Raw genomic sequence first — 56,591 nt, 5'->3', positions numbered from 1 at the left:
TCCCAGGTTGCCACCGCCATGAACGAGATGCAGTCCACCGTCAACGAAGTAGCCCGAAATACCACTGATGCCATGAGTGCCGCCAAGGATGCTTCCCGTACCTCGGCCGATGGCAACCAGGTGGTACGCAGCGCCATCAGCAGCATCGAAGAGGTCTCCGAGAAGATTGAGCAAGCCGGTGCCGTGGTTCAGCAGCTGGAGGCGGACAGCGCCAACATTACAGTGGTGCTGGATGTGATCCGCGACATCGCCGGCCAGACCAATCTGCTGGCCCTCAATGCCGCCATTGAGGCCGCACGGGCAGGGGAACAGGGTCGTGGCTTTGCCGTGGTGGCGGATGAGGTTCGCTCCCTGGCCCAGCGCACCCAGGATTCCACCGCCGAGATCAGCAAGATGATCGAGCTGCTGCAAAGCCGCGCCGCCGAGGCGGGCAACGCCATGCAGCTGAGCCGTCACCAGATGCAGGAGAGCGTGGGATTGGCGCGGGATGCGGGGACCAGCATCGACACCATCAACAGTGCCGTGGTGCGCATCACCGACATGAACACCCTGATCGCCACCGCCACCGAGGAGCAGAACGCGGTGACCGAAGAGCTCAACCGCAATATCGTCAACATTCACAATGCAGCGGACGAGAATGCCCAGGGCGCGAGCCAGATTGCCCAGGCCTGTGGCGAGCTGAGCAAGCTGGCCAATACCCTGCACCATATGACCCAGCGCTTTACCCTCTAAAGCCTTGCTGGCGTGATAACGAAAGGCCCCGCCAATTGGCGGGGCCTTGTCGTTTCTGGCAGTTTTTTTGACCGTAGGGTCGATTAGCGAAGCGTAATCGGCCGACGCCAGACCCCTTACCCGACCATTTAGCTCAACCCGATGATCTCTCCGTTATCATCGATATCGATATGACGATAGGCTGGCAGGCTGCCCAGGCCCGGCATGGTCATGATGGGGCCCGCCAAGGCATAGACGAAACCGGCGCCGGCGCACAGTTTCACCTCGTCGACGGGGATCTCGAAATCTCGGGGCACGCCCTTTTTCGCCGGATCATGGCTGATGGAGAGGGGGGTCTTGGCCATGCAGATGGGCAGATGATCCCAACCTTCGGCCGAGAGTCGTGCCAGCTGCTGGCGCGCCTTGTCGGAGAGGATGACGCCACGACCGCCGTAGCCGCACTCCACCAGGGTGGCGAGCTTGGCACTCAGGCTCATTTCGTCGGGATAGAGCAGGGTGGTCCGGCTCGGCAACGCGCAGGCATCGACCACGGCTTGGGCCAGCTCGGCGGCCCCTTCACCGCCCTGCACGAAAGCATGGGAGATGGCGCTGCCACAGGCTCCTGCGCTCATCGCTTCACTCATCAGCAGCTCAAGTTCGGCCTGGCTGTCGGTGGGGAAGCGGTTGATGGCGACCACCACGGGCACCCCGTAACGGCGGGCATTGCGAATATGCCAGACGAGGTTGGCACAGCCCTGGCGCAGGGTGGCCAGATCCTCCCCCTGCAGGCTGGCGGGCAACGGCTGGCCGGGGCGGACATCGAGCAGGCCGCTGTTGGCCTTGAGGCCGCGCACCGTGGCCACCAGCACCACGCAGGAGGGGGTGATGCCGGATTGGCGGCTCTTGATGTTGAAGAACTTCTCCAGCCCCATGTCGGAGCCAAAGCCTGCCTCGGTCACCACGTAGTCGGTGAGGCCAAGGGCGATACGATCGGCGATCACCGAGGAGTTGCCGTGGGCGATGTTGGCAAACGGCCCCGCGTGCACCAGCACAGGGGTCTGCTCCGTGGTCTGCATCAGGGTAGGTTGCAGGGCATCTTTGAGCAGCACCGTCATGGCGCCGGCCACTTCCAGTTGCTCGGCGGTGATGGGGTTGCCGTGGATATCGAGGGCCAGCTGGATGCGGCCGATGCGCGCGCGCAAGTCTTTCAGATCGCTGGCCAGCGCCAGGATGGCCATCAGCTCGGAGGCGGCGGTGATGACGAAGCGATCGCTGCGCTCCACGCCATCGGCCGGCTCTCCCTGACCTATGGTGAGATGGCGCAGGGCGCGATCGTTCATGTCGAGGGTGCGTGGCCAGAGGACCTGAGCCGGATCGATGTCGAGCCGGGTCAGGCCGGTTTTGGTACTGAACTGGTCGCCGAGTTTGCGCTCGTGAAACAGGCGGGCATCGAGGGCTGCGGCGGCCAGGTTGTGGGCGGCACTCAGGGCGTGAAAATCACCGGTCAGGTGCAGGTTCATCTCCTCCATCGGCACCACCTGGGCATGACCGCCCCCGGCGGCGCCCCCCTTGACCCCGAATACGGGACCTAGGCTCGGCTGACGTATGGTGGCGATACTGGGGTGGCCGATATGGTTGAGCCCCATGGAGAGTCCGAGGGTGGTGACCGTCTTGCCCTCGCCGAGCGGGGTCGGGGTGATGGCGCTCACCAGCACCAGCTTGCCGGCCTTGGGGTTGGCCTGTTTGAGCAGATCCAGGCTCAATTTGCCCTTGTAGTGGCCGTAGGGATAAAGCAGATGCGGCGGGATGGCGAGGCGCTGGGCCAGCTCGTGGATGGGGAGGCGGGGGGACTGGCGGGAGATCTCGATATCGCTTAGCATCAGCACCTCGTTGGCATGTCGGGGTAGAATATGCGGCGAAGTCTAGTGGAATATAACGGGTAATCCAATGACGAAAACGATTTTATTTGGTGAGGGAGAGAGTGCTCAGGATCCTCTTCTGCTGGATCTCAATGCGCTCTATCACCCGCCCAAACAGCCGCTCACCGCCCTTGGCATCGTCAGCGCCCTGGTGCCCCTGTTCGGGTTTGGCTGGCAGGCGATGACCCAGGACTCGCGCACCCAGCTGCAACACGAGATCGCAAAACGCATCAACAAGCGTCGCAGCGACGAGGCAAACCTCATCTTGATCCTGCAGCTGGCCGCCATGTTTGACTGCCGGGAGCTTGAGGTGACACTGCCCTACGCCTTGAGCGACCAGCAGTTGACGGCGATCCGCACCCGTTTGCCGCGCTGGCTGCTGACCCCGGAGCCGGCACGCCTGCTGGCCCACCTGCCTGCGTCACCTTCTGTCTCCAGTCAGGCTTAGCTTCAGGCCGGCTGATCCCACTTCTGCGGGGCGAGATAACGCTCCTGCACGAATTCGATAAAGCAGCGCACCTTGGCCGAGACGAAGCGCCGATGCGGATAGACCGCATAGAGCCCCACTTCACCCTTGTTCCACTCGGGCAACAAGCTTACCAGCCTGCCATCGTTCAGGGCCTCCCCCACGATGAAGGTGGGCTGCAATATGATGCCCTGATCATCACAAGCGGCGCGGGTCAGCGCCACCCCGTTGTTGGCGCGAAGCGGCCCCTGCGGGCGCACGCTCTGGGACTCCCCATCCCGTTTGAAGTGCCACTCCGGCTGGGTCAGGGTGTAGACGAGGCAGTCGTGCTGCCTGAGATCGTCAGGGCTCTTTGGTATTCCCTTGCGGGCCAGATAGGCCGGGCTTGCGCACAGCTCGAGCCGGATCGTCGCCAGCTGGCGCGCCACCAGGGAGGAGTCGCTCAGATGGCCGATCCGCAGCGCCAGATCGAACCCCTCTTCCACCAGTGCCACCCGCCTGTCGCTGTATTCGATATCCAGCTTGAGATCGGGGAAGCGCTCGCGAAACAGCGGCAGGGCGGGGGAGAGGTGCAGGTAACCAAAATCCATCGGCACCGACAGCTTGAGAGTGCCGTTGGGCTGCTGGTTGTGGTGGGTGAGCTGGCTGTGGGTCTCTTCGAGCTCCGCCAGTAAGGCCTGCGAGCGCTGATAGTAGAACTGGCCCGCCTCGGTGGGATTGACCTGGCGGGTGGTGCGCGACAGCAGGCGGGTGGCGAGAGACTCCTCCAACTGCTGCATCAGCTTGGAGGCCATGGCCACCGAGATGCCGAGCTGATGGGCCGCCTTGGTAAAACTCTGGCACTCCACCACCTTGATGAAGGTGCGCATGGCGGCGATCTGATCCATTTTCCATCCTCAGTAAATAATTAATTTAATAAATCACTGATTATTCATTCAGGCAAGGAGGTTAGCATTTTGTTTACCGATGTGAACCCAATGAAGGAACGAACGGATGAAAATGACCAAGGCCCTGCTGGCCTCCTGCCTGTTTATGGCGACCCCCCTGATGGCGGCCGATTACGATGTCGATGCGGCGCACACCACGGTGCAGTTCAAGGTGGGCCACCTCGGCTTCTCCGAACTGGTGGGCCGTTTCAACACCTTCAGCGGCACCTTCAGCATGGATGACGCCAACCCGACCGCCGCCAAGGCGAGCTTCGAGGTGGATGCCGCCAGCGTGGACTCCAACCACGAGGCCCGTGACAAGCACCTGCGCAGCCCGGATTTTCTCGACGTGAAGCAGTATCCCAAAATGACCTTCGTCAGCTCCGCCTATGAAGGCAGCAAGGATAAAGGCGTGCTCAAGGGTACCCTGACCCTGCACGGCGTCAGCAAGGAAGTGGCTTTCGATCTGGTCAAGATCGGTGAGGGCAAGGATCCCTGGGGCGGCTATCGCAGCGGCTTCAACGCCTCCACCACCATCAAGCGCAGCGATTTCGGCGTGAACTACATGCTGCCGGGCATCCCTGACGAGATGGCTATTCAGCTGTTTGTCGAAGGCGTGCGCAAGTAATGGGTGCGGCACTTCTGCTTCAAACCCTGGCGGCCCCCTTGGGGGCCGCTTTGCTGTCATGGCGCTGGCCGCGCGCGGCGTATCTGTGGGGGGCGCTGGCCCTCTGGCTGGTGGGCTCGCTGCTGGGCGGTCTCTATGGTGTGCCGGTCAAGGCGTGGCAGTGGCTGCCGTTGACTCTGCTGGTGCCCGCCATCGCGGCCCAACTGGCGGACAAGCGCGCAGCCTTGCTGCTGTTTGCCGTGGCGGGTGCTCTGGTGTGGTGGCAGGGGCTGGCCTCTGTGCTGGCTGGCGAGCCGCGCATCTGGCTGGCGCTGCTGCCCGCCATCGCCTGGTACGGCGTTGCCGCCTGGCAGGGGGATAGCCGCGAGGGGCTGGGTTTTGCTCTCGGCTTTGTCTGGCTGGCGCTGGTGATCGGTATCGATGGCAGTCTGCTGATCGCCCAGCTGGCGGGGGCCCTGGCGGCATTGGCCGGTTTTCGGGCGCTGCTGGCCACCTTTGCCGGGGCGAAAGTAGCGCCTGCCGCCCTGGCGTTGGCGCTGGCCTTCGTCCAGATGCTCGCCTGGCAATACGTGGAGGTGCCTTTGAGCGTCTTGCTGCCGGTCTGGCTGCTGCCGCTGCTGGAGTGGGGTCTTCGCAACAACCGGTGGCAGACCCGTTGGGGGATCCTGATCCTGCTGGCCGGGGTGGGGACTGGCATCAGCCTGTGGTGGGTCTGGCCCGAGGCTTCTCTTTACTGAGTTTTTGCATAAAAAACAGGCAATTATGAGCATTTTTGCATACCTGCTCATACTCTTGGCAGATAATGATTGAGCCGCCTATGTGTTTAAGATAAAAAGGATTTTCATTTAACTGGATACACACAGAACCCGGTCATGCCGGGTTCTGTTTGCCTGCTTTGCGGCACATTAAGGAGGCCACAGTTGCGCAGTCAAGGATCTGAGCATCTGTTTTTTCGCCATTTTATCGATCAGGGACGTATCGATGGTCTTTGCATCCTGCTGGTCACCCATCTGCTCCCCGACCGTCCCCGCTTTATCGAGGCCCTTGGCCAGATGGGGCGCATCGCGGCCATCCTGCCAAAGCCCAAATCGGTGCATGCGCCGACCCTGGAGTGGGTCTCCCGCCACTATCCCGTCTGTACCCTCAACCGCCAGTGGACCAATGATCCCGATGGTGTCATCGCCCAGATAGCTCCGCTGGTGGCCCCCCACGAACGACTTATCATCCTCGATATCGGCGGTTATTTTGCCAAGACACAAGCGACCCTGAGCGAGTATTTCGGCCCCCGTTTCCTCGGCGTGGTGGAGATGACCGAGAATGGCCATCAGCGCTACGAGCAGGAGGTGCTGGCGACCCCGGTCGTGTCGGTGGCGCGCAGCCCCCTCAAGCAGGCCGAGGATATCCAGATTGGCCTGAGCGTGGTCTACTCCGCCGAATCGCTGGCCCGCACGCTCAACCGAACCTTCAATGTCTGCGAGGCGGCGCTGTTCGGTTATGGCAAGGTGGGGCGCAGCATCGCCCGCGACCTGCGCTGCCGCAACCTCCATCTGGGGCTGGTGGAGACGGACGTGCTGCGCCAGGTCGAGGCGCTCTCCCACGGCTTTCGCCTGATCACCAAGGAGGAGGCCCTGCGCCGCGCCGAGCTGGTGATCTGCTCCACCGGCAATGGCTCTCTCGATCTCGCGGATCTGCAGGCACTGCGCCCCGGCACCATGGTGGCCTCGGTCACCTCCGCCGACGACGAGTTCGCCTTCTGTCTGGCCCGGCTGCCCTGGCCGAGCGAGGAGGTGTGTCCCCATGTGCTGGCCCTCAACCGTCCCGACGGCAGCCAGATCTATCTGCTCAACCGGGGCGAGGCGGTCAACTTCGTCCATGGCGCCGTCATCGGTGAATACGTCTATCTGGTGCTGGCGGAGATCATGGAGGGGATAAGGATGTTGGCCGCCGGCCCCCTGGCTCCCAGTCTGCTGGAGCTGCCGGAATCCACCATGCGGGCCATCGCCCGCCACTGGCTGACCGATTTTCATGGAGTGACCGAATGAGCGACTTGTCCATCCCGGGCGGCAAACCCCGCATCGAGATCCGCTACTGCACCCTCTGCCGCTGGATGCTGCGCGCCGCCTGGCTGGCTCAGGAGCTGCTCTCCACCTTCGACAGCGAGCTAGGTGAGGTAGCCCTGGTACCGGCCAGCAAGGGGGAATTTCGCATCCTGGTGAATGGCGTGCAGGTGTGGGATCGGGTGGCTGACGAGGGCTTCCCCGAGGCCAAGGAGATCAAGCAGCGGGTGCGCGACCTCATCGCCCCCGAGCGTGACCTTGGCCACGCCGATCGCAAGCCGGCTGCCGAGTAAGGGGACGCTGGTCCTGACAAGGGGCAAGTGCCAGAGATAATAGAAACATACCAAGAGGGAGGCCGTGGCCTCCCTCTCCTATTTATTGCGGCGCACCTCTATTGTGGCGTTCGCCCGTCGCAAGGGATCAGCTCCACGCCCTGTGGGTTGCCGATATAGCGGGCCCGCTTGTGGGGCTTGATGCGGCTCACATCCACCCACACCAGGCCGTCGATGCAGTGATTGAAGTCGGGGTCGATGCCAAAGTCCATAAACTGCACGCCTCCCGGTTCGCACAGCTCGGAATACTGCTTGTAGAGGGTGGGAATGGCGCAGCCCAGATTGTCGAGACGGGCCTTGAGCTCCTTGAGATCGACGCCGTAATCCGTGCCCGCGAACAGCGGCGGCGTCATGGGGTAGGGGCGACGCGAGGGAGCCAGCGCAAGCGTGGGGGCAAAGTGCTGGCGATAGAAGCTTACCAGCAGATCCTTGGCCGCCGGCGGCAGGCTGCCGGACAGCGACACCGGGCCAAACAGATAGCGGTAGTCGGGATTGCGGGCCAGATAGGCGCCGATGCCAAACCAAAGGTAATCCAGACCCCGCTTGCCCCAGTAGGCGGGCTGGATAAAGCTGCGGCCGAGCTCAATGGCCTGTTCCAGCCGAGGCAGCAGCTTCTCTTCGAAGCCGAACAGGGTGTGGCTGTAGAGGCCGGCCAACCCCTTGCTTGCCAACAGCTCGGCCACCGGGGCGAAACGGTAGGCGCCTATGATGTCGAGCCTGGCCGGATCCCAGAGGATGAGGTGGTAATAGTCATCATCAAAGCCGTCGAGATCCCGCCGCTTGCCCGAGCCTTCCCCCACCGCTCGAAAGGCGATCTCCCGCAATCGACCCAGCTCGCGCAGGATCACCGAATGACCCGTCTCATGACGGCGATAGAGCAGGATGGATTGGCCATCCGGAGTGTGGCCGAGCACCTCGCAGCGATCGATGGCCTGCTTGAGCAGGCGGCGATCCTCCGGCAGGGCGATGGGGGCCTCGGTTGCAAGCTTGCCCGCCTGTCCCCGCCCGATGCGATAGAGGTGGCTTCGCACCAGCCGCGCCGCCGTTTTGGCGGGCAGATCGCCAAGGCTGGAGGGGGGGATCCTGGCCCCGATAGTCATCGGCAGTGTCTGCCCCTGCTGGCGGAACAGCTGGCGAACCAGTAGCAGGCCGGAAGCCGGTTTGCTGAGCCAGGAGAGAAGGTAAAAGCCTAGGCTGTTGCGCCCCCCCAGATGGACGGGCACCAGCGGGGTGCGGGTGCGCTGGGCCAGCTTGATGAAGCCTCCCTGCCAGGGGCCATCTTTTACTCCCTTGGGACCGAGGCGCGATACCTCGCCGGCGGGGAAGATCACCAGCGCCCCTTCCCCCGCCAGGTGCTCCCCCATCGCCAGAATGGCGTGCCTGTCCGTCTTGCCTCCCAGGTTGTCCACCGGCAGCAACAGGGAGCGCAGCGGCGCAAGCTGGGCCAGCAGCTGGTTGGCCACGATTTTCACATCGGGGCGGATGCGGCCGAGCAGGCGCAGCAGCGTCAGCCCGTCGAGAGACCCGATGGGGTGGTTGGCGACGATGATCACCCGGCCACTGGCGGGGATGTGCTCCAGCTGCGCCTCGCTGACCCGGTAGTCGAAGTCGAGCTGGGCCAGCACCTGTTCGACAAAATCGAGTCCGCGCAGGTGGGGGTAGCGGCTGGCAAACTGCTGGAAGGCCTGCTCGTTGAACAGCCAGGCCAGGGCCCGCTTGCTGAGCGGGGCGAGTGCGGGGGAGCCATGCAGGCGGGGAAAGTGCTGGGCAAGCAGGGTATCGACACTGAACATCTGGGGCGCTCCGGCGAGGATTTGCCCCATCATGAGGGTGATCTGTTCCCGCCGTGTGGCAGCGGGATGACAGTTTGATGGCAGGGCGAAGGGAGTCGCCCTGCGGATTATCGGTGAGGATCAGCCGCGCCAGGCGGCCGTCAGCCGTACCAGTTCCACCAGGGTGGCGACCGCTTTTTCCATGGATTGCAGCGGGATGAACTCGTGCTTGCCGTGGAAGTTGTGACCACCGGTGAAAATATTCGGGCAGGGCAGCCCCATAAAGGAGAGGCGGGCACCGTCGGTGCCACCGCGGATCGGCTTGACCCTAGGGCTCACGTCGGCCGCGATCATCGCCGCCTTGGCCAGCTCCACAATATGCATGTGCGGCTCAATCTGGCTGCGCATGTTGCGATAGCTGTCGGTCAGGGTGAGCTCGATGCGGGCCTTGGGGTACTCGGCCTGCATGGCGGCGACCCGTCGCTCCATCTCGGCCTTGCGACTGGCAAATCCCTCGTCATCGAAGTCACGGATGATGTAGTGCAGGGTGCACTCCTCCACAGTGCCGTTCATCTGGGCCAGGTGGAAGAAGCCTTCGTAGCCCTCAGTACACTCGGGCGTCTGCTCGGCCGGCATGGCGGCGTGGAAGCGGGCGGCCAGAGTCTGGCTGTTGATCATGCTGCCCTTGGCGGTACCCGGGTGCACGTTGTTGCCGATAAAACGGATGGTGGCGCTGGCGGCGTTGAAGTTCTCGTATTCGAGCTCCCCCAGTTCGCCGCCATCGACGGTATAGGCCCACTTGGCCGGGAACCTGTCCAGCGGGAAGAGGTTGGCGCCGCGGCCTATCTCCTCGTCCGGGGTGAAGCCGACCCAGATATCGCCGCGAGGGATCTCGGGGTGAGCCTGCAGATGATCGATGGCGGTAAGGATCTCGGCGATGCCCGCCTTGTCGTCGGCGCCGAGCAGGGTAGTGCCGTCCGTGGTAATGAGATCCTGGCCCAGGTAGTTTTTCAGGAAACGGTAGTCGCGGATGGTCAGCACCTCGTCACCCTTGCCAAGGCAGATATCCCCACCCTGGTAGTTCTCGATGATCTGGGGCTCCACGTGCTCGGCCTCGTAATCGGCGGTATCCATGTGGGCGATAAGACCGATGGCGGGAGCTTCTGGCTGGTTGCCCGGCAGGCAGGCGGTGAGGTAGCCGTGTTCGTCCAGAGTGACCCGGGTCAGCCCCAGGGCTTCCATCTCTTCCTTGAGGACTCGGGCAAAGACCAGCTGGCCTTCACTGCTGGGACAGGCGGGATTGGTCTCGTCAGAGCGGGTATGAAAAGTCACGTAACGCAAGAAACGCTCAAGCAGGGTATCCATTATTAGCCTCCGGTAATGAAGGGTCATTGTGGCCAATCCCGTTTTCTCGCTCATTGCGTCAGCGCAGGTTTTCTCCATTTTTTATGTCGGGACGTCACTCCCTGACGTGGGTGGGCCCGCTCTGCATAAAGGGAAGGGGTTTCAGGATTTTTAGGCGCTGGCAAAGACCCGCTTTTTGGCTGCGAGGCCCGCCTGGTCAGGGTTGCCCGTCATGGCGGAAAAACGTGACTCTTTTCAGGGGTAAACGAGGGGGAGCGAATGAGGCGCTATCCCTGATGGCGCCTGCCTGGCAGCGATATTCGCACGGGTGAAAAAAAGGGGATTTGCAACGCGATTTTTTATTGTCACGGCCGGCCTTAAGTGTGTACACTCCGCGCCGATCCAAGGGTAACCCTGACGCAGGCAGAGGCCGCCAGACACCCGGACGATCACACGCCTATAGGGCGAGGCACGCAGAAACGACAGACACTGCTGGGGAATGGTTTCTTTAATACCGGTTAGGCTCCGGTATCAGGGAGAACAACAGACTCTCATTTTGCATTTGACCGAGTGAGCCGACGGCTCATCATCTTCCCTTGTCATGGGCGGTCACTGGAAATGGGTTGGCTGTGGTTGTTGTCGTCTATCAACACGCATGCGTGCTGGCGCCTTCGCATCTCTTCCTTGAACCTCTCTCCTGCTGTTGTGATGGCTGCCGAATGATGAACAGACTGCGTGGCTGATGCTGTCTGTCATCAAAGTACCGCGGTACTACGGCATCGTAGCACCGCATACCGTTGAGCTTGATGTAAAGCCACCAGCCCCACATCAAGACTCGTTACTTCCCAAAATCCACCAGGCAGCCTTGGCTTGCCGCAAATGGTCTGGATGTGATTGAGGGTAACGAAGGCGGCCACTGGCCGCTCATTTGCGAGGCATAGCCCATGACTAACTGGTCCAGCAAGGACTCCTTGAAGGTCTACAACGTTCCCTACTGGGGTGCGGGTTTTTTCAATATCAATGACGCCGGTCATGTGACCGTTGCTCCCGACAAATCACGCCCTGATGCACAGATAGTGCTCTCCGACGCCATCGAACAACTGCGTCAATCCGGGCTGACCACCCCTGTGCTGCTGCGCTTCCCCGACATCCTCAAGAGCCGGGTCGATGCGCTGTTCAACGCTTTCGGTCAGGCCATCGAGAAGTCAGGCTATGAAGGGGACTACCTGTGCGTTTACCCGATCAAGGTAAACCAGCAGCGTCGCGTCATCGAGACCATCAGCCAGTCCTACAGTGACAAGCCCCGGCTTGGCCTGGAAGCTGGTTCCAAACCGGAACTGCTTGCCGTGCTGTCCCATCACCATGAGCAAGGCTCGGTGATCGTCTGCAACGGCTACAAAGATCGCGAATATGTCCGCCACGCCCTCCTGGGCAACCTGATGGGCCACAAGGTCTACATCGTGGTGGAGAAGCCCTCCGAGCTGGAAATGGTGCTGGACGAGTCAGCTCGTCTCAACATCAAGCCCAACATCGGGGTGCGTGCCAAGCTCGCTTCCACCGGCTCCGGCATGTGGGAATCGAGCGGCGGCTCCATGTCCAAATTTGGCCTGTCCGCCTCCCAGATCCTGGCGCTGATCGAGCGTCTGCGCAGCGTCGGCAAGCTGGACTGCCTGCAACTGCTGCACTTCCACCTGGGCTCCCAGATCGCCAACATCCGCGACATCCAGGGTGGCATCCGCGAGTGCGGCCGTTTCTACGCCGAACTGCGTCGCCTCGGTGCCAACATCGAAGTCGTTGACGTAGGCGGTGGCCTGGGTGTGGACTATGAGGGTACCCGCTCCCAGAGCCACTGCTCCGCCAACTACAGCCTCTCCGAGTACGCCAACAACGTGGTGTGGGGCATTGGCGACGTGTGCCGCGAGTTCGACCTGCCGCACCCGACCATCATCAGCGAGTCCGGCCGTGCCCTGACTGCGCACCACGCCGTGCTGGTGACCAACATCATTGGTGCCGAAGGGGTGGAGGTGAACGACATCAGCGCCCCGGATGAAGACGCGCCCACCATTTTGCAAAACATGTGGAAAGGCTGGCTGGATCTGCGCGGGGAAGATCCCTCCCTGCTGGAGATCTTCCACGATTCGGTGGCGGATCTGGCAGACGTCAACACCCAGTACACCATGGGCCTGCTCAACCTCGAGCAGCGCGCCTGGGCCGAGATGCTGCACCAGAACACCTGTCTGGCACTGAAAGAGCTGCTCAACCCGGTCAACCGCAACCACCGTGCGCTGGCCGATGAGCTCTCCGAGAAACTGGCGGACAAGTGCTTTGCCAACTTCTCCCTGTTCCAGTCCCTGCCGGATGCCTGGGGTATCGGTCAGGTGTTCCCGGTGATGCCGCTCTCCGGCCTCGAGCGTCCGCTCACCCGCCGCGGCATCCTGATGGACATCACCTGCGACTCCGACGGTCAGGTGGAGCACTACGTCGACGGTCTGGGTGTGGAAAGCACCCTGCCGATGCCGGTGTATGGCGAGAACGAAGAGTGCCACGTCGGCTTCTTCCTGGTGGGTGCCTATCAGGAGATCCTCGGCGATCTGCACAACCTGTTCGGTGACACCCACTGCGCGGAAGTGTGGCTGGACGAGGAAGGCAAGATGGACATCCGCAACGTGGTGCGCGGCGACACCGTCGACCAGCTGCTGCGTTACGTCAACATCGACCCGTCCGTCATTCGCGAGAACTATCAGCGGATCGTCTCCCACCCGGCACTGGACGACGCGACCCGCAAGGCCCTGCTCGACGAGCTGGAGCTGGGTCTGCAAGGCTACGCCTATCTGGAAGACGAATAAGCGCCCGCGCTTGACCGTTGCCGCGATGGCAGCAAAGAAAAGGGAGGCAGATGCCTCCCTTTTTTCATATCTGAGCGGGTCATACCTGCGAGCTCAGAGCCTGGTGCAAGTCATGCTGCAACTGTTTGCCATCTTCTCCTTGCAGCGTCACCACTCCAAGCTGGACGGCAGTCTCTATGGTGAGGGTGCCGGCCAGCAGGGCGTCGAGGGCGGCCTCGCTCAGCAGCATCACCCTGTCATCCGCATGGGGCCCAGGGGTGTGCAACTGCAGCAGCAGTGACTCCTTGCCACGCAGCCTCGACCAGAGTCCGGAGTCGACCAGCAGGATGGAGACGCCGCCCCTGACGCCGGCCTGCTGGAAGCGGCTCTTCAGGGCCTGCAGCCAGGCCTGGCTGCGGGTAAACCCCGCCTCGCCGGTGAGGGGGGGCAGATGGGCCAGTCTGTCATCATTGACCGCCGCCGCGGTCGCCATGGCGACGTCGAGCGTACCGGGCCAGCTCTGTTCAAACGGATTGGGGTAGAGTGCGTCATAACCGCAGGTCTGCCCCATCCCGGGGATGAGGCAGAGCAGGGTCATGCACACGCGCAGGGTACGTCGCATCATGGGGTCACTATGTTGAACCAGAAGTTGAACTTGTCGAGCAGGCCGACGAAGTCGCTGAAGGTCTGCTGGTCGCCCTGAACCTTGATCTCGCCGCTGGCGATCTTCTGCTCCAGCGTGCCCTGGCCCAGCTGGATGTCATCCAGGGTTTGCTTGCTCAGGGTGACGGTCACATCCGGCGAGGCGGCGTAGCGGGTGGTGTGGTTGAGTACGGCGTTCTCCAGGCTCAGGGTGTGTTTCTCCCCGATGTCGGTGAAGTCCATGTTGACGACCATCTTCTTGCCGGCCGCTTTCTCCGGATTGATGCGTACCGCCAGATAGTCGAACAACATGCTGGGACTCATGGCGCGAATGGTATCCGGCGAGGCGGTGACGGTACCGCCAGCAGTGGGCACGCCGTTGCGCAGCTCATAGGCCCCCTGCAGATAGACGGAGCGCCATGGGCCGGACTCGGCCTGATAGCCCAGCTGCTCGAGCGCATCGGCCAGCAGCAGCTTGCCCTCCTGGTTGTTCGGGTTGGCGAACACCAGATGCTTGAGCACTTCCGCGACCCAGCGATATTCCCCCTTGTCGAACGACGCCTTTGCTTTCTTCAGCAGCGCTTGCTCACCGCCCATGAACTCGACGTATTTGGGGCCGACCATCTCGGGTGGCAGGTTGTCCAGATCGGAGGGATTGCCGGAGTACCAGCCCATGTAGCGCTGATAGACGGCCCGGCTGTTGTGGCGCAGGGTGCCGTAGTAACCGCGGTTCGGCCAGAAGTCGTTGAGCTCGGGGGGCAGGGCAATCTTCTCCGAGATCTCCTCACCCGTGTAGCCCATGTTCATCAGGCGCACCGACTGGTCGTGGATGTACTTGTAGAGATCCCGCTGCTTCTTGAAGTAGTCGACGATGCTGGCATTGCCCCAGCGCGGCCAGTGGTGGCTCTGGAACTTGACCTGGGCCTGGTCGCCCCAGGTCTCGATGGTCTCGTTGAGGTAGCTGGACCACTTGAGGGCATCGCGCACCTGGGCGCCGCGCAGGGTGAGGATGTTGTGCATGGTGTTGGTGGTGTTCTCGGCCATCCAGAGCGCCTTGCTGTCCGGGAACCAGGTGTTCATCTCGGCCGGCGCTTCGGTGCCCGGGGTCATCTGGAAGACCATCCGCACGCCATCCAGAGTAACCTCTTCCCCGGTCTTGGTGATGAAGCGGGTTGGCAGCAGCAGGGAGGGAACGCCGGTGGAGGTGGTCTGCCCCAGGCCGCCATTCACGCTGCCCTGGGCATTGCGCGGCAGCAGGGCGCCATACATGTAGACGGCGCGGCGGGCCATGGCATTGCCGGCGATGACGTTTTCCGAGACCGCATGCTCGGTGAACCCTTCGGGGGCGATGATCTGAACCCCGTTCTTTTTCACCTCATCCGGCGAGTTGAAGAGGCCGGCAGCCCCGCCGTAGTGATCCACGTGGGAGTGGCTGTAGACCACGGCGCTGACCGGCCGCTCGCCCAGGGTCTTGTTGATGAAGGCGAGGGCCGCCTTGGCGGTCTGCGGCGAGATCAGCGGGTCGAAGACGATCCACCCCTTGTCGCCCTGGATGAAGGTGATGTTGGAGAGATCGAAGCCGCGGATCTGGTAAATCTTGTCGGTCACCTTGAACAGCCCGTACTCCATGTTCAGCTGGGCATTGCGCCACAGGCTCGGGTTGACGGTATCCGGCGCCGTCTTGTCCAGGCCGATGTAGGTCTTGTATTGCTCCAGATCCCACACCACGTTGCCCTTCTCATCCTTGATGGTGAGGGTATCCGGTTTGGCGATGAAGCCGCGTCGGGCGTCCTCGAAATCCTGCTTGTCGTTGAATGGCAGGGTGTGCAGCACATTCTGGTTGGCCTGGATGGTAAATTCGCTGGCCGGCTTGGGGTTGATGACGGCCCAGGCCGGCTGCAACAGCAGGGAGCCGGAGAGGCATAGGGTGACAATGGTGTGTGTCGAGAACTTGAGCTTCATCTGTCTTTCTCCAGATTGTGGTGGGTAGGCAGGACCAAGTGTAGTCAGACTCTGATGCCCCCCAGTAAACAGGGTGAGTGACGGGTAGCCGAGATGGCGTCAGCCATGGCAGGCGCTATCCGGACCCGGAGTGAAACGTTGGGCGAGAGATGCCCCCTGACGACATGTCCCATGAACATGGTCAGCATCGCTCTGTTAGTCGGGCGTTGCGGCATTGCGCCGAGGGCACGGCAACGGGTTAGGCACCAGAGTAGCGAGGCCGGCGGCAGCAATCATGGCAGCCGGCAATAAACGACAATTAAGCAGCCGTTAAATGAGGGGGTCAGCTTGCGGCAATCAGGTGCAGCTGGCGGATAAACCACTGGAGGGCGGGATCTCGGCCCTGCGCCTGGTGCCAGCTGAGATAAACGGGGCAGTGGCTGGAGGCCCAGGGCAGCGGATAATCCTTGAGCCGCAGGGTGTCGCGCACCTGTGCGACATGCCACTGGCTGACCACGCAGAGCCACTCGGTCTGGCTGACCAGGGAGAGGGCGGTGAGCAGGGCGTTGCTCTCGTAGGCAATCTTTCGGGGAGGCAGGGCCTGCTCGCTGAGGCTGCGGATGACCCAGTCGTCCTTGCGGCGCACATCCCAGACCACGTGCTCCTCGGCAAAGAAGGTTTCGAAGTCGAGGCTCTCCCCGATGCGCGGATGATCGGCGCGACAGGCGACCCTGAGCTCCAGGGTCAGCAGGGACTCGTTGCAAAAGCCGGCCTCTTCCAGCGCCGTGCTGGCCAGCACCAGGTCGATATTGCGAAGGCGCAGCGCCTGCTGACGCAGGTGCTCTTCAAACAAGCCAGGCACCGACTCCACCCGGCAATGGGGCGCCACCCTGGCCAGATGGGCGAGCAGTGTTGGCAGCAGCAGGAGATCGAGATCCGGGTGGCTGGCGATGCGAAAAATGCGCTGGCTGGTGAGCGGATTAAACTCCTGGTTGAGCAGCAGGGAGCGCTCCAGGGTGTGCAGGGCGGTGCGGATCTCCCGGTGCAGGGCGAGGGCGCGGCTGGTGGGGATGATCCCGCGGCCATCGCGGCGAAACAGGGGCTCGCCGATGAGGTCGCTCAGCCTGCGAATGGCCTGACTGATGGCGGCGGGGGTCATCTCCAGGCTGGCGGCCGCAGCTGATACTCCCTTCTCGGTCATGACGCGATCGAAGATGCGAAACAGGTTCAGATCTATGTGCGGGTAGGACATTTATGCATCCTCTGCTTGCCTGGTCGATATGGCGCAGACGCCTCATGCCGGTGAGGCTGCCCATGATGTGAAGGGTGCCCAGGAGATTGCTCATCTTCCATTCAGCCCGATGTCATTGTGGCGAACATGGCTGACTGAGAACTTAACAGGAAGCAGATGGCCGTCAATGGGCGATAAACAGCGTCTATCGGAACTTTTTTGCCGACAAATCGCGGTGTCGCCACCCGGACTTGATCTGTATCAAGTTTGTAACGCTCTGGTTACTTTACGGTCGAAAATGATGTTGGTGGTATGACACAAAAGGAAGCTTGTATGGAACTCAAAAGGGACCCGAGATGCTATACCGACGTCTGTATCGACGGTAAGTGGTATCACTATGACCACTGCAGCACGAACGTCTACATGCTGATGGGCGGCGCCGCCCCAAGCCTGCAATTGGCCTATGAGCCGAGCAGCGAAGAGGAGCTGGTGGAGATGCTCCGCCAGCTTGCCCGCATCTGACTATCCTGTTGGCCATCGGACGCCTTGTCGCGATGGCCATCTTCTTTCCTCGTCAATGGCCCGCTTTTCGATCGAACAATCCCTTGCCAGCTTCCAGCAGTGCCGTCGCCGCGGCATAGGCTTCGTCTGATTTGCCTATTTCGTCAGCCACATAGAGAAAGCCGGACTGGTACTTCTCCACCGCCTCTGTCGGGCTTTGGGCATCGATAAAATCCTCCCGGACCTCGAATCCCTGGGCCAATAACGCCTCTTTCTCAAGCAAAAAAGTGGGGGAGGCCATGTCGATAAAGGTGTATTGCTGCCGGTTGGATGCCGGAATGGTGAAAAACTGGTATCTCGCCATCTGAAATTCCTTGCCTGAACGAGGTGATAGAGGGTGGCTATTTCGATCTGTCGTATCTGGCCCTTGCCTCGAACTCCCTGATTCGGGAGAGCGGGTTGGCCATGTTTTGTTTTCGTTCGAGACTACGTCTTTGTCCCCCAGCCAAGCAAGACGAGATAGTTGTTTTTGTGCAGGGAGGTTGAGCTGGCTCTCATCCGGGCCTTGATAGCGGCGAGTTGCCAGGCGAAGTCGCTATCCAGAAAAAGGGCCACCCGGGGTGGCCCTTTTGTTGTGTCGTCACCGCGACTTAATTGAACGCCAGGAAGGGCGATACGCAGAGCAGCAGACCGGTGATGATGATGATGTAGAGGGAAGTGCCCTTGTACTTGTGCAGCGCCGGCACCTGATAGACCAGATAAGCCGGGATGAGGCAGCCCACCATGCCGAAGATGGGGCTGCAGATGGAGGTAAAACTCAGCACGGGGGCGTTGAGCACGATGGCGCCCCAGGAGAGCATGACGGTAAACACCATGATCCCTTTGCCTACCAGATCCCGGTTGATGCGCTCATCGGGCATGACGCGGCGCAGCAGGTTCATGGTCAGCCCCTGGCAGGCTTCCCGAAAACCGAGATAGACGCCGAAGTAGGCGGTCATTACCGCGAAGATGTTGAGGGTCAGGCTCAAGAGTTTGAGGGTCTGGCCCGGCACGCCCTGTGCCACCATGGCCAGCGCCGAGATGTTCTCCTCGGAGGCTTTGACCGCCTGCTCGTGGCCCATGGCCAGGGTGAAGGAGATGGCGTAGAAGAAGACCACCACGAACAGGATGCCGAAGGCGATGTTCATGGCACGCATGGCCTTGAAGCGGGCCACCTCCAGGGATTTTTCCCGCGAACGATAGGAGATCACCATGGGGCTCAGGCTTTGGATAAAGAGGATGGAGGTCAGGGTGAAGGGGAGCATGATGACGGCATCCTTCATCCAGTGACCGACGGTGGGCATGGCGGTGATATTGGCCGCATCCCATTTGTCCACCATCATCAGACCGAGCAGGGCTACCACGCTGATCTTGGTCAGTACCATGAAGCTGGAGATCTTGAACAAGAGGTTCTCGCCGCGGGATGCCAGCGCCACCAGGGCGCAGATCAGGACCAGACCGTAGAGCGGGTTTTTCGAGAGCAGGGTGTCGGTGATGCCGAAGCTATGGAGGAAGGAGGCGCTGTCATTGGTGATGGCGGTGGAGTAGACAAACACCCAGATCACCAGCATCACGAAGTAGAGGGCGCCAAGCAGCATGCCCCAGTTTTTGCCCAGGTAACCCGTGATGACGCTGGGGTAATCCTTGCACTCGGGGGAGGTGGCCAGGGTATTGATGAAGAGGCGCTGGAACATGTACATGGCCGGATAACCGATCACCGCCGACAGCAGGAAGACCCACAACCCCATCAGCCCCACCTGTACCGGCAGGAAAACGATCCCCGCCCCGATGGCCATGCCGATGCTCATGATGATCCAGCCCCAGTCGGTGCTGTCAAAACGAACCGCCTCTTTCCATTCCAGTGTGCCCATCAGCGGGCCCTTGTGTATTGCGCTACCCGTGCCCGTGGCGGGCTGGGTGGTTGCCGTTGTGTACATATCTAGAGTCCCTTGTTTTTGTAATGGCAATGAATCTGGTGCAAATATAGTTGAATAAAAAGTTGGCAGACAATGCTCTTATATCCAAAGAAGGAGGTCGATCACGCTTTTTGTTTACAATAAAACGGAATTTATGACTACATTCTTAGTTTTTAGTTGAATAAATCAATTAATAAGCAAATAATGTTGAGTGAAAGCAAAACAATGTTTGCAAAAATAATTGCATATTAAGGAGTGGCGATATGAAGAAACAGGTCATAGTGGCGAATGCCGCACCCGATGCCATCGGCCCCTACAGCCATGGCACTGCCTATGGCGATCTCATCTTTACCTCCGGTCAGTTGCCGGTCTGCAAACAGCAAGGGGGCGTGGTGGAAGGGGGCATCACGGCCCAGAGCCAGCAGGCGCTGGAAAACCTGAAATCCGTGCTGGAGGCGGGTGGCGGCTCGCTCGATACCGTGCTCAAGACCACCTGTTACCTGGCGGAGATCAGTGATTTTGCCGCATTCAATGCGGTTTATAAACGCTATTTCCAGCAGGATTGTCCGGCGCGAAGCTGTTTCGCGGTGAAAGATCTACCCATGGGGGTCAGGGTGGAAGTCGAAGCCATCGCCCATATCGCCCGTTAATGCACACAGAAAGGTTCTCGCAATGAAACAAGCATGGCAGCAGTATCTGAAGATTATTCAACAGGTTGTCAAACCGGCGCTGGGCTGTACCGAACCCATCGCCGCCGCTTATGCCGCGGCCGTCGCAGCCCGGGCGCTGGGGTGTGAGCCCGAGCGTCTGGCGGTGGTGGTCTCGGACAATCTCTACAAGAACTCCATGGGGGTCTATGTACCCGGCACCGGCAGGATAGGGCTGGCCATCGCCGCGGCAGCCGGCGCCATCGGCGGCAAGGCTGATGCCGGGCTCGAGGTGCTGGCTGCCATCACCCCGGAGCAGGTGGCCCGTGCCCAGTCCCTGATCGACGCAGGGGCCGTGCTGGTCAGTCGCACCGAGGCCCCTGAGTTCATCTACTGCCGGGTGACAGTGTCCGGTCATGATGAGCAGGGCGAGGAGCACAGCGCCGAGGTGACCCTGTGCGGGGGGCATACCCGTATCGTCGAGCAGCGTCGGGATGGGGAGGTCACCTTCGCGGCGGACCCGGCCCAGAGTGGTGCCACCGGGGCCATTTGCGACGGGGTCGACATCAGCATCGCTGCCATCCACGAATTCGCCACCCAGGTGGAGTTCGAGCAGATCCGCTTCATCCTCCAGGCCTCCGAACTCAACGGCCGGCTCTCCGACGAGGGGATGAGCCATCCCTATGGCCTCGAGATCGGGCGCACCATGCAGCAGAACATCCAGGCTGGCCTCATCGGCGAGGATGTGATGAACCGCATTGTGATGCGCACCGCCGCCGCCTCCGACGCCCGCATGGGGGGCGCCAGCCTGCCCGCCATGAGCAACTTCGGCAGCGGCAATCAGGGTATTGCCGCCACCATCCCCGTGGTGGTGATCGCCGAGCGCTATGGCGCAAGCGAAGAGCAGCTGGCTCGCGCCCTCATCATGAGCCATCTGGGCGCCATCTATATCAAATCCCACTATCCGCCGCTGTCAGCATTTTGCGGCAACACGGTCACCAGTGCCGCCGCTGCCATGGCCATGGTCTATCTGGCGGGGGGGAGCTTCGAGCAATCCTGTCATGCCATCCAGAACGTGCTGAGCGACAGCGCCGGCATGGTGTGTGACGGGGCGAAAGCCTCCTGCGCCATGAAGGTGAGTACTTCCTCCAGTGCGGCGGTGCGCGGCTTCCTGATGGCCCTCAACAGCCACTCGGTTTCGGGGCAGGGGATCGTCGCAGGCAACGTGGAACAAACCATCCGCAACGTCGGTCAGATGGTCAAGGACGGCATGGCTGCCACAGACAGCACCATTATTGATATCATGTCCGCCTGAGTGTCCCTGTCGGCTGCTGCCCGGCGCCCCGAGTCCGGCGCAGCAGCCCCTGCATTAAGGTCCCAATGTGAAGCTGCAAGAGTTGAGTCCGAGTGATTTCGAGATCCTCAAGGCGATGGAAAACATAGTGGATGGCATCGCCGCCATGTATGGCCAGCATACGGAGGTATTGCTCCACAGTCTGGATGCGCGCAACCCCTCGATCATCAAGATTGCCAACGGCCATATCACGGGCCGCAGCGTCGGTGCTCCCATCACCAACCTGGCGCTGATGAAGCTCAAGAGCGGGCAGGATATCTCCAGCCCCTACCTGACCAAGTGCGCCACCGGCAAGACGCTGCGCTCCCTCACCACCATCATTCGCAATGGCGAGCACCAGCCGATCGGCATGCTGTGCATCAACACCGACATGGATGCCCCGCTGCAATCCGTGCTGCGGGCCATGATGCCCGAGTGCATGCACACCCACGAGAATTCCACCACCCCCGAGGTGTTCGCCCGCAACATCGACGAGGCCCTCAACAGCACCATCGACACCATCAGCAGCGAGGTGCGGGGCAACGAGGCGGTACCGCCATCCCAGAAGACCCGGGTCATCGTCAACCAGCTGCACGACATGGGGATCTTCGAGCTCAAAGACAGCGCCCAGATCGCCGCCCGCCAGCTTGGCATCTCGGTGCACTCCATCTACCGCTACCTGCGGGAGATCAAGAAGGGGTAATCTGGGGCCACAACGTCAAAAGTGGCCGCGTAACATCCCGAATGGGTTTTCCCTTGCCGCCAACGAGCGCTTTTTATGCAACGTATTCTGTTTGTTGAGGATGACCCCGAGATTGGCGAGTTGATCAGCAACTGGCTCGGACGTCACGAGATGGAAGTGATCCTGGAGTGCAGGGGAGACAGGGCGCTGGCCAGATTCGAGGCCGAACGGCCAGATCTGGTGCTGCTCGATATCATGTTGCCGGGGCTCGATGGCATGTCCCTGTGCAGGGCATTGCGACCGCGCTTTGGCGGCCCTATCGTCATGCTCACCTCCCTCGACAGCGACATGAACCAGATCCTGAGCCTGGAGCTGGGGGCGAACGACTATATCCTCAAGACCACGCCCCCGTCCGTGCTGCTGGCCAGGTTGCGGGTGCAGTTTCGACAGCACCAGCAGGCGCCGCAGCCGGTGGCGGTGACCTCGGCGCCCCAGACTCTGCAATTTGGCCGTCTGTGCGTCGATGGGGCGGGGCGGGATGTGCGGCTCGACGGTCAGAGCATTGCCCTCTCCACTGCCGATTTCGATCTGTTGTGGGAGCTGGCCTGCCACGCCGGCCAGATCCTGGGGCGGGAAGCCCTGTTCCAAAGCCTGCGAGGCCGGGAGTATGACGGGCTGGATCGCAGCATGGATGTCGCCATCTCCCGCTTGCGGCGCCGGCTCGGCGATGACACCAATAACCCGGTGCGCATCAAGACGGTCCGCCAGAAAGGCTATCTGTTCGTGCCCCACGCCTGGGAATAACCGGGAGCAGCAAGGAGCATCATGCGCCGCCTCTTTATCCAGTTTTATCTGTTGCTGATGGGCTGCTTCACCCTGGCGATCTTGCTGGTGGGCATGGTCTATCAGGTGACCGCCGAGCGGGCGGGGGATCGCTATCTGGAGCGGATGATGCAAGGCTCTCTGGGCCTGTTGACGGCGGAGCTGACAAAGCTCTCCCCCGAACTCTGGCCAGAGCGCTTGCGGGTGCAGAGCCACCAGCTCACCCTGCCACTCAAGGTCGGGGCGCTGGCACAGCAACCGCTGGCACGAGAGGATCAGGCCTTTCTTGCCGCGGGCAATATCGTGATCGTCGAAGAAGATGACACCTTTTTGCAGCGTATCCCGGGTACCGAACAGGTGCTGATCGTCGGCCCCGTGCCCTATCTCTCTTATCTTCATGAACTTCACTGGGTTGATGTGGGGTTGCTGCTGCTGATCGGGCTCTCCCTCGGGGTGCCCATCCTGCTCTGGCTGCGTCCCCACTGGCGCGGTTTGCAACAGCTGGAACGCACGGCCCGTCTGGTTGGCGACGGCGATCTCTCCCGTCGCACCAATCTGCCGGCGGGGAGCAGCCTGGCGCACGTGGGGCGAACCTTCGACGAGATGGCCGCCCAGCTGCAGGCCATGCTGGCCAGTCGCAAGCAACTGACTGATGCCATCGCCCATGAGTTGCGAACCCCGCTGGTCAGGTTGCGCTATCGCCTTGCGATGCTGGAGCCCCAGCCGGCCGCGCCGGTTCAGCAGGCACTGGAGCGTGATCTGAGGGCGCTGGATGCCCTGATCGAGGAGATGCTCACCTACGCCAGGCTGGACAGGCCCGAGATGCCGTTGCAGCGCGACGAGATCGAGCTGGGGGCGTGGGTACGGCAGCACAGCGCCGACTGGCAGGCACTGCGGCCCGATAAAGAGCTGGTTTTCGAGCTTCAGCCTATCGACATGCCCTGGTGCGGCGATCAACGGCTGCTGGCCCGTGCCGTGGAGAATCTCATCGGCAATGCCCTGCGCTATGCCGAGCACAGGGTCATCTTCACCGTTTCGCGCTTGCAGGATCGTTACCTGCTGGAGGTGAGCGACGACGGGCCCGGTATCGATCCGCAGCTGGCCCCGCAAATCTTCGAGCCGTTTGTCAGGCTGGACAAGAGTCGTGACCGCCGCACCGGCGGCAGCGGCCTTGGGCTGGCCATTGTGCGCAGCATTGCCCGCCATCACGGGGGAGAGGTATCCCTGCTGCCCGGTGACGGCGGTGCCCGTTTCTGCCTCACCTTGCCTGTACATTTGGATACAAACCGTCACCAACCACTCACGGAAGCGCGGCCGCCCTCCCTTTAGGATGAAGTCATGGAGAAGGCTCCATGACACCCACCTGAATAAGGAAAATGAAGATGAAAAAGATCATTCCCCTGACCCTGGCCGCCGTTTTCGCCCTCACCTCCGGTTTCACCATGGCTGCCACCCCGACCAAGTCTGCGGCGCCGCAAACCACCCAGACCAAGGTGGTGAAAAAACACCATAAAGCGGCTCATGCCAAGGCGCCGGCCGTCAAGGTAGCCCCGACCACCAAATAATCGCCGTCTGCCGGCGTGATAAAACACAAAAGGGAGGCTGATGCCTCCCTTTGATGTTGTTAGTCCCCCGATAACTGCCGTTCGATTGAGTTGTGAGCAAGGGGTCTGCGAGTTGCGCTTCATTTTATCTGCGAGGGTTCTGTTTTGGATAGCTGGTAGCCTGCGAGATGCCCATTTTTGCCGCAGTTCAACACATCAGAGCACCTAATCCCGGCAAGATGAGGTATCTTATGCCCCGATTTCATCCATCAAACGGATAAGAGACAACACATGATCATCAAACCCAAGGTTCGCGGCTTTATCTGCACCACCACTCACCCGGTCGGGTGCGAAGCCAATGTTCGTCGTCAGATTGCCTATACCCAGGCCAAGGGCACCATCGAGAATGGTCCCAAGAAGGTGCTGGTGATCGGCGCCTCTACCGGTTATGGCCTGGCGTCTCGCATTGCCGCCGCCTTCGGCTCCGGCGCCGCCACCCTCGGCGTCTTCTTTGAAAAAGCCGGCACCGAGACTAAGCCGGGTACCGCTGGCTGGTACAACTCCGCCGCTTTTGACAAGGCCGCCAAGGAAGCAGGCCTGTATGCGAAAAGCGTCAACGGCGATGCCTTCTCCAACGAGTGCCGTGCCAAGGTGATCGAACTCATCAAGCAGGATCTGGGTCAGGTTGACCTGGTGGTCTACTCTCTGGCTTCTCCGGTGCGCAAGATGCCGGAAACCGGCGAAGTGGTGCGCTCTGCCCTCAAACCCATCGGCGAGGTTTACACCACCACCGCCATCGACACCAACAAGGATCAGATCATCACCGCCACCGTCGAGCCGGCGAATGAGGAAGAGATCCAGAACACCATCACCGTCATGGGCGGTCAGGATTGGGAGCTGTGGATGGCTGCCCTGCGCGATGCGGGCGTGCTGGCCGATGGCGCCAAGTCCGTGGCCTACTCCTACATCGGTACCGATCTGACCTGGCCCATCTACTGGCATGGCACCCTGGGCCGCGCCAAGGAAGATCTGGACCGCGCCGCCAGCGCCATCCGTGGCGATCTGGCCGCCAAGGGCGGTACTGCCCACGTGGCCGTGCTGAAATCCGTGGTCACCCAGGCATCAAGCGCCATTCCGGTGATGCCGCTCTATATCTCCATGGCGTTCAAGATCATGAAGGAGAAGGGCATTCACGAGGGCTGCATGGAGCAGGTGGATCGCATGATGCGCACCCGTCTGTATGGTGCCGATCTGGCGCTGGACGAACAAGCCCGCATCCGCATGGATGACTGGGAGCTGCGTGAAGACGTGCAGCAGACCTGCCGCGATCTGTGGCCGTCCATCACCAGCGAGAACCTCTCCGATCTGACCGATTACACCGGCTACAAGCAGGAGTTCCTGCGCCTGTTCGGCTTCGGGCTGGACGAGGTGGATTACGATGCGGATGTGAACCCGGACGTGCAGTTCGACGTGGTCGAGCTGTAAACCGGTTGTTCGTGAAAACAGGGCCCTGCGGGGCCCTGTTTTTTTATGGTCGTCTATCAGTTTTATCGAATCAGTACGAGTCCTTTTTGATGGTGTGCCCAGATGCCTGTGAGTTAGGTTGCAAAATGGTGTGGCGGCCTCTTTCGCCGCCATCGCCGCGGTGCTATTACTGCTGGTAATCTTTGTTATAACTCGGTTTTTTGCAAAAAACGGACGGTGTTCCGGCGTGTCACGGATGACGGCAAGATCTGGATTGGGGGCGGTTAACCCAATCCCGTGACAGGGCGTGGCCATCATGATGGGACCTGGCGGTCAATAGGGAGAGGTTATGGGGCATAGAGGGATCATCAGGCTGGCAGGGATACTGCTGGCCCTGCTCATGGTCAATAGCGGGTGGGCGGCGGAGCCGAGACTGGAGCCGACCGAGCAGGAGCGGGCTCAGACCCTGACCCTGTTTCACGAGCCCATCGTGATGCTGCAAGCGAAATTCGGCCGCCTTGACGGGGCGGCCCGGGTGCGGATCGTCAAGGAGCGGGTAAGGCAGCTACAGCCCGAAGATTTGACCCATCCTGTGACCGTGGTCAGCTCGACCCGACTCGGCCAGGAGGCCAGGGAGTTCAGGATCCATGACAAGCACCTGCTGGTGCTGCTGGAAAAGGATCTGGAGTGGCTCGATGAGCTGACCCTGGATCAGGCTGCCGAGCGGGTGCGGGCGAGGCTGGAGAATGTGCGGATCAAGGTGCTGGAGCTGCACTCCAACGCCTATCTGATCAAGGCCGCGGGCAAGACGGTGCTGGTGACCCTGATTTTTCTGGTGGTGGTCCAGCTGCTGCGGCGGGGTCACCTGCGGGCGCGCCGCTGGTTTGCCAACAACCTGCTGCAGCAAAAGGGGCTGATCCCCCATCAATGGCGTCAGGTGCTCGGCGATCTGGAGATCCGCGTCATCGGCGTATTCACCTTGCTGGTGATCCTGCTGCTCACCTATGGCTGGCTCACCTATGTGCTGGGACTGTTTCCCCATACCCGGGTCTGGAGCGAGCAGTTGGGCTCCTCCTTGCTGGGGCTGTGCAGCGACATCCTGAGCGGGATCATCGCCGCCATGCCGGGGCTTGCGACCGTGCTAGTCATCTTCGTGCTGACCAAGCTCTTTATCCGCATGCTGGCCGTCATCTTCGAGCGCATCGAACGCGGCCAGTTCCGGGTACAGGGGTTGCACTCCGAGACGATTGGGGCGACCCGCCGTCTGCTCTCCGTGGTGATCTGGCTGTTTGCCCTGACCGTCGCTTACCCCTATCTGCCGGGGGCGGATTCGGACGCCTTCAAGGGGGTGAGCGTCTTCTTCGGTCTGATGGTGACCCTGGGCTCGGCCGGGATCATGAACCATGCCATGAGCGGCCTGGTGCTGATCTACTCGCGGGCCTTGCGGCCGGGGGATCTGGTGCAGATAGGGGAGGTGGAGGGGGTCGTCACCGAGCTGAGCGCCCTCTCGACCAAGCTGGTGACCCGTCATGATCACGAGGTGACCCTGCCCAACGCCGTGGTGGTAGGGGGCAAGGTAACCAACCTGAGCCGGCTGTCGAGCGACAAGGGTATCGCCCTGCTCACCAAGGTCACCATCGGCTATGACACGCCCTGGCGCCAGGTGCATGCCATGCTGGAGCTGGCGGCCAGGCGCTGCCAGTTGATCAACCAGGAAGAGGCGCCTCTGGTGCGTCAACTCAATCTGCAGGACTGGTATGTGGAGTACGAGCTGCAAGTACGGATGAAAGAGGGGCTGTTGCCCGGCCCGGTCAGAACCGAGTTGCACGGCCACATCCAGGATGTGTTCAACGAGTTCGGGGTGCAGATCATGTCCCCCAATTTCGTCGCCCAGCCGGAACAAGCGGTGCTGGTGCCCCAGGAGAATTGGTATCAGGCCCCTGCAGTGCCGCCCGCCGAGGTGGCAACCGGGGAAAAAGGGAAGAAATAACTCACAAAGCGGGCCTCGCAGTGCGAGCCTCCCGCCATAAAAAAATCCGAAGCGGTCCAGGCCGCTTCGGATTTTTTATGCTTGGCCTGCTATCTGAGATGGGTAACAGGCCGGGGCAGGAGCCGAGCAGTGTCTACTGCTTGTAGTCCTTGAGGAAACGGGCGAGACGACCGATGGCATCCTCCAGCTCCTCTTCCCGGGGCAGGAACACCAGGCGGAAGTGATCCGGCGCCGGCCAGTTGAAGCCGGTGCCTTGCACCAGCAAGAGCTTCTCTTGCTGCAGCAGGTCGAATACCATCTTCTGGTCGTCGCGAATGTCATACACCTTGGGATTCAGGCGCGGGAACATGTAGAGCGCCCCCTTGGGCTTGACGCAGGAGACCCCGGGGATCTCGTTCAAGAGCTCCCAGGCCTTGTCGCGCTGGCGGCGCAGGCGGCCGCCCGGCAGGATCAGCTCGTTGATGCTCTGGTAGCCGCCAAGGGCGGTCTGAATGGCGTGCTGCATGGGCACATTGGCGCACAGGCGCATGGAGGCCAGCATCTCCAGCCCCTCGATATAGCCGCGGGCGCGCCCCTTGGGCCCGGTAATGACCATCCAGCCCTGGCGGAAGCCGCAGGCGCGATAGGCCTTGGAGAGGCCATTGAAGGTCACTACCATCACATCGTCACACAGGGTGCAGACGCTGGTGTGGGAGATGTCGTCGTAGAGGATCTTGTCGTAAATCTCGTCGGCAAAAATGATGAGGTTGTGCTGGCGGGCGATCTCGATCACCTCCAGCAGGAACTCGCTGCCATAGACGGCGCCGGTCGGGTTGTTGGGGTTGATCAGCACCAGGCCGCGGGTGCGCGGGGTGATGCGGGCACGGATGTCGTCGAGATCCGGATACCAGTCGGCCCCTTCGTCACAGCGGTAGTGCACCGCATGGCCACCGGAGAGGGTGACGGCCGCAGTCCACAGCGGGTAGTCGGGGGAGGGCACCAGCATCTCGTCGCCGTTGTTGAGCAACGCCTGCATCGCCATCACGATCAATTCGCTCGCGCCGTTGCCGATGTAGATGTCGTCGATATCGACCTTGCGCATCCCTTTTTGCTGGTAGTACTGCATCACCGCCTTGCGGGCCGAGAAGAGCCCCTTGGAATCGCAGTAGCCCTGGCTCTGGGGCATGTTGAGGATGACATCCTTGATGATCTCTTCCGGTGCATCGAAACCAAACGGCGCCGGGTTGCCGATGTTGAGCTTGAGGATGCGGTGTCCTTCGTCTTCGAGACGGCGAGCCTCTTTATGCACCGGGCCGCGGATGTCATAGCAGACATCGTCGAGCTTGTGCGACTTGTCGATAGTGAACATGGTGACTGTGATTCCTTCCCCGTGGGGACGCGTTGGCGAAAAAGGCGGTTTTTAGTATCAAATTTCCCTTCCCCTATTCTTCACAGAATTGAATGCTAGAACAATCTTCTTTTTAGTAGAAATCCCTGATTTTTAGCTCCAAAACAGGGTTATCAAAAAGTTAAATTTAGCATGATCGTTTGCGTGATATCGGGAACGCCAGTGAAAGATGATGAGTTGATTAACAAAGCTACCTGACTGTGTTGAAATTATCACGCTCTCTGGCACGATTGGCTTGCGGAAAAATTCGTCTTCCACTCCCCGTTTTTGACAGCAAACCGGCGGGATGGCGTGAGCCAGCCCATACACGCTGGTGTCATCGTTTCATTTCGTTCAATCCCAGGAGGGATCTCCATGCATGCACCCGTACCCGGCCGTTATCGTCACTTCAAGGGGGGGCTTTATCAGGTCCTCACTCTGGCCTTGCACACCGAAACCGGGGAGCAGCTGGTGATCTATCGCTCCGAGCAGGATAGCGAGGTCTATGCCCGTCCCGTGGCCATGTTCATGGAGTGGATTGAACATCAGGGAGAGGTGGTGAGCCGCTTCACACCGGTCGGGGAGTGAGGGGGAAGCGCGTCCCCGGAGGTGGGCAAGCGGTCTGATGGAGTCAAAATGGTCATAAGTTGTCGCATGAAACTTATCCTCATGAGGCCGGCACTTCGCGGCACTACTGATAAATGCCTTATCTAATCAATGCTTTGTGATGTGAGTCACAAATTTTGAACATCCCGGGCAGGGTTCGCATCCCGGATTCACACTCCCATAATGTCGCACCTGTTAAATCGTGGGCTCTGTACGGAGCTTTTAAGTGTCACTTTATGGGGAGAAATCGCGTGAGACCTGTTGCTGCCGAATTTATTGGAACCTTCTGGCTGGTGCTGGGAGGATGTGGAAGCGCCGTATTGGCGGCGGCCTTTCCGGATGTCGGGATCGGTCTGCTGGGGGTCGCCTTGGCCTTCGGCCTGACGGTACTGACCATGGCTTTTGCCATCGGTCATATCTCGGGTTGCCACCTCAATCCGGCGGTCACCGTGGGATTGTGGGCGGGTGGCCGTTTTCCGGCGACCGGGGTCGTGCCTTACATCGTGGCCCAGGTGCTGGGCGGCATTGTTGCAGCCGGCGTGCTCTATGTGATTGCCAGCGGCCAGGCCGGATTTGATCTCTCCGCCGGGTTTGCCTCCAACGGGTATGGCGAACACTCGCCGGGTGGCTACACCCTGACGGCTGCGCTGGTGTGCGAAGTGGTGATGACGGCTGTCTTCCTGTTCGTCATCATGGGGGCGACCGACAGCCGCGCGCCGGCCGGTTTTGCACCGATCGCCATCGGCCTGTGCCTGACTCTGATCCACCTCATCAGTATTCCGGTGACCAACACCTCGGTCAACCCGGCCCGCAGTACCGGTGTGGCCCTGTTTGTCGGCGACTGGGCGACCAGCCAACTGTGGCTGTTCTGGGTTGCGCCGATTGTCGGGGGCATTCTGGGGGCACTGGCCTATCGTCTGGTGGCTGACGAGCAGAAGTAAGCGCTCGCCATAACATGTGTGGTCTCGACACGCCTGCGGGCGTGTTTTTTGTTTTTGCGGGGTTGGTGAGAACGAGAAACGACGAGGACTAGAGCCCCTTGGCCTGCAGCATCTCTTTGTAGCGCTGGTGGAGCAGCTGGACGCGTTCTACATAGGCCCGGGTTTCGGCATAGGGGGGGATCCCGCCATGCTTTTGCACGGCGCCCGCGCCGGCGTTGTAGGCGGCCGTCGCCAGTGCCACGTTGCCATCGTACAGTTTGAGCAGCCCCGCCAGGTATTTCACCCCGCCAAAGATGTTCTGCTCCGCCAGCAAGGCGTTGCCAACCCCGAGCTCCCGCGCCGTGGCAGGCATCAGCTGGGTCAGCCCCATGGCCCCCTTGCGGGAGATGGCCAGCGGGTTGAAGGCGGATTCGGCATGGATCAGGGCGCGGATCAGGGCTGGCTCCACCTGATAGGCCTTGGCGGCCGCCTTGATGGTGCTGGCATAGTCGTAGAGAAACAGCCCCGTGGTCTGCCAGTTGACGCGAGAGTCGGGATTGCAGGCGAAGCAGTCATTGAACAGCAGCAACTCATAATGGCCCTGCTCCGGGATCATATCGGAGTAGCGGGTTACTCCGTTTTGCTGCACCGATTTATAGACATGGATCTGCTTGCTGCCGGCGGGAGGGGCCGGTTGGGGGGCGGGTTCCATTTGCGCGACGGGCTGTGGCTCGGAGGTCACAAAGACCACCTCTGCCGGGAGAGGTGTCTGGCTCCAGCCCGGGATGGGGATCAACAGTAGATGGCTCGCCAGCATCCATGCTTTCAAGTGCGTGCTCCTTGTCGTGTACAACTGCTTGAGTAAAGCATCATGGCCAGATCGGGACAAGCGCTGAACGGCAGGCCGGGGCCGATTGGGTGAGGAGGGTCACAGCCTGTGACACCGGATGGGGCAGAGGTGCGGCTTTGCCCGCGCCGACGCTTTTTTGTCGCGGGCAGGCGTGCTATCTTGCTGGGTCAATCTGGTCGGATTAGTCCACAATATCTGACATTACCAATTGATTAGCAAAGGATTTGTTTGTGACTCGCACGCCGGCAATGGAGCTTACCTTCGAAGAGTACTGCGACGCCGACCTCTCTCTTATCAGGGATTATTACGAAACGACCTTCTCCCACTATGTGCCGGATCTGGCCGAGCGGATCTTTGTCGTGCGTGATGCTCACTGGCTGGTAGGAGCGGTCAGGTTGCGGGACGAAGACGAGTTCTATCACCTGTGCGGGTTTCGCTTGCTGCCTCATTACCAGTCCCTGGGGCTGGGTTCGCGGCTGCTGCAGTATGCCTGCGACGGCTTGGCTGACAAGCCGGTGGTGTGCCAGGCACTGCCCTTCGAGAAACCCTTTTACCTCAAGGCCGGCTTTGTCGATATGCGGCTCGACCGTCTGAGAGGCGCCCTTCACTCCCTCTATGAGCGGCAGTTGCAGCAGGGTTATCAGGTGGAGTTGCTGGTGCGACAGAGCGCACCAGCAGAGATGGGCTGGTTAGCGGGGATTAGTCAGCAAGTGGATTTTGCCCGGTGACAGCTCCACCCCCAGCAGGTTCTCCTTGAGCCAGGCCTGCTGCGGATCCTTGTCGTCAAGCCGATAGACGGGCTGGGTCTCCAGGCGTTTTTCCATGCTCTGCAGCAGCATGCCGAGCATGAGTCCGAATTTTTGCTGGGCGGCTTCAGGCTCCAGCTTGTACTCCACCAGCTTCATGTTGTCGAGAAACAGGGCGCTCTGGCCCTTGTCGTAGCGGGGCCTCGCCTCGTAGGTCATCTGCAGGCTGGCGTCATATTCGGTGTTGTCCGGCAGCGCTATTTTCAGCTTCCCCTTGCCATAGACACGGGCGGTATCCGGCTGCTGGCGACCGATCTGGACGTCGCTCTGCTCCAGTAGTACATGGGCCTTGATGATGCCGGGCAGTTCCAGTTGTTTGTCGACCTTGACCTGGGATTGCAGGTACTGGTTTATCTGTTGTTCATTGATGTCATATGAGCCTTGACCTAGCATGGCCAGGCTGAGCAGCATAGATTGCAGGATCATGGATGAGACCTGATTGAATGGATGTGCCCTACAGCATACCATTCTGGCCTGATGGGGTCTGCCCACCGTTCTGTTTGTCGATTAGAAGAGGAGTTCCCGTTGTTTAACGGTCTGGAACACGATCTCCAACTGCTGTTTTCCCGTTTTCTGGGTTGGCTGCTGCTGTTATTTCACACCGTCATCGTGGCCGGTGTGTCGCTTAGGGTGGTGATGAAGCGCCGTCCCATCGGGGTGTCACTGGCCTGGCTGGCCCTCATTTATGCCATCCCGTTTGCCGGGGTGGGGTTCTACGTCCTGTTTGGCGAGATCCGGCTCGGCCGTCGCCGCGCCGAGCGTGCTCAGGCCATGTACCGCCCTTATGCCATCTGGATCCGTCAGCTGGCCCGTCTGTTTCCCCAGCACTGCTGCGAGGTGGGGGCCAAGGCCCAGCCGCTTCATGATCTGATCCAGGGCCGCCTGGCCATGCCCATGCTCTCCGGCAACCGCATGACCCTGCTCAACAAACCTGACTGGATCCTGCGGGAGATCGCTCAGGATATCCGCCGTTCCACCCTTTCCTGCTATCTGGAGTTCTATATCTGGCACCCTGGTGGCGATGCCGACATGGTGTGCGAGGCCCTGATGGAAGTGGCACAGCGCGGCGTGGATTGTCGTTTGCTGCTCGACTCGGTGGGCAGCTCGCAGTTTTTCCGCTCCCCCTGGCCCAAGAAGCTGCGCAAGGCGGGGGTCAAGCTGGTGGAGGTGTTGCCCGTCGGTGCCTGGCGCATCCCGTTCCAGCGCCAGGATCTGCGGATGCACCGCAAGCTGGTGGTGATCGACGACAGGGTTGGCTACACCGGCTCCATGAACATGGTGGATCCTCGCTTCTTCAAGCAGGATGCCGGGGTCGGCCAGTGGGTCGACATCATGATCCGGGTGCAGGGCCCCATGGTGCCCCTGATGTGGTCCATCTTCGTCTGGGACTGGGAGATGGAGACCGGCGAGCGCCTGCTCGACAGCCTGCAGCACGAACCCGAAGCCTGGCCCCAGACCGATTATCGCGCCCAGCTGATCCCCTCCGGTCCCTTCGTCGGGGGAGACTGCATCCAGCAGAGCCTGCTGCTGGCCATCTATCAGGCCCACAGCCATCTGGTGCTTACCACCCCCTATTTCGTGCCGGATGATCCCCTGGCGGCCGCCCTCAGCTCGGCGGCAGCCCGTGGCGTGCAGGTGCAACTGGTGCTGCCGGCGCGCAACGACTCCATCATGGCCAATTACGCCTGCAATGCCTTCATGGAGGAGCTGCTGGAGGCGGGGGTGGAGATCTATCGCTACGATGCCGGCCTGCTCCACACCAAGAGTGTGCTGGTGGACGATGACTTCGCGCTGGTGGGCACGGTCAACCTGGATCGTCGCAGCCTCTGGCTCAACTTCGAAGTGACCCTGCTGGTGGACAATCCGGCCTTTGTCGCCCAGATGAACCAGCTGGTGCAGGGGTATATGGTGGAAGCCACCCCCATGACCCTGGCCCAGTGGCGTGCCCGCCCCTGGTACAAGAAGGTGATGGAGAATATCTTCTATCTTTTCAGTCCCCTGCTGTGACCAGCATGACGAGTTCTGGCACGGGATTTCCGTTCATTGGGCTTGCCTGGTCGGGAGCTGGCCCCGTAGAGTGCAGTGACAATCCCTGGAGACTCATCAACATATGAAAAAAATAGTGGCCCTGGCCGTCGGCGCGGCACTGGTAGGTGGTGGTTTGGCGGCGTGCTGGTATACCGGCAACAGCTTCGATCGCCTCATGACGGAGCAGATTGACAAGGTCAAGCATGACAGTGGCCTCGATCTGGCCTGGGTGCCTGGTAGCAGCAATCTGTTCACCCGGGACGGCGTGCTCAAGCTGGTGATCTCGCCCCAGGAGATGGCGGCGTTTGACGGTGGCATGGGGGGCGATCAGCCGCTGGAGCTGCAATTTACGGTCAACAGCCGCATCCTGCCGCTCTATATCAAGAGCCATGCCTTGCTCGATACCCGGCAGGGGTCGCTGGCCCCTGTATTCAGCGCTCTCAAAATGGAGCTGTGGCAGTTCGGCATGGAGTCGTTGAGCAGCCTCTGGACCATGAGCAACAGCAGCCGTTTCTGGGCCAACGAGTTCAAGGTCAAACAGGGGCTGGATGAATTCAGCTTCCTGCCGCTCAATGGCGAGTATCACGGGGATCTGGACGGCAACGGCCATATCACCATGAGCTGGCAGGGGATGACGGTGCACGAAGAGCAGAACAAGCTCGATCTGGTGTTGGCAGACATGAAGGGGAGTGCCGATCTGGCCGAGATCAGCGGCATCCTGCTGGCGCCCCAGAGCGAGATGACTCTGGCGGCGCTGACGCTGCAATTGCCCGATAGCGCCAGGATTGCCTTGCAGGGGATGAGCACCCAGACCCAGATCAAGGGCAACGATGCCCAGACTCTCTCCAGCACCTATCAGATGAAAATTGCCAAGCTCAATCTGGAGAACGAGTCCGATGCCCTGGCGGTGACTGACGCCTCGCTGGCTGTCAGCCTCAATGGCCTGGATCTGGAGGGCTACCAGGGGCTGCAGGCAGCCGGTGGCCAGGGGATCGACGAAGTGGCGGTCCAGCAGGCACTGGACAAGATGCTCAAACGTGGTGCCAGCCTCGAGCTGACGGATCTGAGTGCCAAGCTCAATGGCGAGCCCGTCACCATGAAGGGGGAGGCGACCCTGGCCCCGACCTCGCTGGAGCAACTGTTCAACAGCGAGCAGGGGATGCAGGCGCTGACCGGGGTGCTGCACGCCAGCCTTGGCGACAAGCTGGGCAAGGCGGTACCACAGTTGGCACCCATGCTCGATCAGCTGACCCTGATGGGTTATCTGAAGGCGCAGCCTCCTCACCTCAACGCCGAACTCAAGCTCACCAAAGAGGGTGTGACGGTCAACAATCTGCCGCTCTGACATCGCCGCAACACAACAAAGGCTCCCTTGGGAGCCTTTGTTGTTTGAGATGGGGTTACTTGAACACCACCGTCTTGTTGCCGTAGACGAACACCCGCTCGTGCAAGACCAGCTCCAGGGCGCGGCTCAGTACCGACTTTTCCACATCCCGTCCGGCCTTGGCCATGTCATCGGCGGTGAAGGTGTGATCCACGTGGATCACGTCCTGCTCGACGATGGGGCCTTCATCCAGATCGTCGGTGACGAAATGGGCGGTAGCGCCGATCAGCTTGACTCCGCGATCAAATGCCTGGCGATAGGGGCGGGCACCGATGAAGGCGGGCAGGAAGGAGTGGTGGATGTTGATGAGTTTGCGCGGGTAGGCGGCGACGAAGCTTGGGGTCAGTACCCGCATGTACTTGGCCAGGATCACGTAATCGGGATCATAGCTGTCGATGATGGCGCGCACCTGCTCCTCGTGCTCGGTGCGGCTCAGCTCGTCGTGGCTGACGGTATGAAACGGGATATCGAACTTGCCGGTAAGCTCGGCCAGGGTGTCGTAGTTGCCGATGACAGCGACTATGTCCATGTCCAGCGCGCCGGCGTAGTTCTTCATCAGGATGTCGCCGAGGCAGTGAGCCTCCTTGGTCACCAGGATGACGATGCGTTTCTTGCCAGCCTTGACCAGGCGGCGCAGGGCCCCGAGCGGCAGGGCATCATCGAGGTCGGCCAGCAGGGTCTCGTCATTGAAACGCCCTTCCAGCTCGGTGCGCATGAAGAAACGGCCATTCTCGTGGTCAACGAACTCATCGTTCTTGATGATATTGAGCTGATGCTTGTAGCAGATGTTGGTGATCTTGGCGATGAGGCCCTTGGCGTCCGGGCAGTCCGTCAACAGTATTTTCTTTTCCATCTCTGTCATTTTCCGTTTGTGGTGTTGGCGCCTGTCGGGCTGCGCAGGCGGCGCGTTTTTTCAGGCACTATGCCACAAACAAATTGAGGCCATAAAGAAATTCGGCGGCTCGTCATGGTCTTCTGGGTCAGGGCGGTCTGAGTCTGCAATAAACGAGTCCTTCCATAGTCGGTTTTCGCGTTGACAGGGATTTGGGCTGGTATCTGCAACCGTTTTTCTTTAGGCTGTCCGGGCTTATTCTCAGGGCGGGGTGAAATTCCCCACCGGCGGTATCCCGATTGACTCGGGGAGCCCGCGAGCGCCCGACCCCGGTTTGACACCGGGTCGGGGTCAGCAGATCCGGTGAGATGCCGGAGCCGACGGTTACAGTCCGGATGAAAGAGGATAAGACAGACTATTGCAGGCAAGCCCCCCGCGGGCCAGCCGCTGCATGCCTATCTCTGTCTGCCTTTCCGTGCCCTGATTCTGGTCCTTGTCTTGTTTAGGAGTTTTACCATGAATCAGTCTCTACTCAGTGAATTCGGTGATCCCGTTGCTCGTGTCGAAGCTGCGCTCGAGGCCTTGCGTGCCGGTCGTGGCGTTCTGGTTGCCGACGATGAAGATCGGGAGAACGAGGGCGACCTCATTTTCGCCGCGCAGTCCATGACCAACGAACAGATGGCGCTGATGATCCGCGAGTGCTCCGGCATCGTCTGTCTCTGCCTGACCGATGAGCGGGTGCGCCAGCTCGAATTGCCCATGATGGTGGAAGCCAACTCCAGCCACTATCAGACCGCATTCACCGTCACCATCGAGGCGGCGCAAGGGGTCACCACCGGTGTTTCCGCCGCCGATCGCATCACCACCATCCGCGCCGCCATTGCCGATGGCGCCAAGCCGGGGGATCTCCATCGCCCGGGCCATGTCTTCCCGCTGCGGGCCCGCACCGGCGGGGTCTTGACCCGTCGTGGCCACACCGAGGCGACAGTCGATCTGATGCAGCTTGCCGGGCTCAAACCGTTCGGCGTATTGTGTGAGTTGACTCGGGAGGATGGCTCCATGGCGCGGCTGCCGGATCTGGTCACTTTTGGTCGCAAGCATCAGATGCCGGTCTTGACCATTGAGGATTTGGTGCAATATCGCCAATTGTTGTCAGAACAAACCGCCTGAGGCTCATACGAAATTGTAATAAGGGAAGTTTTTGGTTAGTCTTTGTGCGTACCCCGGTTACATGACACTCATTTTTGGTCGATTCTGGGTAAAAAATGCTCGGTCGAAAAAAAATGAGGGTTTTAATGCATTTATCTGTGCTGGGGGCTATGCAAAGTATGATTTTTTTGTGCCATAATCACGCCGCTTGCTAAACGTCTGGCGAGTTCAAGGGAGCTTTAAAAATGAAAAAATTGTTGTTGGTAGGTGTTGTTGGTCTGTCCGCTCTGCTGGGTGGTTGCGCTAACACCAGCGAACTGGAAACCTCCGTTCAGAATCTGTCTAACAAAGTTGACCAGCTGGCTCAAGATGTTAGCGCAGTTCGTGCTGATCAGTCCAAGATCGCTGCTGATGTTGCTGAAGCCAAGCAAGAAGCTATGCGTGCTAACCAGCGCATCGACAACATGGCTACTTCCTACAAGAAGTAATCCATGCAAAAAAATGGCGCAGCAATGCGCCATTTTTTTATGTCTGAAATTCACCAATTCTTTACCTGACGTTCACTTCCTGACCCATGAGGTCATGCCGGTTTCCCGGCACTCCCCCACGTAATTCCACACGTTATTTCGCGTCTCTCAATAGAGCAGGCTGTAGAGTTTGCGACGGTAGTTTTGCGCCGCCGGCGTACTGCCCATGGTCGCCAGAATATCGAGATAAGTTTTTCTGGCATCGCCAAACGCCAGATCCCGCTTGAGAATGGTCAGCAGCAGCACCAGCGCCTCTTCCTGACGCCCCGCCTGGTTGTATTGCACCGCCAGATCCTGAGCCAGGGCAAAATCATCCGGATATTCAGCGTAGCGCGCCTCCAGTGCCCGCAGTTCCGGGCTGTCGGCAGCTTGCTGTGCCAAGGCAAGCTGTGAACTCAGGGCATGGTAGTGAGCATCCTGCGCCACCATGGGGATCTGACCGAGGCGCTCCTGCGCTTCATCCAGCAGATTGAGGTCGAGCGCCGCCTGAATGAGCCACAGGCTGATATCGTGACGGTCAGGGGCCAGCTGGTGGGCCTTGCCAAGATGGGGATAGGCGATGCTGGGCTGCTCGTCGGCCAGCGCCTGCTGGGCCTTGGCCAGCAGCTCTTCCTCCTCCTTGGGGGCGAAGGCGGCAAAGTACTGGCGCAGGGTAGCTTCATCCTGCGGGCCTTCGATGATCGCCTGTTCGTCGGGGCGGCCTTGATGGAACAGCACCAGGGCGGGCAGGGCGCGCAGCCCGAGCTGGCTGGCCAGCGGCTGCAGCTGGGGATCGTTCATGTCCACCTTGGCCAGGGTCACCTGCGGGTTGGCAGGGCCGACCAGAGATTCGACCAGCGGGGTCATTCCCTGGCATTCCGGCATCTGCGGCGCATGGAAGTAGATGACGACCGGCTTCTTCATGGAGGCATCGATCAGTTCGGCGTGAAAATTCTGGGGAGTAATGTCGACGATCATGAGTTGGACTCTTCAGAGAGGGTGTTGAACAAGATGGGGCTGATGGCATGGCAATTCAAGCGTTCATCCAGCCGGTAGCAGTGAACCAGGGAATGGCTGGCCGCAATGCTCAACCAGCCGCTGGCAAATGGCCAGTCCTGCACCTGGTAGCACGTGTTATCCAGCCGGTTGTCGAGACGCCACCCCTCTTCCGGGAGGAAACAGATCTTCTCAAGCCCGGCGGCGATGCCGCCACCATGGGCTTTGAGCACCGCTTCCTTGCGTGACCAGAGCCGATAAAAGGCACTCTCCTGCTGAGTGTCTGGCAGCTGACTGAGCCAGCTGTATTCGCTCTTGGCATAGAAGCGCCGGGCAAGGGGCAGGGGACTGCGGCGGCGCATGCCCAGCTCGAGATCGACCCCGAGCGGCCCCTGCGCGCTCAGGGCCAGCACCAGCCAGGGACCGCTGTGGCTGAGGTTGAAATGCCAGGCATCATCCTGCAGCCGTGGCTTGCCATGCTCCCCCTGGCCAAAGTGCAATTCACTGGCCGGTTGCTGCAGCCGTTCGGCCAGAAGCTGGCGCAACAGGCCCCGGCTGACCAGGTACTCCTGGCGCCGCGCTGGCAGCGTTATCGAGTGCCAGATATCTCTCTCTTCGGCGGATAACAGGGTGGTCAGCCGGGTGAGCTGGGCTTCATGGATGTCTGCCGGTCTTAACAAAAAAAGATCCGTGGCGGTCATAATTTTTCACTTTAAAAAGGGGCTGAAACAGGGATAAAAGTCAGTTTTCTATGAGGCCCGAGGCCATTTCGGGGATTGTATATTGTTTGTTCATGATCACATTAATTATGAAAAACAACGCATTTACTTGCAAAAATGTGACCTCGATAGGGATTTTCACTTGCCTCGATAGAATTCTTGGATATAGTCGAGTGCTGTTGCCTTATGAATTGCCCTTTGGGGCCGTATTTTAACAAGATTTACGTTTTTACGGGGATAAAGGATTGCGCCACCTGATGCTACTGCTGGTCGCGCTCGGTATGGTGGGTTGTGCTTCGGCCCCCCAGCCCGAGGTCGCGAGCAAGATTGAAGTTGCCATGATGGAACCCGTTGTCGAACCGGAACCGTCGCAAACACCGGATGTGAACGAAATTCTGACCGTGTACAAAGAGTGGCGCGGTACGCCCTACCGTTATGGTGGCACCACTGAACGTGGTATCGATTGCTCGGCGTTCACCCGCGAAGTATTCCGCAATGCCATCGGCATCGAATTGCCCCGGGATACCCGCTCCCAGGTTCATGAAGGCGCTCGCGTCGCCAAGCAGGATCTGGTCGAAGGGGATCTGGTCTTCTTCAAGATCAATCGTCGCCTCAATCATGTCGGCATCTATGTAGGCAATGGCGAGTTCATCCACGCCTCCACCCGAGCCGGGGTAACGCGCTCCAAGCTCGACAGTGCCTACTGGCGCAGCAAGTTCTGGCAAGCACGCCGGATCGATATCTGAGTCAGGCTGGACAAACGGCTCGCGGTACGGACTGTTTTTCCAACCTCACTTGAACCGGGCTCTCGCAGCCCGGTTTTTTATGGCCGTCATTTAGACTTTACCGCCTCAAGTCACTATAGTGTGACCCCCGTTTTTCCTCGGCAGACCCAATATGACATCTCACAGTGACCGCAAATCCGGACTCCATCCCCGCAACCGTCATCAGGAGGGTTACGACCTTGAGGCACTCTGTCTGGTGACTCCCGAGTTGGCAGCCCATGTGTTCACCAACGACTATGGCAAACGCACCATCGACTTTGCCGATCCGTTGGCCGTCAAGGCGCTGAACAAGGCGCTGCTGGCACGTCACTATGGCATTGCTCATTGGGATCTGCCCGCCGGTTATCTTTGCCCGCCCATCCCGGGGCGCGTCGACTATCTGCATCGAGTGGCGGATCTTCTGGCCGAGAGCGCAGGGGAGGTGCCCACCGGCAAACAGGTACGGGTGCTGGATATCGGGGTCGGTGCGAACTGCATTTATCCACTGCTGGGGGCTCGAGAGTATGGCTGGCGCTTCGTGGGGGCGGATATCGATCCCGTATCGGTCAAGGCAGCGACCCTGCTGGCCGCCAGCAATGGCCTCGGCAAACAGATCGAATGTCGCCTGCAGACCAATGCCAGGCAGGTTTTTCGCGGCATCATTGGGCCCAGGGAGCAGTTTTCGCTGACTCTTTGCAACCCGCCGTTTCACGCCTCGCTGGAGGAGGCGAGCAAGGGAACCGAGCGCAAGCTGCGCAATCTGGGCAAAGGAGAGGCGGGCAAGCCGGTGCTCAATTTCGGCGGTCAGAAGGCCGAGCTCTGGTGCGAGGGAGGCGAGGCGGCCTTTCTGGCCAACATGATTGGTCAAAGCAGGGAGTTTGCCGGCCAGTGCCTCTGGTTCAGCTCCCTGGTTTCGAAGAAAGAGAACATGCCTGCGGCGAAAAAAGCGTTGGGTCGGGTCGGCGCCGTCGACGTGCGGGTCATCGACATGGCTCAGGGGAACAAGATCAGCCGGGTGTTGGCCTGGACGTTCCTCGACAAGTCCGCTCGAACAGCCTGGTGGTCCAGAACCCGATGAGTTGTTTTTCACAAGGCCCGGCAGGGACTTTTTTGGTTATTTTTTAGCTAAATCAAGGCGTTTTGCCATCCGAACCCAGCTTGGCAGATTATCTTTATTTAGGGCCTGTAAGTAGTCACTTTCGCCTTGGTACAGTTGTACGCCGAGATTTTTTTGCACTTTCACCTGTAACTTTAATAAAATAGGACTGGTTAGACCTCTTATAGGCATTGAATCGAATAGGGATCGGTAGATGAAAGTTGTCGATTTTCTGAAGCACAAGCGCGAAATTTTGGCGCAGCACCCCTTTGAGCTCAAGGATTGGCTCTCTCCGGCGATCCGCGACTACTGGCGTGAGTTTCAGCAAAAGGCACACCTGCATCCTTTGCTGGGGCGCGTGCTCGACCCTCACGGTGAAACCCAGCACGGTCAGCAGCAAGAGTCCGTCGCCGTCGCCCAGGTTGCCAATGGCCAGCCTGCCATGGTGCAGGAGCCGGCCATCGAGCTGGACGAGGCCGCCGCCGCACTCTATGCCGAGTTGCAGGGCCGTATCGGTGAAGAGACTCACGTCGGTGAATGGCTCCATGTCAGTCAGCAGATGATCGATCAGTTTGCTGCGGTGACGGGGGATCACCAGTGGATCCACACCAATCCCGAGCGTGCCGCCGCCGAGTCGCCCTTCAAGACCACCATCGCTCACGGCTTCCTGACCCTGGCGTTGCTGCCGCAGTTGACCGGTTCGGTCGACGAGAGCACTCCCGAGTTTCCCACCGCTCGCATGGTGGTGAACTTTGGTCTCGACCAGGTGCGTTTCCCCTATCCCATCAAGGTGGAGAGCAATATCCGCGCGCGCACCAAACTGGCTCGCGTCACCCCCATCAAGGGCGGGCTGGAGCTGCTCAAGGAGATCAAGGTGGAGATCGAAGGGATCCGCCGTCCCGGCTGCGTCATCGAGTCGGTAACCCGCATCTATTTTTAATCACGTCTTTGCAGTGAATCGTTGAACGGGCCCGCTTTGTCGGGTCCGTTTTTGTATCCAGCGAAGAGAGGGTGGTCTGCCCATGACAGCCAGTGTCATGAACAGCTTGATATGACTCACAAAACCGGTGTCGTCGCAGTTAGCCAGCTCTCATTTTGATAAGACGGCGAACTGATGAGATAGCATTTTATGCCACTATTGAATCCTTGCTCCCTATCCTGGAGAAAATAGTGCCAATTAATCACAAGATTATTCTGCCTGTGCTGCTCAGCCTGTTTATCCTGCTGATCCCGACCCATTGGATCCCGTTGGAGGGAATCACAGTGGTGGAGCAGCGGGTTGTCGCCATCTTCGTGCTGGCCGCACTGTGCTGGATCCTCGAGCCCATCCCCATCTTCGCCACCTCGGTCCTGATCATAGTGCTGGAGCTGCTGCTGCTCTCTGACAAGGGGCTCTGGTTTATGACGGCCGACAAGGGCGAGACCGGCTTTGGCACCTTGCTGACCTCGACCGAGATCATGGCCACCTTCGCCTCACCGGTCATCATGCTGTTTCTCGGTGGCTTCTTTCTGGCCATCGCCGCGACCAAATATCATCTGGACGTGAACCTGGCCCGGGTGCTGCTGCGTCCCTTCGGGCGCAATCCGCGAGTCGTCATGCTGGGCCTCATGCTGATCACCGCGACCTTCTCCATGTTCATGAGCAATACCGCGACCACGGCCATGATGCTGGCGATCCTGGCGCCGGTATTGGCGGTGTTTCCCGACAAGGATCCCGCCAAGATCGGATTTGTGCTGGCGATTCCCCTGGCGGCCAACCTGGGGGGGATAGGCACACCAATTGGTACGCCCCCCAACGCCGTGGCTCTCAAGTACCTGACCGGTGAGCATGCCATCTCCTTTGGTCAGTGGATGGGATTTGCAGTGCCCTTCGTAGTGCTGTTGCTGCTGCTCGGCTGGTTCTTGCTTGGTCGTTTCTACCCCAGCCAGCTCAAGCAGATGGACCTCAAAATTGAGGGGCGCTTCATGCAAACGCCCCGGGCCTGGGTGGTTTACCTCACTTTTATCCTGACCATAGTGTTGTGGCTGATGGGAGACCTGCACGGCATGAGTTCCTATGTGGTCGCCATGATCCCGGTGGCGGTATTCCTCACCACGGGCATTATCACCAAGGAGGATTTGCACAGGATCTCTCTGGACGTGTTGTGGCTGGTATCGGGCGGTATCGCGCTGGGTCTGGCGCTGGAGGATTCCGGATTGGCGGAGCGGCTGATCACCCATATCCCGTTCCATGAATACTCTACTCTGGTGGTGCTGGTAGGGGCCTGTCTGCTGGCGGTAGTGATGGCCAACTTCATGTCCAATACGGCGACGGCCAACCTGCTGTTGCCACTGGTGGCGGCGCTGGCTGTCAGCATGCCGGGACTGGCCGAGTGGGGGGGCAGCCACACCCTGATCCTGGCAGTCACCATTTCGGTATCCCTTGGCATGTCCTTGCCGATCAGTACGCCCCCCAATGCGCTGGCCCACGCGACCGGTCTGGTGGAGAGCCACCAGATGGTGCGGATCGGCGTCATCATGGGGTTGGTTGGCACTGTTCTGGCCATGGTGTGGATCTACCAGATTGCCGCCTGGGGTCTGATTTGAACCCGGGTCATGCAATAGTAAAGGGGAGCCATCGCGGCTCCCCTTCTTTATATGGCTGTATTTGACAGTCGCTTGCCTAGAAACTGGCACCCAGGCTGATCAGGTGGCGGATCTCGCTCTCCTTGAGGCTCTGCTCTACCCCCTCATACCGGATCTCCCCATCCTGCCAGTCGAGCTCACTCGACCAGGAGAGGCGGATATTGTCGTTGAGGTAGTAACGTAATCCTATGCTGCCATTGATATCCTGCTCCAGGGTGACATAGGGGGACGGCTGTGACAGATATTTCAAATAAGTCCCCTTGCTGAACAGTTCTAACTGCTGTTGCCAGAGCGAGAATGGCTGACGGTAATCCCAGCCCAGGCTACCGATGGGGTAGCTGATGATGCGGGAATCAAACAGGCGCAGGCCTGTCCAGCTGCCGTCGCGAAAATAGGTGCGCTGTATGCCCGCCTGGGCAATCAGTTCGAGCCGCCTGCGCTTGTCGTTCCAGAAACGGTAACCGGGACCCGAGCTGAAGTCCAATTGGAGGTAGTTCTCATCCAGCATGTCGTACTCGGCATTGAGGGAGTTGCGGACAAACCAGTGATTGTTGAAGAAAAAGTCCAGGGTCGGGTTGAGTTTATAGTCGTGGCTGTTGGTCTCGCCATTGGCGGTTTCGTAGTTGTACTCCCCTGACAGGCTGTAACGCCAGTCGAGGTTGGCAACCTCCGTCTTGCCCTTGATGTTGATGTCGTTGGTGCGGGTCTCGTTCTCCTTGAGCTTGATATTGAGATCGCCATTACCGGTCCAGAGCCAGGCATTGCGCTCATCCTCATCCCCCTGAAATAGCGGTATGCCCCCCTTGGCCGTGGCTCTGGGTTTGTCCTGCTTCTCCAGCCGCCAGCGTTTGACTGCTTCCCGTTTGATCGTCACGGCCTGGCTATAGGGCAGGGCGATGCGCACCGACTCATCGGTGATCTCCTCTATGGTTCCGGTCAGGCGATCGCCGTTGCGCATCCAGAGAATGTCCTTGGCCCATGAGGGGGGGCTTGCCAGCATGAACAGGAGGAGCAGGTATCTCATGAGCAATGATGACTCCGGTACTTAGCCGCTGATGGGTCGGGGCAGCCCGTTCTTGCTGTCCAGTGCGGCGGTGACATCGGCCTGAGTGACCTCGGGCGCGCTGATAAATTGCTCGATGGCTGGTGACAGAACCAGAGGGGCGCCATTTTCGAGCTCTTCCTCGGTACGGGACAGGGGCGAGTGCACCTCCAGCCAGCGCCGGCCATCGGGTTCGATGGCGACCTTGACCGGCTGGTTGATGACCCGTACCGGTGTGCCGACGGGCACTATCTTGAACAGCGACTCTATGTCATCCGGACGCAGACGGATGCAGCCGGCGCTGACCCGCAAACCGACGCCAAACTCCTTGTTGGTGCCGTGGATCAGATAATCCCGGTTGCCATAGCCCAGGCGCATGGCAAATTTGCCAAGGGGGTTTTCAGGACCGGGGGGAACGACCGCCGGCAGGGAGATCCCTTTTTGTTCCAGCCAGGACTTGCGCACCATGGGGCCGGGCACCCAGGTCGGGTTCGGCTTTTTCTCTATGATGGTGGTCGTCATCTCCGGGGTTTCACGGCCGACATCGCCAATCCCGATGGGCAGCACGATCACCTCGTCCTTCCCCTTGGGGAAGTAGTAGAGACGCAGCTCGGGCAGGTTGATGACTATGCCCTCCCGGGGCACATCGGGCAGCAGCATCTGGGTGGGCAGGGTCAGCCGGGTGCCCGGGGTGGGCAGATAGGGATCAACACCCGGGTTGGCCTCAAGCAGTGCCAAAAAACCGGTGTGGGTATTTTTCCCGACCAGTTCCAGATGATCGTTGGGTTGGACTATGTAGTCCTCCAGCTCGCCGATGAGACGGCTGTTGGCGGGCGGGAGAGGGTAGGTCTGGGCCAGCACCTGGGTGGTGCAGAGCATGGTCATGGTCAGCAGAAAGGAGAGAGCAGATTTTATCGGCATGAGGCTTTCCATCAATTCACATCTTTATATCGGGGCGGACATGTCGTCATTTCGCCAAGGAGGGACGCCGATTGTTCCTGAATCGGCCGAGGATTTCCAGTCTGCCTACCGGGTTACATGCTGTAGAGGGGGGGTTACCGGCCTGAACGCGGTCATTTCTGTCATGTTGCCGACAATATGAAGACAAAATGGGTTTTCGTCCGGAACACACCGAGATGAAGCCAGGTGCTCCTTTTATGTTCAGTCGTTTGATATTAAAGATATTTTTATTGCATTCTCCGGGTACCTTGGGTAAAAACTCTCCTCACGGAGAGATGCCGGAGTGGCCGAACGGGATTGACTCGAAATCAATTGTGGTAGCAATACCACCCAGGGTTCGAATCCCTGTCTCTCCGCCATATACCAAGCCCAACCTATTGATTAGGTTGGGCTTTTTCATTTTTATCTTTTTCTGGTATACCATTCAGTGTGCCATTTGGTGTTGGCTGACATACTACCCGGATGGATTACATTGGACATCGATCCAATCTGGTGTCCAAGTATTGATGATGCTTCCCTCGCTAGCGATTATATCAACCAAGGCAACGTAGCCTTGGCACTATCCGAGATAGCTCCCGCCAGCTCCGGCCTATTTTCCAATAGCTGTTGACTCAGTAGCTCAATAACCAGCATTGCACTGATCTTGGAGTGGAATGAACCTGCAGTCAGCGGCCCTTCCGGCTTGGCTGCCACCAACAGTTGATCGGCCAGTGAGGCGAGCGGGCTGCGGCTGGTGTTACTGAGAACAATGACGCTGGCACCATGCTCTTTGCCCAGTTGTACCGCATGCAGCAGATCTTTGGTCGAACCCGAGCTGGACACTGCTATCACCACATCCCCCGGTTTCAGGCTAGTCGCGTTCATCGCGGCGCGATGCATATCACTGAACTGTTGAGCAGATATGCCCATACGCAGTAAACGATAAGCCAGGTACTCCCCGATAATCGCACTCGCAGCAACACCATAGATCTGGATCTGGCGGGCCTTCTCCAATAGTTCGGCACTTTGTAAGAGTGCCTGCTGGCTGACCAAGGCCCCGGTATCACGCAATGCCGCCACACTCTCTTCAATCAGAGTGCTAAATGCACTGGTCGCCGATGCCTGAGGTTGGCTGGCTTGTTCCTGCTGGGTTTCCAGAGCCAGCGCCATCTTGAACTCTGTGTAACCACGGCACCCTACACCACGGCAAAGTCGAGTCACGCTGGCCTCGCTGGTGCCACTCTCACGGGCAAGCTCGGTGATGGTCAGATAGAGCACGCGCTGGGGCTGTTCCAGCACGAATTGCCCCAACCGCTGCAGGGTCTGGCTGTATGTGGCGAGTTGATGGCGAAGCAGCAAGAGAACGCGTGGTGCTTCTACAGGTTGATTCAATGGGGACTCCTTCAGGAGGGAGAGGATTCAAATTGCCATGATTTTAACGCGATTCACGTTATGAATGTGAGAGCGGTCACAGCATAAAAATAATTATCATGACATTTAAGTTGTGTTGATAAAAATTACCACCAGTGTGGTTCACTCGTGGAGATTTTTATCATGTCACTGTCCGAGAAGACGGGAAGCAGCCCGTTATTCGAAAAGGCGCAGCGTTTTGGCAAATCGTTTATGTTGCCCATCGCCGTCTTGCCTGCTGCAGGGTTGTTACTGGGGATTGGTGGCTCGCTTTCCAATCCGAACACGCTGGTTGCCTACCCGTTCCTTGATGTGCCCTGGTTACAGGGGTTGTTTATGCTGATGGCCGATGCCGGTGCCATTGTGTTTGCCAACCTGGCGGTGCTGTTTGCCGTGGGGGTTGCCGTAGGGTTGGCCCGTTCTGACAAGGGGACTGCCGGTCTCTCTGCGTTGCTTGCCTATCTGGTAATGAATGCCAGTATCAGCACCTTGCTCAAGCTCTCCGATACCCTGGCGAGCGGCAATCTGGGAGCTGCAGGTCAAGGGATGGCGCTCGGGATCCAGACGCTGGAGACCGGCGTATTCGGTGGCGTGGTTGTCGGGCTGATGAGCTATTGGCTGCATAGCCGTTATAACAAGGTGCAACTGCCGCAGTTTTTGGGCTTTTTTGGCGGTTCCCGTTTTGTGCCAATCGTCTGTTCACTCGCTGCCATCCTGCTCGGGTGTGTGATGTACGTGGTCTGGCCCCATTTTCAGAAGCTGATCTTCGGGATGGGTGGGCTGGTCGATGCCACCGGTTATCTTGGCACTTTTATCTACGGTTTTGTGCTGCGGATGCTCGGTCCATTCGGTCTGCACCATATCTTCTATCTCCCGTTCTGGACCACCGCACTGGGTGGCAGCGAGCTGATCAACGGTCATCTGGTGGAAGGAACCCAGCGCATCTTCTTCGCGCAGCTGGCTGATCCCAATACGGTCCAGTTCTATGAGGGCACGGCCCGCTTCATGTCCGGCCGTTTCATCACCATGATGTTTGGTCTGCTGGGCGCATGTCTGGCGATTTATCACTGCGCTCGACCCGAGAACAAGAAGCGGGTGGCAGGCCTGCTCATTTCGGCTGCACTGACTTCATTCCTGACAGGGATCACCGAACCTATCGAGTTTTCATTCCTGTTTATTGCACCGCCGCTCTATGTGTTGCACGCCTTCTTTGACGGTCTGGCATTCATGCTGGCGCACATGCTCAACATCACTATCGGGCAGACCTTCTCCGGTGGCTTTATTGACTTCATGCTGTTTGGCGTGTTGCAAGGCCAAGCTAAAACCAACTGGATGCTGGTTCCGTTGGTGGGCATTCCCTGGTTCTGCCTCTACTACATTTCATTCCGTTTCATGATCCAGCGCTTCAAGTTCAAAACACCGGGACGCGAAGATCAGCAGGAAGAGACAACGGAAGCGGTCGGCGCCGATCGTGCCAAAGCCATCATCATCGGGCTTGGCGGCGCGACCAACATCAAGGATGTGGATTGTTGTGCGACCCGGCTGCGCGTCTCCGTACATAACGGGGAGAGCGTCAGTGAAGGCTTGTTAAAGCAGACTGGAGCACTTGCAGTGATCACCAAGGGCAATGGCATCCAGGTTATCTATGGCCCGCATGTCACCATTATCAAGAACGAGATCGAGGAGTTATTGGGAGCATGAGTTGTACAATGCTGAACCAGATCAAAGGCAAGTTAATCGTTTCCTGTCAGGCGCTGGAAGATGAACCGCTTCACAGTGACTTCATCATGGGCAAGATGGCACTGGCAGCAGCCCGTGGTGGTGCCAGTGCCATCCGGGCAAACAGCGTGGTGGATATCAAGGCGATCAAGCAGGAGGTCTCCCTGCCGGTGATAGGGATCCTCAAGCGGGATTATCCAGGTTCTGATGTCTATATCACTGCGACCATGCGGGAAGTGGACGAGCTGATGGCCGCTTCGCCTGAGATGATTGCGCTTGATGCCACATTCCATCAACGCCCCGATGGGCTGACATTGGCTCAGATGATGGGGACAATTCGTGCACGCTATCCGCAGTTAATGCTGATGGCCGACATTGCAACCGTGGAAGAGGCACTGCATGCCGAGCAATTGGGCTTCGACTGCATCGGCACGACGCTTCATGGCTACACTGCCGAGACTCAGAGCCACAAGCTTTATGACGATGATTTTGCCTTTCTGCGCTCTGTGCTGGAGGCGGTCAATAAGCCTGTCATTGCTGAAGGGAATGTTAACACCCCGCAAATGGCTGCCCGTTGCTTGCAGCTAGGCGCTCATGCAGTCGTTGTTGGCGGCGCAATTACTCGCCCGCAGCAGATCACCGAGCGTTTTATCGAAGCGATGGGATTGTCGTCTTGATTACCCTCACGCATAGTTTTTGTTCGGGCCCGGTACGTTAACAGCCCTGGGCGTGTTTGTTTAAAGCAAAAAAATGAGGGAGGCTGAATGCCTCCCTCAATTTTTGCCAAGCACTAAGTTTTGTTTTGGACACGGTTTATCTGGTTGTAGCTCAGTGATATATCGCGGAGTTGTCATTGGTTCCTGTGCTGTAGATGTGTGTGAATATGGCTCCAGCCTTTGTGTTGATTTCGTCGGAGTTGTAGGAACTCGCGGGCAGATGGGGCAAACAGATGTTTGATGATCTCCGCCTTCATCTGGGCTTGCACGGTGGCCATACTGAATCACCACCGGCTTTGTAGACACCTAGCAGTTAGATATGGACTGACCTCGAGGATCAGTACGTTTCGTATATCGGTTGACCTTTCGTTTGTCTCATCAATGGGTGGGGGATGCCCCCACCACGGGATCACAGGGTGCGCTGGAAGAAGGGCACGAGGCTTGCCATGGCGATGGCCACCGGCTCGGCTTTGTCGTAGAGGTCGTAATGGGACCAGCCTTCGGCCACGACAATGTGCTTGTCGGTGGAGGCGGCGCGGCCGTAGATCTCCCAACCATCCCGATAGGCGCCAAAGCCCCCCGCCTTGTCGCCGATGACCACCATCAGCGGCTGGGTCAGCAGCACCTCGGCATGGAGGAAGGCATCCCACCCCATGGCGGCGCCGGTGAAGGACATCAGCTGGCGGGTCGCGCCGTGAGGCTGCTGACCGCGCGCCGTCTTGTAGTACTCGGTGGCCTCCAGTACGTCGATGTCGGTGATGCCTGCCGCGGTGGCCGCCGCCACGGACGCCGGCAGCAGATCGGCGGGCTCTGTGGCGCTCCCTTGCGCCTGCGCCGTGCGCATCCGGGCGATGCCCTGGGCCAGCTCAAGAGGCTTGAACTGGGCGAAGCCTTCGCGGATCAGGCGCCCATAGTTGACCCCCGTGATGGAGACCAGCGCCTTGAGGCGGTGATCCGTGATGCCCGCATGGATGGTGTAGGCGCCGCCGCCGCACACGCCGATGGCGCCGATGCGATCGCTGTCCACATAAGAGAGGGCTTGCAGGTAATCCACCGCGAAGCGGATGTCGGAGACCCGAATGGCCGGATCCTCGATAAAGCGCGGCTCACCGCCGCTGGCGCCCTGGAAGCTGGCGTCGGGCACCAGCACCACGAACCCCGCCGCGGCCAACCCTTTGGCGTAGACATTGCCGGCGGTCTGCTCCTTGCAGCTGCCGATGGGGTGGGTGCTGACGATGGCCGGGTAGCGCTTTTGCTCGTCGAAATCGGGCGGCAGGTAGAGGTCGGCCGCCGTCTGCCAGCCCAGGTTCTGATAGGTCAGGTTCAATACATGGCTCATGATGATGCTCCTCGATAAGCGAGAGGGGCTTCCCCCTCTCGCGGGCCGATTAGTTCAGGGTTCGCAGGAAGAAGGGGGCCAGCTTGGCGACGGCCTCATCGACATGGCGGGGCACATCGTAGAGGGACATGTGGTTGGCCCCCTCCACGACATGCAGGGTCTTGTCTGTGCTCGCGGCGCGCGCCAGCAGGTCATCGCTCATCCACTTGCTGCCGGCCACACTTCCTGCCACCGCCAGGATCGGCTGGGTCAGGAAGGCCTCCGCCTTGTGATAGGCGTCGTAGGTGATGATCTGGTTCAGGTTGCGGGTCAGGGCAAAGCCCGGCGCATTGGGGTGCTCGCTGCGCGGGGTGTGATAGTACTCCCAGGCTTCGCGCAGCTCCTCGTTGGGGGCATCCTCTTCACGCAGGGGGGCCAAGGGGATGGTGGCGTAGCCGCTGCCGGTCGCATCTGCGGTACGCGCCTGGGAGCCGAACGCCAGATAGCCCATGGCATCGGCATCCTTGACGCTGTTGTCCCAGCCATTGCGGAACATCTGGCCGATGTTGACCGCGCTGACCATGCCGAGCGCCTTGATGCGGCGATCCTGGATGGCGGCATTGGCGCTGTAGCCGGCGCCGGCGCAGATACCCATGGCCCCGATCTTGTGCTGATCGACATAGGGCAGCGTGGTCAGGTAGTCCACCACGGCGCTGACGTCCTCGGTGCTGACATGGGGGTTCTCCAGCTGACGCGGCTCGCCCGAGCTCTCGCCCTGATAGGAGCGGTCAAAGGCGATGGCGATGAGGCCCTGCTCGGCCAGCTTGCTGGCGTACAGGCCCGCGGTCTGCTCCTTCACTCCGCCGCCGGGGTGGGAGACCACGACCGCCGGGTACTGCTTGTGCTCATCGAAGTGCGGCGGGAAGTAAACGATGGCGGCCATAGTGATGCCTTGGCCGTTGCGATTGGGGAAGGTGACGTGGGACATGGTCGGGCTCTCCGTTAGGTTCAGGGTCGTCATGCTTGACGCGAGTTCGAGCTAATAGTAGTAAGTCTATTGAGCTAGATATACGCACCTATCAAGACATGACTGATTAGCCAGGCTAAACAAATGCCCATAGAACCTTCACTCGTCGCGTCACTGACGTGGTTTGCCCACATCGCCCGTCACCGCAGTTTCACCAAGGCCGCCACCGAGATGGGGGTGACCCGCGCCGCCCTCTCCCAGCACCTCAAGGGGCTGGAGCAGCAGTTGCAGGTGCGGCTCCTCAACCGTACCACCCGCGACATGTCGCTGACCGAGGAAGGGCGGCGCCTGCTGGATGTGCTGCAACCCTCGCTCACGGCGATCGAGCGGGTGGTGAGCGAGCTCAATGACTCCCACCTCGAGCCCTCGGGCCTTATTCGCATCAACAGCTCGCGCATCGCCGCCAGACTGCTGATCGAGCCCCACATGGGTGAGTTTCTGGCGCGCCATCCCAAGCTGCGGCTGGAGCTGGTGATGGCGGACGGGTTTTCCAACATCATCGCCGACGGGATGGATGCCGGCATTCGCCTGGGGGAGAGCCTGGATGAACACGTGGTGGCGGTGCCCATCACTCCCCCTTTGACCATGGCCATCGTCGGCTCCCCCGACTATTTCAGGCAGCATGGCACGCCGCAGACCCCGGGCGATCTCACCCGGCACAACTGCCTGGCCTACCGCTTTACCTCCAGCAATACCATCGACCGCTGGTCGTTTACCTCCCCCGATGAGGAGCAGCACACCCAGATCGTCGATCCCAAGGGCAACGCCGTGTTCAACGACGACGACAGCATGCTGCAGGCGGCCCTGCAGGGGGTGGGGCTGGTCAAACACCTGGATCTGCGGGTGCGCCAGTACCTGAGTGACGGATCACTGGAGCGGGTACTCGCCCCCTGGTGCCCCCCCTTCCCGGGGTTTTATCTCTATGTGCCGTCGCGGGCCCAGATGCCGGCCAAGATCCGGGCGCTGATGGACTTTCTGGTGGAGAAGCGCGAAGGGATTGCCAGGTAGCGTGCGCAAGAGCTTGCTTGGTGAAATGTTTCCGCCACATTCCAAGCCCGATCTATTTAAGGGGTGGGCTTTTTTATTTGATTGTCTTGGTCTTTCTTCCTGTATCGGTCGTTGCATACCAATCCCGCCGGGCGCTTGTGAGCGTTTGCTACCCATAGTCCCGCTTCCTGCGATTGGCTCATGTTGTCTACATGCCCGCTTCTGTAACTGGCTGTAGGCATCCTCTCGACCTATCCCTTGCGTAACGCAATTTCCCATGACTCATCGGATGCACTTCACAGCAGGGCTGGAAAAACAGGCGTCACTCGGTGACGGTTGCTTTTCATCAGTGGGGGTCTCCGGGGGCGCAGGAAAAGTCACGGAAACAGTTCATTGATCCTTGCGTATCTATGACGGTGACAGCACCACGATTGTCCTGAGGTGTGAGGAGGACACTCGCATCATGGTGATTTGGGCTGCTGGCATCAACGCGGGAAGCGTGCACCTGTGCCGGTGCAATATTGCGAGCGGCTAAATTGTCGCCATTTCAGTGAATCGTTCTGAACTGCGCAATGTATTGCGTATTTAACAGATTTAAAAACTGGATGGGCAACGATTGACGATGCATTGGGTGAGATAAAGCAAAAAATTGCTTGTCGTTGCATGGTGATTAGCGCGAACAGTTTGTAAATAATTGATAATTAATGATTTTTATAGGTGGCATGGACACTGCTAACAGATTCGCTCGAGTGCTATCTCATTTCACTAATCTATCATATCAGGAGCATATCCATGCCAACTCCATGTTATATCAGCATCGAAGGTAAAACCCAGGGCAACATCACTGCGGGTGCCTTCACCTCTGACTCCGTCGGCAACATCTTCGTGCAAGGCCACGAAGACGAGATGCTGGTACAAGAGTTCCAGCACGTCGTAACCGTACCGACCGATCCGCAATCCGGCCAGCCGGCTGGTCAGCGTGTCCACAAGCCGTTCAAGTTCACCGTGGCCCTGAACAAAGCCGTACCACTGATGTACAACGCCCTGGCTTCCGGTGAAATGCTGCCCAAAGTGACCCTGAAGTGGTATCGCACCTCCGTCGAGGGCAAGCAGGAGCACTTCTTCTCTACCGTGCTGACCGATGCCACCATCGTGGATATCGACTGCCAAATGCCGCATTGCCAGGACCCGGCGAAGTCTGACTTCACCCAGCTGATCCAGGTCTCCATGGCATACCGCAAGATTGACTGGGAACACACCGTTGCCGGTACTTCCGGTGCTGACGACTGGCGTGCTCCGATCGAGGCGTAAGCTGATGTTCAAGGGCACTGCTTGCGGTGCCCTTTTGCTCTTGGAACCATCGAAATCAGAGGTGCAATGCTGCCTCGCCAATTGCCCTCCATTGCATCCGATTTCCCTTGCCCACGATTTTTCTTATGCCTGTCTGCGCTTCGTGTGCAGGCATAAGAAAAATGGGGTCGCATCTTGCCGCTCGCCGTCAAGGGCGTGCGGTAGCCATGGTGTCAATGCCATCGGGAAGATTGCGACTCTCTCGCACGGCTTCAACGACCCCGTCACCCGGGGCAACACACTTTCTTGAGGGCTCTCACCGATGGCAGACAGCACAGGATTACAATTTACCGTCAAGGTGGGGGCGCTGCCCGAGGGGACCTTTGTGGTGGCCGAGTTTGCCCTGGAAGAGGCGCTGAACGACCCGTTCCAGCTGCGCCTTGAGTTGGCGAGTCCCCAGCCGGACATCGATTTTGCCGCCGTGCTGGACCAGCCGTGCGAGCTCCTGGTGTGGTACCACGGCGAGCTGCAGCGCCGGGTATGCGGGGTGGTCAGTGACTTTGCTCAGGGGGACAGCGGTTTTCGCCGCACCCGCTATCAGCTGCTGGTGCAACCGGCCCTGTGGCGGCTGGGGCTTCGCCACAACTCGCGCATCTTCCAGGCGCAAAAGCCCGATGAAATCCTCAGCATCCTGTTGCAGGAGCACGGCATCACCGACTATGCCTTTGCCCTCAAACATGAACATGCCCAGCGCGAATACTGCGTCCAGTACCGGGAAACCGACCTCGACTTCCTCAATCGCCTCGCTGCCGAAGAGGGGATGTTCTACTTCTTTGAGTTTGAGCAAGGCAAACACCGTCTCGTGTTTGCCGACGATGCGGCTGCATTAACTGCCGGCCCCGAGCTGTTCTTCAACCTTGACAACCGTTCCCTCGAGCAAGGCGCCTATGTGCGCCAGTTCCACTATCGCGAGGCGGTGCGCACCTCGGATGTGGAGCTCAAAGACTACAGCTTCAAGACCCCGGCCTATGGGCTCTCCCACAAGAAGCTGGGGGCCGAGCTTGAGCATCAGCGCCAGAGCTACCAGCACTTCGACTACCCGGGTCGCTACAAGCAGGACCCGAGCGGCAAGGCGTTTGCCCAGCATAGGCTGGATGCACTGCGCAATGATGCGGTAACAGGCCAAGGCAAATCCAACAGTGCGGCCCTGCTGCCGGGGCAGTATTTCTCCCTGACCGAGCACCCGAACGCCAGTCTCAACTGCGACTGGCAAATCATCCATATCCGTCACACCGGCCAGCAGCCGCAAGCGCTTGAGGAAGAGGGGGGCAGCGGCCCGACCGTCTATCACAACGAATTTGGCGTGGTGAAGGCGAGCACCACCTGGCGGGCCCGTATCGGCAGCCCGCAAGCGCCCCACAAACCCATGGTGGATGGCCCGCAGATTGCCATGGTGGTGGGCCCGGAGGGAGAGGAGATTTACTGCGACGAACACGGCCGGGTCAAGCTGCAGTTCCCCTGGGACAGATATGGCAGCTCCAATGACCAGAGCTCCTGCTGGGTGCGGGTGAGCCAGGGCTGGGCTGGCGGCCAGTACGGCATGATGGCCATCCCCCGCATTGGCCATGAAGTCATCGTTTCATTTCTGGAAGGAGACCCCGACCAGCCCATCGTCACCGGGCGCACCTACCACGCCACTAACCGGCCGCCCTATGAGCTGCCGGCCAACAAGACCCGCACCGTGCTGCGCACCGAGACCCACCA

General features: G+C 59.8%; 52 protein-coding genes, 1 tRNA gene and 1 riboswitch (1 of these 54 running past the window's edge). Of the genes, 33 read left to right on the top strand and 20 right to left on the bottom strand.

Annotated elements, in window-relative coordinates; all coding sequences use genetic code 11:
• Positions 1–732 carry the 3' portion of a methyl-accepting chemotaxis protein gene (locus tag BN1123_RS12990; protein ID WP_042027453.1) on the top strand. It extends 924 nt beyond the left edge of the window, so the window shows 732 of its 1,656 coding nt (coding positions 925–1,656); the start codon falls outside the window, past its left edge; its stop codon occupies positions 730–732.
• A gap of 128 nt (positions 733–860) precedes the next feature.
• On the opposite strand, the gene BN1123_RS12985 is transcribed toward BN1123_RS12990, so the two are convergent.
• The gene (locus BN1123_RS12985; RefSeq protein ID WP_042027451.1) at positions 861–2,591 is read right to left on the bottom strand and encodes a formate--tetrahydrofolate ligase; all 1,731 of its coding nucleotides are present in this window, start codon (positions 2,589–2,591) and stop codon (positions 861–863) included.
• A 67-nt stretch (positions 2,592–2,658) separates the two neighbouring features.
• On the opposite strand from BN1123_RS12985, the gene BN1123_RS12980 reads away from it, so the two are divergent.
• Entirely contained in the window at positions 2,659–3,078 is a 420-nt protein-coding gene (locus tag BN1123_RS12980) for a hypothetical protein (RefSeq protein WP_026458566.1), read from the top strand.
• A 2-nt stretch (positions 3,079–3,080) separates the two neighbouring features.
• Here the strand turns inward: BN1123_RS12980 and BN1123_RS12975 are convergent, their stop codons facing one another.
• On the bottom strand, positions 3,081–3,983 hold the full coding sequence (locus tag BN1123_RS12975; protein ID WP_042027450.1) for a LysR family transcriptional regulator: 903 nt from the start codon (positions 3,981–3,983) through the stop codon (positions 3,081–3,083).
• Between the two features lie 106 nt (positions 3,984–4,089).
• On the opposite strand from BN1123_RS12975, the gene BN1123_RS12970 reads away from it, so the two are divergent.
• The 4 genes from BN1123_RS12970 to BN1123_RS12955 all read left to right on the top strand — a co-directional run bounded on the left by BN1123_RS12970 (position 4,090) and on the right by BN1123_RS12955 (position 7,000).
• Positions 4,090–4,650 (top strand): YceI family protein, encoded by a 561-nt coding sequence (locus BN1123_RS12970; protein WP_042027448.1) that lies wholly within the window; start codon positions 4,090–4,092, stop codon positions 4,648–4,650.
• Positions 4,650–5,387 carry a hypothetical protein gene (locus BN1123_RS12965; protein WP_042027446.1) on the top strand — a complete coding sequence of 246 codons (738 nt, stop codon included), beginning with the start codon at positions 4,650–4,652 and terminating at the stop codon, positions 5,385–5,387. Before BN1123_RS12970 ends, BN1123_RS12965 begins: the two co-directional genes overlap by 1 nt.
• Before the next feature lie 183 nt (positions 5,388–5,570).
• Positions 5,571–6,692: an adenosylhomocysteinase gene (locus BN1123_RS12960; RefSeq protein WP_042027443.1), complete on the top strand. Its 1,122-nt coding sequence runs from the start codon at positions 5,571–5,573 to the stop codon at positions 6,690–6,692.
• Complete coding sequence (locus tag BN1123_RS12955) at positions 6,689–7,000, top strand: Rdx family protein (protein ID WP_042027442.1); 312 nt, start codon at positions 6,689–6,691, stop codon at positions 6,998–7,000. The genes BN1123_RS12960 and BN1123_RS12955 overlap by 4 nt, the downstream gene beginning before the upstream one ends.
• 98 nt (positions 7,001–7,098) lie before the next feature.
• Here the strand turns inward: BN1123_RS12955 and olsF are convergent, their stop codons facing one another.
• Together olsF and pepT are read right to left on the bottom strand one after the other, a co-directional pair.
• Entirely contained in the window at positions 7,099–8,832 is a 1,734-nt protein-coding gene (olsF, locus tag BN1123_RS12950; protein WP_042027441.1) for a bifunctional ornithine lipid synthase OlsF, read from the bottom strand.
• A 120-nt stretch (positions 8,833–8,952) separates the two neighbouring features.
• Complete coding sequence (gene pepT, locus BN1123_RS12945; RefSeq protein WP_042027440.1) at positions 8,953–10,176, bottom strand: peptidase T; 1,224 nt, start codon at positions 10,174–10,176, stop codon at positions 8,953–8,955.
• Between the two features lie 923 nt (positions 10,177–11,099).
• Between pepT and speA the strand changes: the two genes are divergently transcribed.
• On the top strand, positions 11,100–13,001 hold the full coding sequence (speA, locus tag BN1123_RS12940; RefSeq protein WP_042027439.1) for a biosynthetic arginine decarboxylase: 1,902 nt from the start codon (positions 11,100–11,102) through the stop codon (positions 12,999–13,001).
• A 79-nt stretch (positions 13,002–13,080) separates the two neighbouring features.
• Here speA and BN1123_RS12935 read toward each other — a convergent pair whose 3' ends face one another.
• The 3 genes from BN1123_RS12935 to BN1123_RS12925 form a co-directional block, all read right to left on the bottom strand.
• On the bottom strand, positions 13,081–13,605 hold the full coding sequence (locus BN1123_RS12935) for a hypothetical protein (RefSeq protein ID WP_042027437.1): 525 nt from the start codon (positions 13,603–13,605) through the stop codon (positions 13,081–13,083).
• A complete protein-coding gene (locus BN1123_RS12930; protein ID WP_042027436.1) occupies positions 13,602–15,584 on the bottom strand; it encodes an alkyl/aryl-sulfatase in 1,983 nt (660 codons plus the stop codon). Before BN1123_RS12930 ends, BN1123_RS12935 begins: the two co-directional genes overlap by 4 nt.
• Before the next feature lie 322 nt (positions 15,585–15,906).
• A complete protein-coding gene (locus BN1123_RS12925; protein WP_042027435.1) occupies positions 15,907–16,815 on the bottom strand; it encodes a LysR substrate-binding domain-containing protein in 909 nt (302 codons plus the stop codon).
• 312 nt (positions 16,816–17,127) lie between these two features.
• Here BN1123_RS12925 and BN1123_RS12920 point away from each other — a divergent pair, with 312 nt between their 5' ends.
• Positions 17,128–17,316 (top strand): hypothetical protein, encoded by a 189-nt coding sequence (locus tag BN1123_RS12920; RefSeq protein ID WP_026456536.1) that lies wholly within the window; start codon positions 17,128–17,130, stop codon positions 17,314–17,316.
• A 52-nt stretch (positions 17,317–17,368) separates the two neighbouring features.
• Here the strand turns inward: BN1123_RS12920 and BN1123_RS12915 are convergent, their stop codons facing one another.
• Complete coding sequence (locus tag BN1123_RS12915; protein ID WP_042027434.1) at positions 17,369–17,659, bottom strand: hypothetical protein; 291 nt, start codon at positions 17,657–17,659, stop codon at positions 17,369–17,371.
• Positions 17,660–17,945: 286 nt separating this feature from the next.
• A complete protein-coding gene (locus BN1123_RS12910; protein ID WP_223378379.1) occupies positions 17,946–19,271 on the bottom strand; it encodes an SLC5/6 family protein in 1,326 nt (441 codons plus the stop codon).
• Between the two features lie 242 nt (positions 19,272–19,513).
• Between BN1123_RS12910 and BN1123_RS12905 the strand changes: the two genes are divergently transcribed.
• From BN1123_RS12905 to BN1123_RS12870, 8 genes are all read left to right on the top strand, one after another.
• Positions 19,514–19,900, top strand: coding sequence for a Rid family detoxifying hydrolase (locus BN1123_RS12905; RefSeq protein WP_042027430.1), 387 nt, complete (start codon positions 19,514–19,516; stop codon positions 19,898–19,900).
• Between the two features lie 22 nt (positions 19,901–19,922).
• Positions 19,923–21,212: an L-cysteine desulfidase family protein gene (locus tag BN1123_RS12900; protein WP_042027429.1), complete on the top strand. Its 1,290-nt coding sequence runs from the start codon at positions 19,923–19,925 to the stop codon at positions 21,210–21,212.
• Between the two features lie 67 nt (positions 21,213–21,279).
• On the top strand, positions 21,280–21,933 hold the full coding sequence (locus BN1123_RS12895; RefSeq protein WP_042027428.1) for a helix-turn-helix transcriptional regulator: 654 nt from the start codon (positions 21,280–21,282) through the stop codon (positions 21,931–21,933).
• Between the two features lie 75 nt (positions 21,934–22,008).
• Positions 22,009–22,716: a two-component system response regulator RstA gene (gene rstA / locus BN1123_RS12890; RefSeq protein WP_042027427.1), complete on the top strand. Its 708-nt coding sequence runs from the start codon at positions 22,009–22,011 to the stop codon at positions 22,714–22,716.
• A 21-nt stretch (positions 22,717–22,737) separates the two neighbouring features.
• Positions 22,738–24,063 carry a two-component system sensor histidine kinase RstB gene (rstB, locus tag BN1123_RS12885; protein WP_042027426.1) on the top strand — a complete coding sequence of 442 codons (1,326 nt, stop codon included), beginning with the start codon at positions 22,738–22,740 and terminating at the stop codon, positions 24,061–24,063.
• 53 nt (positions 24,064–24,116) lie between these two features.
• On the top strand, positions 24,117–24,299 hold the full coding sequence (locus tag BN1123_RS12880) for a hypothetical protein (protein ID WP_026456445.1): 183 nt from the start codon (positions 24,117–24,119) through the stop codon (positions 24,297–24,299).
• Positions 24,300–24,569: 270 nt separating this feature from the next.
• On the top strand, positions 24,570–25,763 hold the full coding sequence (fabV, locus tag BN1123_RS12875; protein ID WP_042027424.1) for an enoyl-ACP reductase FabV: 1,194 nt from the start codon (positions 24,570–24,572) through the stop codon (positions 25,761–25,763).
• Between the two features lie 328 nt (positions 25,764–26,091).
• A complete protein-coding gene (locus tag BN1123_RS12870; protein ID WP_042027422.1) occupies positions 26,092–27,732 on the top strand; it encodes a mechanosensitive ion channel family protein in 1,641 nt (546 codons plus the stop codon).
• Between the two features lie 133 nt (positions 27,733–27,865).
• Here BN1123_RS12870 and BN1123_RS12865 read toward each other — a convergent pair whose 3' ends face one another.
• On the bottom strand, positions 27,866–29,080 hold the full coding sequence (locus tag BN1123_RS12865; RefSeq protein ID WP_042027421.1) for a pyridoxal phosphate-dependent aminotransferase: 1,215 nt from the start codon (positions 29,078–29,080) through the stop codon (positions 27,866–27,868).
• 393 nt (positions 29,081–29,473) lie between these two features.
• On the opposite strand from BN1123_RS12865, the gene BN1123_RS12860 reads away from it, so the two are divergent.
• A complete protein-coding gene (locus BN1123_RS12860) occupies positions 29,474–29,686 on the top strand; it encodes a DUF1653 domain-containing protein (RefSeq protein WP_042027420.1) in 213 nt (70 codons plus the stop codon).
• Positions 29,687–29,955: 269 nt separating this feature from the next.
• A complete protein-coding gene (aqpZ, locus tag BN1123_RS12855) occupies positions 29,956–30,645 on the top strand; it encodes an aquaporin Z (protein WP_042027418.1) in 690 nt (229 codons plus the stop codon).
• An 88-nt stretch (positions 30,646–30,733) separates the two neighbouring features.
• On the opposite strand, the gene BN1123_RS12850 is transcribed toward aqpZ, so the two are convergent.
• Positions 30,734–31,441: a lytic transglycosylase domain-containing protein gene (locus BN1123_RS12850; protein ID WP_042027416.1), complete on the bottom strand. Its 708-nt coding sequence runs from the start codon at positions 31,439–31,441 to the stop codon at positions 30,734–30,736.
• Positions 31,442–31,722: 281 nt separating this feature from the next.
• On the opposite strand from BN1123_RS12850, the gene BN1123_RS12845 reads away from it, so the two are divergent.
• A complete protein-coding gene (locus BN1123_RS12845) occupies positions 31,723–32,202 on the top strand; it encodes a GNAT family N-acetyltransferase (RefSeq protein WP_042027413.1) in 480 nt (159 codons plus the stop codon).
• Here BN1123_RS12845 and BN1123_RS12840 read toward each other — a convergent pair.
• The gene (locus BN1123_RS12840) at positions 32,164–32,706 is read right to left on the bottom strand and encodes a YceB family lipoprotein (protein ID WP_042027410.1); all 543 of its coding nucleotides are present in this window, start codon (positions 32,704–32,706) and stop codon (positions 32,164–32,166) included. The two genes, BN1123_RS12845 and BN1123_RS12840, sit on opposite strands and share 39 nt — an antisense overlap.
• 99 nt (positions 32,707–32,805) lie before the next feature.
• Here BN1123_RS12840 and cls point away from each other — a divergent pair, with 99 nt between their 5' ends.
• Together cls and BN1123_RS12830 are read left to right on the top strand one after the other, a co-directional pair.
• Complete coding sequence (cls, locus tag BN1123_RS12835; protein WP_042027408.1) at positions 32,806–34,287, top strand: cardiolipin synthase; 1,482 nt, start codon at positions 32,806–32,808, stop codon at positions 34,285–34,287.
• 103 nt (positions 34,288–34,390) lie between these two features.
• Positions 34,391–35,653 carry a DUF945 family protein gene (locus BN1123_RS12830; protein WP_042027406.1) on the top strand — a complete coding sequence of 421 codons (1,263 nt, stop codon included), beginning with the start codon at positions 34,391–34,393 and terminating at the stop codon, positions 35,651–35,653.
• A 55-nt stretch (positions 35,654–35,708) separates the two neighbouring features.
• On the opposite strand, the gene purU is transcribed toward BN1123_RS12830, so the two are convergent.
• Positions 35,709–36,545 (bottom strand): formyltetrahydrofolate deformylase, encoded by an 837-nt coding sequence (gene purU / locus BN1123_RS12825; RefSeq protein ID WP_042027403.1) that lies wholly within the window; start codon positions 36,543–36,545, stop codon positions 35,709–35,711.
• A 232-nt stretch (positions 36,546–36,777) separates the two neighbouring features.
• Positions 36,778–36,935, top strand: a riboswitch (FMN riboswitch).
• 105 nt (positions 36,936–37,040) lie between these two features.
• Between purU and ribB the strand changes: the two genes are divergently transcribed.
• Together ribB and BN1123_RS12815 are read left to right on the top strand one after the other, a co-directional pair.
• Positions 37,041–37,694, top strand: coding sequence for a 3,4-dihydroxy-2-butanone-4-phosphate synthase (gene ribB / locus BN1123_RS12820; RefSeq protein WP_042027402.1), 654 nt, complete (start codon positions 37,041–37,043; stop codon positions 37,692–37,694).
• A 224-nt stretch (positions 37,695–37,918) separates the two neighbouring features.
• Entirely contained in the window at positions 37,919–38,161 is a 243-nt protein-coding gene (locus BN1123_RS12815) for an Lpp/OprI family alanine-zipper lipoprotein (RefSeq protein ID WP_005334342.1), read from the top strand.
• A gap of 147 nt (positions 38,162–38,308) precedes the next feature.
• Here the strand turns inward: BN1123_RS12815 and BN1123_RS12810 are convergent, their stop codons facing one another.
• On the bottom strand, positions 38,309–39,157 hold the full coding sequence (locus BN1123_RS12810; RefSeq protein ID WP_042027401.1) for a tetratricopeptide repeat protein: 849 nt from the start codon (positions 39,155–39,157) through the stop codon (positions 38,309–38,311).
• Positions 39,154–39,876 carry a 4'-phosphopantetheinyl transferase family protein gene (locus BN1123_RS12805; RefSeq protein ID WP_042027400.1) on the bottom strand — a complete coding sequence of 241 codons (723 nt, stop codon included), beginning with the start codon at positions 39,874–39,876 and terminating at the stop codon, positions 39,154–39,156. The genes BN1123_RS12810 and BN1123_RS12805 overlap by 4 nt, the downstream gene beginning before the upstream one ends.
• Before the next feature lie 275 nt (positions 39,877–40,151).
• Between BN1123_RS12805 and BN1123_RS12800 the strand changes: the two genes are divergently transcribed.
• The 4 genes from BN1123_RS12800 to BN1123_RS12785 all read left to right on the top strand — a co-directional run bounded on the left by BN1123_RS12800 (position 40,152) and on the right by BN1123_RS12785 (position 44,340).
• On the top strand, positions 40,152–40,640 hold the full coding sequence (locus BN1123_RS12800; protein WP_042027399.1) for a C40 family peptidase: 489 nt from the start codon (positions 40,152–40,154) through the stop codon (positions 40,638–40,640).
• 151 nt (positions 40,641–40,791) lie between these two features.
• Positions 40,792–41,736, top strand: coding sequence for a 23S rRNA (adenine(1618)-N(6))-methyltransferase RlmF (gene rlmF, locus BN1123_RS12795; RefSeq protein ID WP_042027397.1), 945 nt, complete (start codon positions 40,792–40,794; stop codon positions 41,734–41,736).
• Between the two features lie 232 nt (positions 41,737–41,968).
• Positions 41,969–42,694, top strand: coding sequence for a MaoC family dehydratase (locus BN1123_RS12790; RefSeq protein ID WP_042027394.1), 726 nt, complete (start codon positions 41,969–41,971; stop codon positions 42,692–42,694).
• Positions 42,695–42,924: 230 nt separating this feature from the next.
• Complete coding sequence (locus BN1123_RS12785) at positions 42,925–44,340, top strand: SLC13 family permease (RefSeq protein WP_042027393.1); 1,416 nt, start codon at positions 42,925–42,927, stop codon at positions 44,338–44,340.
• Positions 44,341–44,416: 76 nt separating this feature from the next.
• Here the strand turns inward: BN1123_RS12785 and BN1123_RS12780 are convergent, their stop codons facing one another.
• Both BN1123_RS12780 and BN1123_RS12775 read right to left on the bottom strand, forming a co-directional pair.
• Positions 44,417–45,403, bottom strand: a complete 987-nt coding sequence (locus BN1123_RS12780; RefSeq protein ID WP_026457253.1) for a DUF481 domain-containing protein — start codon at positions 45,401–45,403, stop codon at positions 44,417–44,419.
• Between the two features lie 21 nt (positions 45,404–45,424).
• Positions 45,425–46,342 carry a L,D-transpeptidase family protein gene (locus BN1123_RS12775; protein ID WP_042028169.1) on the bottom strand — a complete coding sequence of 306 codons (918 nt, stop codon included), beginning with the start codon at positions 46,340–46,342 and terminating at the stop codon, positions 45,425–45,427.
• 308 nt (positions 46,343–46,650) lie between these two features.
• Between BN1123_RS12775 and BN1123_RS12770 the strand changes: the two genes are divergently transcribed.
• Positions 46,651–46,740, top strand: a tRNA-Ser gene (locus BN1123_RS12770).
• A 169-nt stretch (positions 46,741–46,909) separates the two neighbouring features.
• Here BN1123_RS12770 and BN1123_RS12765 read toward each other — a convergent pair.
• Positions 46,910–47,752: a MurR/RpiR family transcriptional regulator gene (locus tag BN1123_RS12765; protein ID WP_042027392.1), complete on the bottom strand. Its 843-nt coding sequence runs from the start codon at positions 47,750–47,752 to the stop codon at positions 46,910–46,912.
• Between the two features lie 162 nt (positions 47,753–47,914).
• Between BN1123_RS12765 and BN1123_RS12760 the strand changes: the two genes are divergently transcribed.
• Positions 47,915–49,471 carry a PTS transporter subunit EIIC gene (locus BN1123_RS12760; RefSeq protein ID WP_042027389.1) on the top strand — a complete coding sequence of 519 codons (1,557 nt, stop codon included), beginning with the start codon at positions 47,915–47,917 and terminating at the stop codon, positions 49,469–49,471.
• 8 nt (positions 49,472–49,479) lie between these two features.
• Positions 49,480–50,166 (top strand): N-acetylmannosamine-6-phosphate 2-epimerase, encoded by a 687-nt coding sequence (locus tag BN1123_RS12755; protein WP_224212353.1) that lies wholly within the window; start codon positions 49,480–49,482, stop codon positions 50,164–50,166.
• A 448-nt stretch (positions 50,167–50,614) separates the two neighbouring features.
• Here BN1123_RS12755 and BN1123_RS12750 read toward each other — a convergent pair whose 3' ends face one another.
• Both BN1123_RS12750 and BN1123_RS12745 read right to left on the bottom strand, forming a co-directional pair.
• Positions 50,615–51,544, bottom strand: coding sequence for an alpha/beta hydrolase (locus tag BN1123_RS12750; protein ID WP_042027384.1), 930 nt, complete (start codon positions 51,542–51,544; stop codon positions 50,615–50,617).
• 49 nt (positions 51,545–51,593) lie between these two features.
• Complete coding sequence (locus BN1123_RS12745) at positions 51,594–52,511, bottom strand: alpha/beta hydrolase (RefSeq protein ID WP_042027383.1); 918 nt, start codon at positions 52,509–52,511, stop codon at positions 51,594–51,596.
• 123 nt (positions 52,512–52,634) lie between these two features.
• Between BN1123_RS12745 and BN1123_RS12740 the strand changes: the two genes are divergently transcribed.
• The 3 genes from BN1123_RS12740 to BN1123_RS12730 all read left to right on the top strand — a co-directional run.
• Complete coding sequence (locus tag BN1123_RS12740) at positions 52,635–53,558, top strand: LysR family transcriptional regulator (protein ID WP_042027380.1); 924 nt, start codon at positions 52,635–52,637, stop codon at positions 53,556–53,558.
• A gap of 771 nt (positions 53,559–54,329) precedes the next feature.
• Complete coding sequence (gene hcp1, locus BN1123_RS12735; protein ID WP_010634242.1) at positions 54,330–54,848, top strand: type VI secretion system effector Hcp1; 519 nt, start codon at positions 54,330–54,332, stop codon at positions 54,846–54,848.
• 301 nt (positions 54,849–55,149) lie between these two features.
• Positions 55,150–56,591, top strand: a 1,442-nt coding sequence (locus BN1123_RS12730) for a type VI secretion system Vgr family protein (protein ID WP_042027378.1), incomplete at its 3' end; no start/stop codon positions are given.

Source organism: Aeromonas enteropelogenes (assembly GCF_000819845.1).
Classification (GTDB): domain Bacteria; phylum Pseudomonadota; class Gammaproteobacteria; order Enterobacterales; family Aeromonadaceae; genus Aeromonas; species Aeromonas enteropelogenes.
The sequence above is the reverse complement of the archived record's forward strand: the minus strand, read 5'-3'. Positions and strand labels throughout refer to the sequence as shown.

What these genes read in the sequence shown, in the direction of transcription:
- BN1123_RS12740 (WP_042027380.1), top strand. Translation starts at nt 52,635, where the DNA reads ATGCCCATAGAACCTTCACTCGTCGCGTCACTGACGTGGTTTGCCCAC.
- BN1123_RS12870 (WP_042027422.1), top strand. Translation starts at nt 26,092, where the DNA reads ATGGGGCATAGAGGGATCATCAGGCTGGCAGGGATACTGCTGGCCCTG.
- BN1123_RS12920 (WP_026456536.1), top strand. Translation starts at nt 17,128, where the DNA reads ATGGAACTCAAAAGGGACCCGAGATGCTATACCGACGTCTGTATCGAC.
- BN1123_RS12975 (WP_042027450.1), bottom strand. Translation starts at nt 3,983, where the DNA reads ATGGATCAGATCGCCGCCATGCGCACCTTCATCAAGGTGGTGGAGTGC.
- rlmF (WP_042027397.1), top strand. Translation starts at nt 40,792, where the DNA reads ATGACATCTCACAGTGACCGCAAATCCGGACTCCATCCCCGCAACCGT.
- BN1123_RS12815 (WP_005334342.1), top strand. Translation starts at nt 37,919, where the DNA reads ATGAAAAAATTGTTGTTGGTAGGTGTTGTTGGTCTGTCCGCTCTGCTG.
- speA (WP_042027439.1), top strand. Translation starts at nt 11,100, where the DNA reads ATGACTAACTGGTCCAGCAAGGACTCCTTGAAGGTCTACAACGTTCCC.
- fabV (WP_042027424.1), top strand. Translation starts at nt 24,570, where the DNA reads ATGATCATCAAACCCAAGGTTCGCGGCTTTATCTGCACCACCACTCAC.
- BN1123_RS12985 (WP_042027451.1), bottom strand. Translation starts at nt 2,591, where the DNA reads ATGCTAAGCGATATCGAGATCTCCCGCCAGTCCCCCCGCCTCCCCATC.
- BN1123_RS12775 (WP_042028169.1), bottom strand. Translation starts at nt 46,342, where the DNA reads ATGCCGATAAAATCTGCTCTCTCCTTTCTGCTGACCATGACCATGCTC.
- BN1123_RS12810 (WP_042027401.1), bottom strand. Translation starts at nt 39,157, where the DNA reads ATGATCGTCGACATTACTCCCCAGAATTTTCACGCCGAACTGATCGAT.
- BN1123_RS12930 (WP_042027436.1), bottom strand. Translation starts at nt 15,584, where the DNA reads ATGAAGCTCAAGTTCTCGACACACACCATTGTCACCCTATGCCTCTCC.
- BN1123_RS12980 (WP_026458566.1), top strand. Translation starts at nt 2,659, where the DNA reads ATGACGAAAACGATTTTATTTGGTGAGGGAGAGAGTGCTCAGGATCCT.
- BN1123_RS12745 (WP_042027383.1), bottom strand. Translation starts at nt 52,511, where the DNA reads ATGTCCCACGTCACCTTCCCCAATCGCAACGGCCAAGGCATCACTATG.
- BN1123_RS12900 (WP_042027429.1), top strand. Translation starts at nt 19,923, where the DNA reads ATGAAACAAGCATGGCAGCAGTATCTGAAGATTATTCAACAGGTTGTC.
- olsF (WP_042027441.1), bottom strand. Translation starts at nt 8,832, where the DNA reads ATGTTCAGTGTCGATACCCTGCTTGCCCAGCACTTTCCCCGCCTGCAT.
- BN1123_RS12830 (WP_042027406.1), top strand. Translation starts at nt 34,391, where the DNA reads ATGAAAAAAATAGTGGCCCTGGCCGTCGGCGCGGCACTGGTAGGTGGT.
- BN1123_RS12845 (WP_042027413.1), top strand. Translation starts at nt 31,723, where the DNA reads ATGGAGCTTACCTTCGAAGAGTACTGCGACGCCGACCTCTCTCTTATC.
- BN1123_RS12790 (WP_042027394.1), top strand. Translation starts at nt 41,969, where the DNA reads ATGAAAGTTGTCGATTTTCTGAAGCACAAGCGCGAAATTTTGGCGCAG.
- BN1123_RS12935 (WP_042027437.1), bottom strand. Translation starts at nt 13,605, where the DNA reads ATGATGCGACGTACCCTGCGCGTGTGCATGACCCTGCTCTGCCTCATC.
- BN1123_RS12800 (WP_042027399.1), top strand. Translation starts at nt 40,152, where the DNA reads ATGCTACTGCTGGTCGCGCTCGGTATGGTGGGTTGTGCTTCGGCCCCC.
- BN1123_RS12880 (WP_026456445.1), top strand. Translation starts at nt 24,117, where the DNA reads ATGAAAAAGATCATTCCCCTGACCCTGGCCGCCGTTTTCGCCCTCACC.
- rstA (WP_042027427.1), top strand. Translation starts at nt 22,009, where the DNA reads ATGCAACGTATTCTGTTTGTTGAGGATGACCCCGAGATTGGCGAGTTG.
- rstB (WP_042027426.1), top strand. Translation starts at nt 22,738, where the DNA reads ATGCGCCGCCTCTTTATCCAGTTTTATCTGTTGCTGATGGGCTGCTTC.
- pepT (WP_042027440.1), bottom strand. Translation starts at nt 10,176, where the DNA reads ATGGATACCCTGCTTGAGCGTTTCTTGCGTTACGTGACTTTTCATACC.
- BN1123_RS12970 (WP_042027448.1), top strand. Translation starts at nt 4,090, where the DNA reads ATGAAAATGACCAAGGCCCTGCTGGCCTCCTGCCTGTTTATGGCGACC.
- BN1123_RS12760 (WP_042027389.1), top strand. Translation starts at nt 47,915, where the DNA reads ATGTCACTGTCCGAGAAGACGGGAAGCAGCCCGTTATTCGAAAAGGCG.
- BN1123_RS12805 (WP_042027400.1), bottom strand. Translation starts at nt 39,876, where the DNA reads ATGACCGCCACGGATCTTTTTTTGTTAAGACCGGCAGACATCCATGAA.
- BN1123_RS12860 (WP_042027420.1), top strand. Translation starts at nt 29,474, where the DNA reads ATGCATGCACCCGTACCCGGCCGTTATCGTCACTTCAAGGGGGGGCTT.
- BN1123_RS12910 (WP_223378379.1), bottom strand. Translation starts at nt 19,271, where the DNA reads ATGTACACAACGGCAACCACCCAGCCCGCCACGGGCACGGGTAGCGCA.
- BN1123_RS12955 (WP_042027442.1), top strand. Translation starts at nt 6,689, where the DNA reads ATGAGCGACTTGTCCATCCCGGGCGGCAAACCCCGCATCGAGATCCGC.
- BN1123_RS12755 (WP_224212353.1), top strand. Translation starts at nt 49,480, where the DNA reads ATGCTGAACCAGATCAAAGGCAAGTTAATCGTTTCCTGTCAGGCGCTG.
- BN1123_RS12850 (WP_042027416.1), bottom strand. Translation starts at nt 31,441, where the DNA reads ATGCTGGCGAGCCATCTACTGTTGATCCCCATCCCGGGCTGGAGCCAG.
- BN1123_RS12965 (WP_042027446.1), top strand. Translation starts at nt 4,650, where the DNA reads ATGGGTGCGGCACTTCTGCTTCAAACCCTGGCGGCCCCCTTGGGGGCC.
- purU (WP_042027403.1), bottom strand. Translation starts at nt 36,545, where the DNA reads ATGGAAAAGAAAATACTGTTGACGGACTGCCCGGACGCCAAGGGCCTC.
- ribB (WP_042027402.1), top strand. Translation starts at nt 37,041, where the DNA reads ATGAATCAGTCTCTACTCAGTGAATTCGGTGATCCCGTTGCTCGTGTC.
- BN1123_RS12925 (WP_042027435.1), bottom strand. Translation starts at nt 16,815, where the DNA reads ATGTCCTACCCGCACATAGATCTGAACCTGTTTCGCATCTTCGATCGC.
- BN1123_RS12905 (WP_042027430.1), top strand. Translation starts at nt 19,514, where the DNA reads ATGAAGAAACAGGTCATAGTGGCGAATGCCGCACCCGATGCCATCGGC.
- BN1123_RS12915 (WP_042027434.1), bottom strand. Translation starts at nt 17,659, where the DNA reads ATGGCGAGATACCAGTTTTTCACCATTCCGGCATCCAACCGGCAGCAA.
- BN1123_RS12865 (WP_042027421.1), bottom strand. Translation starts at nt 29,080, where the DNA reads ATGTTCACTATCGACAAGTCGCACAAGCTCGACGATGTCTGCTATGAC.
- BN1123_RS12750 (WP_042027384.1), bottom strand. Translation starts at nt 51,544, where the DNA reads ATGAGCCATGTATTGAACCTGACCTATCAGAACCTGGGCTGGCAGACG.
- BN1123_RS12840 (WP_042027410.1), bottom strand. Translation starts at nt 32,706, where the DNA reads ATGATCCTGCAATCTATGCTGCTCAGCCTGGCCATGCTAGGTCAAGGC.
- hcp1 (WP_010634242.1), top strand. Translation starts at nt 54,330, where the DNA reads ATGCCAACTCCATGTTATATCAGCATCGAAGGTAAAACCCAGGGCAAC.
- BN1123_RS12780 (WP_026457253.1), bottom strand. Translation starts at nt 45,403, where the DNA reads ATGAGATACCTGCTCCTCCTGTTCATGCTGGCAAGCCCCCCCTCATGG.